The sequence below is a fragment of the Chloroflexus sp. MS-CIW-1 genome, from assembly GCF_030444705.1.
Taxonomy (GTDB): Bacteria; Chloroflexota; Chloroflexia; order Chloroflexales; family Chloroflexaceae; genus Chloroflexus.
Genome location: NZ_JAUBWR010000002.1, coordinates 403,701 through 461,371 on the forward strand (window position 1 = coordinate 403,701; position 57,671 = coordinate 461,371).

36 protein-coding genes (2 of these 36 cut by a window edge) are annotated in these 57,671 nt (G+C 54.1%); 21 read left to right on the forward strand and 15 right to left on the reverse strand.

Translation table 11 applies throughout. The features are described from left to right. On the reverse strand, window positions 1–4,549 hold the 5' portion of the coding sequence (pcs, locus tag QTO31_RS14635; protein WP_301429807.1) for a propionyl-CoA synthase subunit Pcs. The gene continues 920 nt to the left of window position 1, outside the view; 4,549 of the gene's 5,469 nt are visible here — the first part of the coding sequence; the start codon lies at window positions 4,547–4,549; its stop codon lies off the left edge, out of view. Window positions 4,550–4,936: 387 nt separating this feature from the next. On the opposite strand from pcs, the gene QTO31_RS14640 reads away from it, so the two are divergent. Continuing rightward, window positions 4,937–7,138 carry a serine/threonine protein phosphatase gene (locus QTO31_RS14640; RefSeq protein ID WP_301429808.1) on the forward strand — a complete coding sequence of 734 codons (2,202 nt, stop codon included), beginning with the start codon at window positions 4,937–4,939 and terminating at the stop codon, window positions 7,136–7,138. Window positions 7,139–7,154: 16 nt separating this feature from the next. Here the strand turns inward: QTO31_RS14640 and QTO31_RS14645 are convergent, their stop codons facing one another. Beyond that, entirely contained in the window at window positions 7,155–7,592 is a 438-nt protein-coding gene (locus QTO31_RS14645; RefSeq protein WP_031458367.1) for a hypothetical protein, read from the reverse strand. Between the two features lie 389 nt (window positions 7,593–7,981). Here QTO31_RS14645 and guaB point away from each other — a divergent pair, with 389 nt between their 5' ends. Both guaB and QTO31_RS14655 read left to right on the forward strand, forming a co-directional pair. Beyond that, window positions 7,982–9,463, forward strand: coding sequence for an IMP dehydrogenase (gene guaB, locus QTO31_RS14650; protein ID WP_301429810.1), 1,482 nt, complete (start codon window positions 7,982–7,984; stop codon window positions 9,461–9,463). 186 nt (window positions 9,464–9,649) lie between these two features. Beyond that, on the forward strand, window positions 9,650–10,813 hold the full coding sequence (locus tag QTO31_RS14655) for a diphosphomevalonate/mevalonate 3,5-bisphosphate decarboxylase family protein (RefSeq protein ID WP_031458365.1): 1,164 nt from the start codon (window positions 9,650–9,652) through the stop codon (window positions 10,811–10,813). A 175-nt stretch (window positions 10,814–10,988) separates the two neighbouring features. On the opposite strand, the gene QTO31_RS14660 is transcribed toward QTO31_RS14655, so the two are convergent. Both QTO31_RS14660 and ychF read right to left on the reverse strand, forming a co-directional pair. Then, the gene (locus tag QTO31_RS14660) at window positions 10,989–12,353 is read right to left on the reverse strand and encodes a glycerate kinase (RefSeq protein ID WP_367620650.1); all 1,365 of its coding nucleotides are present in this window, start codon (window positions 12,351–12,353) and stop codon (window positions 10,989–10,991) included. Then, window positions 12,346–13,428 carry a redox-regulated ATPase YchF gene (gene ychF, locus QTO31_RS14665; RefSeq protein WP_301429813.1) on the reverse strand — a complete coding sequence of 361 codons (1,083 nt, stop codon included), beginning with the start codon at window positions 13,426–13,428 and terminating at the stop codon, window positions 12,346–12,348. Before ychF ends, QTO31_RS14660 begins: the two co-directional genes overlap by 8 nt. Window positions 13,429–14,086: 658 nt before the next feature. Between ychF and QTO31_RS14670 the strand changes: the two genes are divergently transcribed. The 7 genes from QTO31_RS14670 to QTO31_RS14700 all read left to right on the forward strand — a co-directional run bounded on the left by QTO31_RS14670 (window position 14,087) and on the right by QTO31_RS14700 (window position 22,158). Continuing rightward, window positions 14,087–14,746: a cytochrome c3 family protein gene (locus QTO31_RS14670; protein WP_301429815.1), complete on the forward strand. Its 660-nt coding sequence runs from the start codon at window positions 14,087–14,089 to the stop codon at window positions 14,744–14,746. A 67-nt stretch (window positions 14,747–14,813) separates the two neighbouring features. Further along, a complete protein-coding gene (locus tag QTO31_RS14675; protein ID WP_301429818.1) occupies window positions 14,814–17,903 on the forward strand; it encodes a TAT-variant-translocated molybdopterin oxidoreductase in 3,090 nt (1,029 codons plus the stop codon). Between the two features lie 2 nt (window positions 17,904–17,905). Further along, a complete protein-coding gene (gene nrfD / locus QTO31_RS14680; protein ID WP_301429820.1) occupies window positions 17,906–19,366 on the forward strand; it encodes an NrfD/PsrC family molybdoenzyme membrane anchor subunit in 1,461 nt (486 codons plus the stop codon). A 12-nt stretch (window positions 19,367–19,378) separates the two neighbouring features. Continuing rightward, window positions 19,379–19,918 (forward strand): DUF3341 domain-containing protein, encoded by a 540-nt coding sequence (locus tag QTO31_RS14685; RefSeq protein WP_301429822.1) that lies wholly within the window; start codon window positions 19,379–19,381, stop codon window positions 19,916–19,918. A 9-nt stretch (window positions 19,919–19,927) separates the two neighbouring features. After that, window positions 19,928–20,545: a c-type cytochrome gene (locus QTO31_RS14690; protein WP_301429823.1), complete on the forward strand. Its 618-nt coding sequence runs from the start codon at window positions 19,928–19,930 to the stop codon at window positions 20,543–20,545. A gap of 18 nt (window positions 20,546–20,563) precedes the next feature. Continuing rightward, a complete protein-coding gene (locus QTO31_RS14695; RefSeq protein ID WP_301429824.1) occupies window positions 20,564–21,799 on the forward strand; it encodes a hypothetical protein in 1,236 nt (411 codons plus the stop codon). A 20-nt stretch (window positions 21,800–21,819) separates the two neighbouring features. Further along, complete coding sequence (locus QTO31_RS14700; RefSeq protein ID WP_301429825.1) at window positions 21,820–22,158, forward strand: hypothetical protein; 339 nt, start codon at window positions 21,820–21,822, stop codon at window positions 22,156–22,158. 98 nt (window positions 22,159–22,256) lie between these two features. Here the strand turns inward: QTO31_RS14700 and QTO31_RS14705 are convergent, their stop codons facing one another. Next, window positions 22,257–22,733 (reverse strand): GIY-YIG nuclease family protein, encoded by a 477-nt coding sequence (locus QTO31_RS14705; RefSeq protein WP_301429827.1) that lies wholly within the window; start codon window positions 22,731–22,733, stop codon window positions 22,257–22,259. A gap of 464 nt (window positions 22,734–23,197) precedes the next feature. Here QTO31_RS14705 and purD point away from each other — a divergent pair, with 464 nt between their 5' ends. Both purD and purN read left to right on the forward strand, forming a co-directional pair. Then, complete coding sequence (purD, locus tag QTO31_RS14710) at window positions 23,198–24,442, forward strand: phosphoribosylamine--glycine ligase (protein ID WP_301429828.1); 1,245 nt, start codon at window positions 23,198–23,200, stop codon at window positions 24,440–24,442. Window positions 24,443–24,445: 3 nt separating this feature from the next. Continuing rightward, window positions 24,446–25,072, forward strand: a complete 627-nt coding sequence (gene purN, locus QTO31_RS14715; protein ID WP_301429830.1) for a phosphoribosylglycinamide formyltransferase — start codon at window positions 24,446–24,448, stop codon at window positions 25,070–25,072. A gap of 246 nt (window positions 25,073–25,318) precedes the next feature. Here purN and QTO31_RS14720 read toward each other — a convergent pair whose 3' ends face one another. After that, entirely contained in the window at window positions 25,319–26,992 is a 1,674-nt protein-coding gene (locus QTO31_RS14720; protein WP_301429831.1) for an ABC1 kinase family protein, read from the reverse strand. A gap of 96 nt (window positions 26,993–27,088) precedes the next feature. Beyond that, window positions 27,089–27,484: a diacylglycerol kinase family protein gene (locus tag QTO31_RS14725; RefSeq protein WP_301429832.1), complete on the reverse strand. Its 396-nt coding sequence runs from the start codon at window positions 27,482–27,484 to the stop codon at window positions 27,089–27,091. A 99-nt stretch (window positions 27,485–27,583) separates the two neighbouring features. On the opposite strand from QTO31_RS14725, the gene QTO31_RS14730 reads away from it, so the two are divergent. Further along, the gene (locus QTO31_RS14730; RefSeq protein WP_301429833.1) at window positions 27,584–28,225 is read left to right on the forward strand and encodes a histidine phosphatase family protein; all 642 of its coding nucleotides are present in this window, start codon (window positions 27,584–27,586) and stop codon (window positions 28,223–28,225) included. A gap of 44 nt (window positions 28,226–28,269) precedes the next feature. Here the strand turns inward: QTO31_RS14730 and QTO31_RS14735 are convergent, their stop codons facing one another. Next, window positions 28,270–29,724, reverse strand: coding sequence for a glycosyltransferase family 39 protein (locus tag QTO31_RS14735; protein ID WP_301429835.1), 1,455 nt, complete (start codon window positions 29,722–29,724; stop codon window positions 28,270–28,272). Window positions 29,725–30,040: 316 nt separating this feature from the next. Between QTO31_RS14735 and QTO31_RS14740 the strand changes: the two genes are divergently transcribed. The 3 genes from QTO31_RS14740 to QTO31_RS14750 are packed head-to-tail and all read left to right on the forward strand — an operon-like array spanning window position 30,041 to window position 34,480. Beyond that, complete coding sequence (locus tag QTO31_RS14740) at window positions 30,041–31,129, forward strand: EfeM/EfeO family lipoprotein (RefSeq protein ID WP_301429836.1); 1,089 nt, start codon at window positions 30,041–30,043, stop codon at window positions 31,127–31,129. 55 nt (window positions 31,130–31,184) lie between these two features. Next, a complete protein-coding gene (locus tag QTO31_RS14745; protein ID WP_301429837.1) occupies window positions 31,185–33,527 on the forward strand; it encodes an FTR1 family protein in 2,343 nt (780 codons plus the stop codon). 44 nt (window positions 33,528–33,571) lie between these two features. Then, window positions 33,572–34,480 carry a nitroreductase family protein gene (locus QTO31_RS14750; RefSeq protein ID WP_301429838.1) on the forward strand — a complete coding sequence of 303 codons (909 nt, stop codon included), beginning with the start codon at window positions 33,572–33,574 and terminating at the stop codon, window positions 34,478–34,480. Between the two features lie 523 nt (window positions 34,481–35,003). Here QTO31_RS14750 and QTO31_RS14755 read toward each other — a convergent pair. The 6 genes from QTO31_RS14755 to QTO31_RS14780 form a co-directional block, all read right to left on the reverse strand. After that, complete coding sequence (locus QTO31_RS14755) at window positions 35,004–37,346, reverse strand: sialidase family protein (RefSeq protein ID WP_301429840.1); 2,343 nt, start codon at window positions 37,344–37,346, stop codon at window positions 35,004–35,006. 79 nt (window positions 37,347–37,425) lie between these two features. Further along, on the reverse strand, window positions 37,426–38,196 hold the full coding sequence (locus QTO31_RS14760) for a hypothetical protein (RefSeq protein WP_301429842.1): 771 nt from the start codon (window positions 38,194–38,196) through the stop codon (window positions 37,426–37,428). Between the two features lie 869 nt (window positions 38,197–39,065). Continuing rightward, entirely contained in the window at window positions 39,066–41,405 is a 2,340-nt protein-coding gene (locus QTO31_RS14765; protein ID WP_301429843.1) for a sialidase family protein, read from the reverse strand. 22 nt (window positions 41,406–41,427) lie between these two features. Then, window positions 41,428–42,198, reverse strand: coding sequence for a hypothetical protein (locus QTO31_RS14770; RefSeq protein ID WP_301429845.1), 771 nt, complete (start codon window positions 42,196–42,198; stop codon window positions 41,428–41,430). Between the two features lie 38 nt (window positions 42,199–42,236). Next, window positions 42,237–43,502: a glycosyltransferase family 4 protein gene (locus QTO31_RS14775; RefSeq protein WP_301429846.1), complete on the reverse strand. Its 1,266-nt coding sequence runs from the start codon at window positions 43,500–43,502 to the stop codon at window positions 42,237–42,239. A gap of 74 nt (window positions 43,503–43,576) precedes the next feature. Continuing rightward, window positions 43,577–44,425, reverse strand: a complete 849-nt coding sequence (locus tag QTO31_RS14780) for a class I SAM-dependent methyltransferase (protein ID WP_301429847.1) — start codon at window positions 44,423–44,425, stop codon at window positions 43,577–43,579. 357 nt (window positions 44,426–44,782) lie between these two features. Here QTO31_RS14780 and hemN point away from each other — a divergent pair, with 357 nt between their 5' ends. Both hemN and hemG read left to right on the forward strand, forming a co-directional pair. Then, on the forward strand, window positions 44,783–46,156 hold the full coding sequence (gene hemN / locus QTO31_RS14785; protein ID WP_301429848.1) for an oxygen-independent coproporphyrinogen III oxidase: 1,374 nt from the start codon (window positions 44,783–44,785) through the stop codon (window positions 46,154–46,156). A 12-nt stretch (window positions 46,157–46,168) separates the two neighbouring features. Further along, complete coding sequence (gene hemG, locus QTO31_RS14790; RefSeq protein ID WP_301429850.1) at window positions 46,169–47,605, forward strand: protoporphyrinogen oxidase; 1,437 nt, start codon at window positions 46,169–46,171, stop codon at window positions 47,603–47,605. Window positions 47,606–47,741: 136 nt separating this feature from the next. On the opposite strand, the gene QTO31_RS14795 is transcribed toward hemG, so the two are convergent. After that, a complete protein-coding gene (locus tag QTO31_RS14795; RefSeq protein ID WP_301429851.1) occupies window positions 47,742–52,478 on the reverse strand; it encodes a clostripain-related cysteine peptidase in 4,737 nt (1,578 codons plus the stop codon). A gap of 1,065 nt (window positions 52,479–53,543) precedes the next feature. On the opposite strand from QTO31_RS14795, the gene QTO31_RS14800 reads away from it, so the two are divergent. The 3 genes from QTO31_RS14800 to QTO31_RS14810 form a co-directional block, all read left to right on the forward strand. After that, the gene (locus QTO31_RS14800) at window positions 53,544–54,221 is read left to right on the forward strand and encodes a hypothetical protein (protein ID WP_301429852.1); all 678 of its coding nucleotides are present in this window, start codon (window positions 53,544–53,546) and stop codon (window positions 54,219–54,221) included. A 269-nt stretch (window positions 54,222–54,490) separates the two neighbouring features. Continuing rightward, window positions 54,491–54,784, forward strand: a complete 294-nt coding sequence (locus QTO31_RS14805; RefSeq protein ID WP_301429853.1) for a hypothetical protein — start codon at window positions 54,491–54,493, stop codon at window positions 54,782–54,784. Window positions 54,785–54,909: 125 nt separating this feature from the next. Beyond that, window positions 54,910–57,671: the 5' portion of a clostripain-related cysteine peptidase gene (locus QTO31_RS14810; RefSeq protein ID WP_301429855.1), read on the forward strand. It continues 841 nt past the right edge of the window; 2,762 of the gene's 3,603 nt are visible here — the first part of the coding sequence; it begins with the start codon at window positions 54,910–54,912; its stop codon lies off the right edge, out of view.

Here is a 57,671-nt window from a genome sequence, read left to right on the forward strand (position 1 = left end):
CGAGCAGTTGGAAACTCCGCGGGAATGCCGTCTCACCAGCATGAGAAACTACGTAATCGGCCAGGCGACCGTTGTTCTGCGCACGGAACATCTCGAGCAATGGCTGGCCAGCGGCCTCCCACTCTGCCCAGGCTGCCGGGTCTTCCGGTACACGGGTAAAGCAATTCGCTACCGACGGATCCTTACGATTGATCGCGCCATGGGCGCCCGCTGCAAGGAGAGTCGCTGCGCGTTCCGCCGAACTGACCATACCGATCACGCGCAGGCCGTTGCGTGCTGCCGACCGGGCGGCATCCAGACCGGTACCGGTAGCGGCACCTTCGATGAAGATCGTCCGACCGGCCTGAATCCGTAGCGTAGTGAAAAGCGCACGATAGATTGTACCCAGGTTAAGGATATAGCTTCCCGCCGCTTCAATACTCATATCGGTGGGAATAGCGAGACATTGCGGTGCCTGCGCCAGCATAAATTGCTGGTGTGAACCATCTGGCGTATCATTCCCCTGGATCACGAAGTCGGCTGCCATCGGATCAAGTCCCATCATCGGTGACAACAAATCCGACTGACCAGAGTAGATGGCAACCAGATCGCCCACCTTCAGCCGCCCCTCGCGTCGCGCCTCCTCACCAAGGGCAACGATCAGACCGATGCCACCCGAACCGGTAACGTGCCAGTCGCGGTCGTGTTCATCAAACCGCGAGACCGGAATACCGGTAATTGCCCAGATGTCGTTGAAGTTTACCTCTGAGGCCAGGACGTAGATGAGGGCCTGATTCGCCCGTGGTCGTTCCACCGGCACGATAATCTGTTTTTCGGCCACTATCGGATCGCCGTGTGCAGCAGCACCGGTTTCAGGATCACGAATGACCGCCTGCGCATATTGCCACTTCGGAATCCGATCAACACCGGGGAAGAAAGGCGAACCGATCGGTAAAAGTTCTTTTTGTTCGAGCAAGATTCGCTCCTGTTCAGGTGTGATCAACGGTCGGCGTGTCGGCAGCGGTGCACTCTGGCGATCAAGGAACTCGCGGATACCACGCTTACCGCCGTTCGGGTCAACTACCGCTTCGGCAAAGAGCTTCGCTTCGTGTTCAAGACCTGCCTCGAAGCCGTGGATAAAGCCATAGCGGATCGCTTCCAAAGCGCGATGGACTGCCGTATCGCGACCAACACTATGCGCCTGCTTAATCACCCGCTCGATACGCGGATGGGCGATAATCGAGCGCAGTTCATCGTCAGCGAAGCGGGGATCGGGCTTGCGCCACTCTTCGAGTTGTTCATGACGATGGCGGAACGCCTGTGTAACGGCAGCCGTATCGATCAACTGCCCATCAGTGCCAATCGCAGCGCGGGCCAGCTCGCATGCCAGTGAAAGTGCATCTTGATCGCCAGTAGCAATTGCGTCGATCAAGCCCAATTCTAACGCCTCGTCAGCCGGTATACTCCGCCCACCCAGGATCATCTCCAGCGCACGTAAGAGACCGGTACCGTTGTTCCGCTTGTACAGCAACCGTGGCAGACGCTGAGTACCGCCATAGCCCGGCAGTAAGCGCAGATTAATCTCTGGTTGACCAAACTCGGCGTAAACATCGGCCACGCGATAGTGACAGGCCATGGCGAATTCAAGTCCACCACCCAGTGCGACACCGTTGATGGCTGCAATGCACGGCTTGTTCATCCGTTCGATCTTACGGAAGGCGAGGTGCGCATTGTTGGGTAGGGCCATCGCCTCTTCGACCGTGTGAATCTCTTCGAGTAACTGGCGAATATCAGCCCCGGCGACGAAACTCTTGGCGCCCTGGCCGGTAAAGACGATTGCTGCTACGTCGTTCCGTCGGGCAAGGTGATCAACAATCGTATTCAACTCATCAAGTGCACGCTCATTCAGTGCATTAACCGGCGGATTGGTTACCGTCACGACGGCCAGCTTACCGGCGCTGGCTGTCGGTGGATGGTACTCGATGCGGAAATAGCGGTAGCGTTCGATGATCTGCTGCTCTTCCGCCATGCGCTGCTTACGCTTCCACTCAGCAATCTTTGCGGCAATCTCTTCCAGCACCTCTGGGTTACGCAGCGTTGTCGTATCACCGAGTGGTTCGTCGAGCATCATATTGCGCAGGAAGCGACGCATATATTTGCCACTGCGCGTTTCGGGGAAAGCGCTCACTTCAATGTAATCTTCGGGAACGCTCACCGCACCCTTCTCGGTGCGCACCAACTCATCGAGCCGCCGACGGTCAGCACCGGTAAGATGCCGACCGGGCGCAGGCTGAATAAAGGCCACCGGTGTCAAGCCCTTCTCGCGGTGTGGTGCACCAACCACAATACAATTACCTACCGGCGAATCGGGCGTAATCTGGCGATCACGCAAGATTGCCCCTTCGATCTCTTCCGTACCCATTCGGTGACCAGAAACGTTGATGACGTCGTCTGAACGACCGTGGAGGGTGAAGCTGCCGTCGGGATACTTCATGGCGAAATCGCCCTGAATATAGCCCCATTCACCATTCGGTCCGCGGCGCCAGTAGGTCTTGATAAAGCGTTCGGCATCTCCCTTCCACGCCGTTAGTGGGATTTCTCCCCGCAAGTATGCTTCAAAGCCGGGTACATCGCCCCAGATCGTGCGGGTTAGGTAAGGATACGGCGCAGTGATGACAATTTCGCCCTTTTCTTCAAAATCGGCTACTCGATACCGAACGTTCCCACTCTCGTCGGTTTCAGCCACCCACACATCACCGGCAATCCACGGTAACGGATACGTATGAGCATCGGGGCGCAGCGGAAAGTCTTGATTACCGTAGAAGTGTGTCCAGACGATACCACCGTGCTCGGTGGCCCAGTACGAATTAATGTACTGCGGGGTCATAATCTGCATTCCAAATTGCTGCACCGCCGGGCTAACCGGTTCAGCACAGAAGGTGGCAACCCGCAGTGAGTGCATATCGTACATGCGCACGTCTTCGATATTTTGCGGGTTAGACATCACCGTCTTGAGGAACGTGACACCCGCCTTAAAAATCTGGACACCGTAGCGTTCAATGATACTAGCGTAGCGTCCGGCAGAGGGGAAGAGCGGCGATCCCTCGGCGATCACACCCGTCAAGCGACCGGCCATAGTTGCCGTCAGCATATAGCTCTGACCGGTGATCCAACCCGGATCGGCGATCACGTAGATAGTATCGCCCGGCTCGGCATCAAAACTGACCCGCAAGGTGTGGACCACGCCTGCCACATACCCACCATGCACGTGGATCACGCCTTTGGGTTTACCGGTGCTACCGGAGGTGTAAATGATAAACATCGGATACTCGGCATCAACCGGCTCGCAGGGAATACTGGCATAGAGGGCAGGTACAAGCTTGTCATCGGGCAGATTGAGTAAATCAGCCTCAGAGTGGACATCAAAACCGGCAGCACGGGCATTAGCCAGAATCTTCTCTAGCGCGGCATCGAGCAGTTCATGGCTCCACCGGTCACGGCTTGCATTCCACAGAATTTCCTGGCCGGTATGGCGCACTACCACAACCGCATCGACCCGTGGCGGAGACTCAACTAACGCCTGTGCCAGCGTGGTGCGTATCTTCGCCTGCACGGCAGCATCGAGATCACGCAATTTCGCCAGCGCTGCGCCAACTCCGCGCATCACATCCGAACGCTCAACCGTAATCTCGCCGGCCAGTGCCGCATCGACTTCGCTGACAATTGTCTGACGCTGATCATCGTTCAGCGATAGCGTTGCCAGCGTGTCGATCACAATCTGCCGTGCTGTTTCAACCGGAATGTACTTGTCGAGCGCCTGATCGGTGTACGCTTCTTTGTATGGAACAACCTGCGCATTACGATAGGCACCGTCAGAGGTGATGACAACCCGTGCACCCGCATTATGAATACGATCTGACAGAGTTTTATCTGAGAAACCACCAAATACCGGTGTATATAAGATACCCAGTCGTTTCGCCGCTTCGGTATAATAAATCTGCGGCATAATATTTGGCATATTGAGCGCGATCCGATCGCCCTTCTTCAAACCTAAATCGCGCAACACCTGGGCTGCTTTCACGACTTCGACTAGCAAGCGCCGTCGCGTAATCGTTTCTTGCACCACCGGGCCGCCACGACCATTGTTGAGCGAGTTATCCCAACGATCGCCCTCAAAGTAGTATGCAACCTCGTCGCCGTAACCGAGCATGACATGCCGGTCAACCTCATTGAAACAGGCATTGGTCAGTCCGCCGATGAACCAGCGGTAGAACGGTGCTTCACTGTCATCAAACGCCTTTTGCCAGGGCTGATAATCGACCGGGTAATCGACCGCAACCGGCGCACCGGTGGCAGCGTCAAGCCCTTCCCAGCGTTGGCTTTCTTCGTTAAACCGAATCCAACAGTTGTGTTGCGGATCGTACCAGTGAATGACCGTGCGAGCAATCGCGCCGTGGAAGGCGCCGGGATCGGCCAGCGCAGCAGCGCGCTGAGCTTCCCAATCTTGACGATTCCGAATTGGATTAGAACGTGGCGCCCGTGATGGGGCGGGGGGCGCAGTGTCGATCATCGACAGTCCTCCTTGACGCAAACGCTACCATACCAGATCAGTTGTGACATAGATAACAAGGGGTACATCATATAGCCTACAGTGCATAACGCAATTCGTCAAGACCTCAACAATTGAGAATTGTTCACTATTTGCCCAGATAATGTCTTGCAATTGCCGATCCGCCAGTTGTCGGTTCAGATCAAATATTGCTTGAACATATGCAATCCATACATAGGACACATCACTGTCTGCCACAGTGACCATTGCCCGTCCAAACCTGATCTAGCTAACATCTCGAGGTGGTATACTGCTCATATCATCCAGGTCAGAATCACGAACGGGTCAGAGTTACGAACCTCGCTATGCCAGGTTTAGCCGTTCACTGCTTAGATAGAGACTAAATCCATGCCCTTTCAGGTAAATATTGACGAGCAATTGATCATCGAGGGAACCAGTTATTACGTCTGTGCCCATCCGGCCATCCCTGGTTACCCCTTCATCCAGGAGGGGCAATCCAGCCGCGTTGTGCAATTGCGCAGTACTAATGGTTTTGTTGCCTTGAAGGTGCAATCACAGCTTCGTGATCAGGCCCTTTGCACCCATGCGTTGCAGCTTCAACCACTTAGTGCGATTCCCGGTTTACAAGCAGCACGCCGCCTTGTTCTTACCGCTGCCGATCAACCCGCCCTGATCAGAACCTATCCCGAACTCGAATACGCTATTCTGATGCCGTGGGTTCATGGGCCGCCTTGGCAAGAACTGATACGCTATCGTCGTCCACTCACGCCATCACAATGCCTGAACCTTGCCCATGCTCTGGCCGATGTTCTGGTTAACCTCGAGCAGCGAGGACTGGTACACGGTGATCTGCAATCGGCCAATGTTATGCTGCCTGGCCTGATCGATCTGGGGGCTGCGGCATCTGTTGCACTGGTTGATCTTGAAACGGTGCACGGCGCAGGCGTGTTACGGTTACCACTGCCGCCACCAGTTAGCCCCTATCTGCATCCTGCACCTGCACAAGGGTTAATGGCCGACCGCTTCAGTGGTGCACTCTTGATCTTGGAATTACTCGGTTGGTGTGATGAAAACGTGCGCAACGCTGCGGCTGATAACAGCTTTTTTTCTGCCGCTGACCTGCTGCAACCGACCGAACGCTACCACATTCTCCGCGAGGCATTAGCCAGACGGTGGGGGCTAGGCCCGGCGCAAATGCTTGATCGTCTCTGGCAGAGCACCAGCCCGTCGATGTGCCCTCCATTGAAAGATTGGCAGGCCATTTTGCCCTCACCAACAATGGCTCCGGTTGAGGAGCCATCGCCGTCGTTGCCAACACCATCTTTACCTGACCCGGTTGCGCAGCTCATGACCAGGGCCTCTACGTTATACGATCAGGGTCAACCGTATCAAGCGTTGAATGAGTATCGCAGTGCACTTGAACGATTGCCAGCCCATGATCCGCGGGTCGGCGAGGTCATGCAAACCATCGATACTCTTGAACGACAGCTCTCACAATCGACGATCACGAAACAGCGTTCTGATCTGAACATGGCAGTTCCGGTCGGTATTGGCGTCGTCATCATTGTCTTGCTTGCTTTGGCATCTGCAATTGGGTTGAATCGTGTCCCCCCATCAGACCTTGTTGTCACATCTCCTACAGCGGTTGTTGAACCGGCAACACCGCTGGTAACACCATCGCCAACGCCGACAATGACCCCCAGCCCCTTGCCATCACCATCTCCGGTACTCGCATTTCGCGTTGATCGGATCATGCCAACCGAACTCTTCACCGGAGCAATACCACTTGAATTTACCGTGCAGGGTGCAGGATTATCAACGGTACGCACGGCAACCCTTCGTGCGGCTGGCTACGAGCCGATTGCATTGACGATCATTGCTGGTAGTAGCGATAGTGAATTACGCCTGCGTCTTGCAAACCTGAAAACTTCCCTTGCTGGGGCAATTCCGTTCACCCTCGAACTGAACGGTACACCGGTGCCTGGTGCGGCGGTGACTCTGCGTGACTTCATCAGTATCCGAACTGTTGCTGGTGTGCGCGCAGAATATCGCTATACCGGTCGGATTGAAGAAGATGGTCAGGGTCTGTTCTCCCGTCTGTATGCTGAACCGGTAGCTACCAGTAGCCTAACCGATCCAATTCGGAATGGCGATGAAGTGGAAATCTTGAGTGATCAACCCGCAGGCTGGTATCGGATACGGCTTCGAACCAGCAGCGATCAGAATCTGGCGGGACGCAGTGGCTATATTGAACGATGGTTGATCGACAACATCGATGTTCCACCGCCACCGACGCCAACTGTTCCACCTGAACCTCCCCGGTTACGATTCAGGAAGCTAAGTGAGACTGAAGATTCACGCTGTGTGCTCATTCAGATTAGAGGTGTTGATACAAGTGGCTGGAGCGTTTCAGTAGATGGTCTGCGACTCGGCGCAGTTTTCGATGCGAGTGGTGATGCCCGTATTTGCGGCTTACGCCCACGCCAAGAAGTGACATTTACTGTGCGCGACGAGCAGGGTGCACCGGTTCGTGGTGGTGTCGGTGTCCCTACTCGTGGCAATGATGTGATGTTCGCCGAATGGCGCTGAGTAGTTACACTCCTCTTCACACGAGATGGCTGTAATCTGCGTGTGGTTCATCCGCAGGTGGATTAAGCTTTGCGGTAAGTATTTCTTCCAGCACTGAAGCGGCAATCGGTAATAGTGGTACCAGACTGAGATTGTAACGTTCGCCAGCATCACCTTGTAGGCGGAGCACTCGTCGTCCTAAAAAGATCAAGGCTGGCAGTAATGCCGGAAGCACCGCCAGTACAATCCCACGTGGCAACCAGCGTTCACGTGGTAACTGACCGATCAGGGCCTGCCCAATGGTAACAACCATCATCGTGTTGAACAGTAATCGTGTGTGCTCTGCGGTACTCTCATTCCGTAAACTCAGATAAGGAATCTTTGGCCAAAATTGTCGTGAATTACCATGTAAAATGATCATCACGACAACATTGGCGATAACAAAACCAAGACTGCGCACGATCCGTTTGCCCATACGATCACTCCTCTAGTGATAACGCACCACGTTCCTCGATTAATCATAGCATCTTACAATGACAACGAGAATAGTTACACGCCCAGGGCAAGATGTCTGTTATCGAATTTATACCGTGAATTGTCTCTCGTTCTCCGCCATGTTTGACGAGGCAGGCAGCTCGGAGTATAGTACACGCAGAACGATACGCACAAGGTGCGACCATCGTTCTCTAGCAATGCACATAACATTAGTACACTGAGCTGGTTATGTCATTTGCCTCTGCGGGCAAGACGCTCGTGACCTCAATTGTACATGGATTATTCTGTACGTCGCTCTAAGGCAGCAGTCATTCATCCCCCTGCGCTGACCGCGGGGGTTTTTTGTAATCAGTACCGGAGGAGGTTTGCATGGGTATCGCTTGGGAAGAAAAATTTGCGCGTGAAGGGCTGACCTTTGATGACGTTCTCCTTATTCCAGCCGAATCCGATGTTTTGCCGGCCACTGTCGATGTCTCAACCTGGCTTACCCGTAACATTCGCCTCAACATACCGATCGTGAGCGCTGCAATGGATACAGTCACCGAACATCGGTTGGCCATTGCTCTTGCCCGTGAAGGCGGCATTGGCATTATCCACAAAAATATGCCGATTGCCAACCAGGCCGAGATGGTGCGCAAAGTAAAACGTTCGGAGAGTGGTATGATCACCGATCCGATTACCCTACCACCCGACCGTACTGTTGGCGATGCCCTCGATCTAATGGCAGAATACAAAATTTCCGGCGTTCCTGTCACGACCCCTGATGGCGATCTCGTCGGTATCATCACCAACCGCGATTTACGTTTTGAAACCGACCGTAGCCGTCCGATTCGCGATCTGATGACATCACGGAACCTGGTAACGGTTCCTGAAGGGACGACTCTTGAAGAGGCGAAGGAGGTATTACACCGTCACCGAATCGAGAAGGTATTGGTCGTCGATCAACGAGGCAAACTGAGCGGGATGATTACCGTCAAAGACATTATGAAGCGAATCGAGTATCCAAACGCCTGCAAAGATGATATGGGACGGCTGCGCGTTGGCGCAGCCGTTGGCGTCAGTGGCGATTATATCGAACGCGCAACTGAGCTGGTACGCGCCGGGGTTGATGTCTTAGTGATCGATACCGCTCACGGCCACTCGCGTGGTGTGCTCGATGCCGTAGTCAAATTACGGGAATTGTTCCCTCAGATTCAGCTTATTGGCGGGAATGTTTCAACTGCCGCTGCTACCATCGCCCTGATCGAGCGTGGGGTGGATGGAGTGAAAGTTGGGCAGGGTCCTGGTTCGATCTGTACCACGCGCGTTGTCACCGGCGCCGGTATGCCTCAGATTACGGCTATTTTTGACTGTGCCCGCGCCGCTGAACCATACGGTATTCCGATTATTGCCGATGGCGGTATTAAGTATTCAGGTGATATTCCTAAAGCAATTGCCGCCGGTGCTCATAGCGTTATGATCGGATCGATTTTCGCCGGTACCGAAGAGAGTCCCGGTGAACTGATCCTCTACGAAGGTCGGAGCTATAAGAGTTATCGCGGCATGGGGAGCATCGGGGCGATGCAACGCGGCGGTGGTGATCGCTATTTCCAGACCAATGTTACCGAGGCCCGCAAGCTGGTAGCTGAGGGGATTGAGGGTATGGTACCGTTCAAAGGGCCACTGAGCGATACCGTTTATCAGTTAGTCGGCGGCTTGCGTGCAGGAATGGGGTATGTTGGCGCAGCTAATATTGAAGCGCTGCGGCGCAATGCACGCTTTATCCGTATTACCACTGCCGGTCAGATTGAGAGCCATCCGCACGATGTCATTATTACGAAACAGGCACCAAATTATGGTGGTCGGCAGTAGGGAGATCGACCGAATCTCCTCACAACCTGCTCTCCCCCTTCCTCTTTGCACGAGAGGAAGGGGGCAATGCCGAACGATGAGCAACTGGCAGAAAAGCAGCACTCGGCAGGACACTGCTCTCTCAGAGCGAATCTTTGACTTGCCTTTAGCATTCGTGTAACGTCAGTACAGGAAACATTCGTGTCTATGCACACCTCTACCATTCCACCAGAATTTGCCGATCTTGTGGCCCCAATGCGGTCGGCCCACGAACGCATCCTGGCCGATTTGCAACACTATCAGCTCATCCCCCCACCACTACCATCTCTCCCTCCGGCCCGTCCACGCGGTGTTGCTGCTGCCCGTGCGTACCCAATGCAGGGTGTGCTCAAATATCACGGGCTGAGTGATTGGGCACAGCGTATTGCCTTTTTGCCATCGATCTCACTTAACAATGCTGCTGCCCACACAACGACTCTGGTCGAGTTCGATCCTGCCTTACCGGTTGATAGTGCTGTTATCGGCGGTATTCCGGCCCAGGGACGTGAACTTGAGCGGGTAGTAACAGTGCTCGATGCCGTACGATCACTGGCCGGTATCACCAGCCATGCCCGTGTTGTTTCGCGGAATGTGCTACGCACGCGGGTGGCCGGTAAGGGTCTGGGAACCAGTGCGTCGGCAGCGGCAGCGCTAGCTTGTGCCGCCGTGGGTGCGATCTTCGGCCCAGAACTGGCTGGTCATACCCGTTTTCTATCCACCCTGGCTCGCCTGCTGGCCGGTTCCGGTTGTCGCAGCGCTGCTGGCGGATTGGCACTCTGGCTTAGCTATCCTGGCATTCCTCCTGCCGAAAGCTACGCCGTGCGCCTCGATCAGCACCACGAACTTGATAATATCGCGTTGATCACCGTACCTATCGATTCGCGGATCGGCTTGAAAACCGAACAGGCGCATCATGATGCGCCGCATAGTATCTTCTTCCGCGCCTGGATGTTGGCGCGTGGCGATGAAGTCCGTGAGTGTATTGGTGCGGTACGACGGGGCGATTGGAAAACCATCGGTCAACTCGCCGAACTCGATAGCATGCGTCTCCATGGCGTGACGATGTCCGGTTCGCGCGAGCAGCGCATTATTGGCTGGGAACCGGAAAACATTACTCTATTCCGGCTGTGCAACGATCTGCGTGCACGCGGGATACCGGTTTATGCCAGTACCGATACTGGCCCGACGGTGGTCTTCATAACCGAACGTGAGTACGTGCCCGCTGTGATCACTGCCGTCACTGATCTCGGTCTGGGATTAGAAACGGTCACAGCTCCAATTGGTGGTCCGGCTTATCTCATTTCGGTCGAAGAGGCACTTGCTGAGTTGTGAGTGCATAAATATAGTCGAGCACTTATCGTTGCATCGTAGGGGCGGGTGCCCGACCCGCCCGGCACGACGTGCGTATAAGGCTCGACAACGGGGATTGGGCAACTTCTCGCTGCGGAACAAAAGCTCTGTCAGATTACACCAAGTTGTAACCGACGATGGTTCTCGTTTTCAATGGTCAACAACCGACAACAATAAACACGAGATCGTTTACGTTCGTACCAGTTGGGCCAGGACGGAGCAAGTCATCTAATGCCGCAAAAAAGGGATAGGCATCGTTTCGCCGCAAATGATCAACCGGGTCATACCCTAACGCTCTGGCGCGTCTCACCGTTGCCCCGGTTGCCACTGCCCCAGCAGCATCGGTTGGCCCATCACCACCATCGGTTGCCAGTGCAATCACTGCCGCATGCTCAAGCCCATCCAGCGCAATCGCTGCACTTAACGCTAACTCTTGGTTACGCCCACCTCGCCCTGTTCCGCGCAGCGTTACTGTCGTTTCGCCACCGGCAATAAGACATGCTGGCAGCGGTAATGGTTGATGAGATGTCGCAATCTCGCGTGCAATTGCCGCCAGCACCTGACCAACCTCACGGGCTTCTCCCTCTAAAAAGGTTGTCAAGATCATCGTATGAAATCCAGCCGTCTGTGCTGCTGCTAGCGCTGCCTGTGCGGCCTGAGCATTACTTCCGATCAAGACGTTTTGTACCTTGCTTGCGCGGGGATCATCCGGTTTGAGCGTTTCAGGGTGATCACCGCGTGCACCCGCTGCAAGATAAGCCAAAATAGCCGGTGGGCAGCGGTTACGCAATTCGTACCGTTCGATCACGGCCAGTGCTTCGGCAAACGTCGTCGGATCGGCGACCGTCGGCCCGGAGGCAATGACTTCCAACGGACTACCAACCACATCGGAGAGGATCAGAGTGACGAGAGTCGCCGGCGCTGCCATTCGCACCAATCCGCCACCCTTGATCTGATCGAGATGTTTCCGGATCGTGTTGATCGCGCCGATTGGCGCTCCACAGGCGAGCAATTCGGTGGTAAGCTGCTGAATATCGGCCAGGGTTACCCCTGTCACCGGCAGGTTGAGCAATGCCGATCCACCCCCTGAAATCAGCGCCACCACCAGATCGCGTTCGGATGCCTGAGCCAGCAGCGTTGCAATGCGTTGACCGGCAAGCACGCTCCGTTCATCGGGTGTTGGATGTGCAGCGCGCATCAGGGTAACACCGGGAATCTCCGGTAGCGGGGCACCATCGTCCTTCACCACTACAATCCCGCCGCTCAGTCGATCCCCCAACACCTGTGCTGTCGCCTGCGCCATTGCCGAACCTGCCTTACCTGCGCCAACCAGCCAGATTCGGTCGAATGCTTGCAGGTCGTAACGCCGCTCACCAACCAGCAACCACTCACCCTCGCGACGGAGCGTGGCAATGGTTGCCTGGGCCGGATCAACCGCTGCCAATGCTGCTGCCATCATGTGGGTAACTGCCGCACCCCATGGCGCAGAACGCAGCGACGCCGTCCACAATCGTTCAGACATTGAAGAGGAAATGGCAGATGTCTCCATCTTGAATAATGTACTGCTTGCCTTCCATCCGAACCAGACCGGCTTTTTTTGCCTCGTTCATGCCGCCAGCAGCAATCAGATCGCTGTACGCCACAATTTCGGCCCGAATAAATCCGCGTTGAATATCAGAATGGATCACGCCTGCTGCCTCTACGGCTGGCGTTCCTCGTGGAACAGGCCAGGCGCGTACTTCATCAGGCCCGGCAGTGAGAAAACTGACCAGTCCAAGCAACGCATAACTTGCAGCAATCACCCGGTCACGGGCCGGCGCCGTGATCCCCAGATCATCCATGAACACCCGTGCTTCGGTATCATCAAGCTGGGCTAACTCAGCCTCGATTTTACCGCACAACGGCTCGACAGCACTACGCGGGTGAGGATAGGCAATCTGCGGTGGATGGGCAATGTCGGCTTCCCCGATATTGGGCGCAATCAGCATCGGCTTGGCCGTGAGAAACTGATACCCACGGATCATCCGCGCTTCGTCTTCGGTTAATTCAAGCGCCCGAATTGGCGTTTCTGCTTCGAGCGCTTCACGTAACCGCTGCAACAGGTCTCGTTCGGCAGTACGCAACTCCTTCTCTTTTGCCGGTAATTTGGGAATCTCAGCATTCAGTCGGTTCAGGCGTCGTTCGATAATGCCCAAATCGGAAAAAGCCAATTCAAGATCGACAGCCGCAATATCACGCTGTGGATCAATTGAACCATTTGGATGCGGCACTGTCGGATCATCAAAAGCGCGCACAACATGTAGGAGAGCGTCAGCCGAAGCAATATAATTAAGCAATACCGGCGGTAACCCACCACCAGCCCGCCCGCTTCCACTCAAACCGCCAATATCGACATATTGGACATCAGCATACGTGATTTTCCGTGGCTTAAACATCTGTGCCAATACCTCTAGCCGTGGATCAGGTACCTTAACGGTTGCCAGGTTTGGCTCGAGCTGACCCGAAGAATAGGCCGCAGTCTCGGCGTGACCACGAGTTAAAGCATTGAAAACCGTAGTTTTCCCACTATTTGGCAGCCCAATAATTGCTATTTTCATCGCACGTCCTCTGTGCTACGTATCTCATTGTTGCACACTATACCATAATTTATCGGCCGGCCGCAGCAAGATACGAAGAGCCGTAAGTCAGGGAATGGCTCTTCAACCTGTCGCTTGCTCTCCCTTCCTCTAGCCTTGTGGGAGGGCTCGCCTCGCTTTCTCGTCCGTTGGAGGCAATGATTGCGCATGCTCCCTCTTCCTTCCGCTGTGAGAGAAGAGCAGGAGGGGTGAAAGTGCGAGGAGTCAGTCACTCGTCGAGTACAAGCTCTAAAAAAACCTCTACACCCGCGTAAGGAGGTCCGCTTCTACCGAGATGGAGTTGTCACGCAAAGACCAGAAAGAACATTTCCTTGCACTATTTGTCACAAGATTGCACGCTCATTGCACAAAAAATTGTGATATGATTAGAAAAGAAGGTGATCGCCACAGGTAAACCTGTGACCCAGGCGGCAATATGACAACGTGACTAGAATGAGGGGTTATGCAAAATATGCAAAAACCTGTCACTTAAACCACGCTATCTATTTCGCGTTTTTGGCATCCTGTACGGCAAAAGTAGAGGAACTTGCGTCCTGGTATTTGACGCAAAAGCAAAACGGTTCTATAATACCGATTAGGTGACATCGTGCAGTTCGCTTCCTGGATAGGGTAATGCAACATGGCACAGATTTTTCCCCGTAATGCCAACCTGCTAGCTCGTTTGAGCATCTTTGCGCTCGTCTTGCTCGTCATTGAAGGGATTCTCATTCTCGGTGTCTACTTCCGGTCGAACTACTTCCGACAGGTTAATGTCGCGATTGAGCAGCCAGTGGCTTTTAGCCACCAATTACACGTAAATGTGGTTGGCACGGACTGTCGTTACTGCCATACGTCAGTCGATCAGTCGTACTTTGCCAACATTCCGGCAACTGAAACCTGCATGACCTGCCATTCCCAAATCAAGACCTATAGCCCACTGCTTGAAAAGGTGCGCGAGAGTTACGCCACCGGTAAACCGATTGAGTGGGTAAAGGTGTATGACCTGCCTAATTTTGTGTATTTCAACCACTCAATCCACGTCAACAAAGGGATTGGCTGTTCAACGTGCCACGGTCAGGTCAACAACATGCCGGTGGTCTGGCAGCAACAGGCTCTCTATATGGGCTGGTGTCTAAACTGCCACCGAAATCCTGAGCTGTATGTTCGCCCACGTGAAGAAGTCTACAACATGGACTATGTACCACCGGCGAACCAATTGGAGATCGGTCGACAATTGGTGCGTGAATACGGCATTATGCGGCCAGAACAGCTAACGAACTGTTATGTGTGCCATCGCTAATTCGCCTAAATCAGTTTGGTGAAACCTGCGTGCCTCTTGGGAAGCGTTATCAACAGTGGTAGAAACCATGACACAGCAACAATTCGATCTCGAAGCGATTCGCGCCCAGTTGCGCGACGCCCGTGGACCTCAATTCTGGCGTTCGCTTGATCAATTAGCCGACTCACCAGCTTTCCGCGAGCTGGTGGAGCGTGAGTTTCCGAGTGGTGCGAGTGAGTTGGGCGATGGGATCAGTCGGCGCACCTTTTTGAAGCTAATGGGAGCCTCACTGGCTCTGGCTGGCGTCACTGCATGCACCTATCAGCCACGCGAGTACATTGCCCCATTTGATCGCCAGCCGGAAGGTCGGATCCCTGGTGTGCCACAGTATTTTGCCTCAACCCTGACCCTCGGTGGGTACGGTACTGGCGTGCTGGTGCGGTCGAACGAAGGCCGTCCAACGAAAGTCGAAGGTAACCCTCGTCATCCGGCCAGCCTAGGAAGCACCGATCTTTTTGCTCAGGCTGAGATTTTGACGATGTACGACCCTGATCGCTCGACAACAGTGTTGCGACAGGGTGTGCCGAGTACATGGGCTGAGTTTACCACTACCCTGGAAAATGCGCTGACCGCTGCTCGCGCAACGCAAGGCGCCGGTGTGCGCTTATTGACGACAACTGTAACATCGCCGTCGCTGGCAGCGCAGATTGCGCAGTTTTTACAAGCGTACCCACAAGCGCGCTGGTATCAGTACGAGCCGATCAATCGCGATAATGTTGTGGCCGGAGCACGGTTGGCTTTCGGTCGCGATATTACGACCCGCTACGATCTTTCCGCAGCACAGATCATTGTCAGTCTTGATGCCGATTTTCTGGCGCCCGGACCGGGGTTCATTCCGTATGCACGCGCTTTCGCCGAAGGCCGGAAGGTGCGGAAGGGTAGTGAGACAATGAACCGGTTGTACGTGGTTGAAGCCAGCCCATCCACAACCGGTACGGCTGCCGATCATCGCTTACCCTTGCGTGCTGATGCTGTTGCGGCCTTTACGGGTGCTCTAGCCCACGAACTAGGAGTAGGTGGCGCACCAACGAATCTCAGTCCGAAGGCAGAAGAGTTCTTGAAAGCCATCGTCCGCGATCTGGAAGAGCATCGCGGGAAGTCGGTTGTGCTCGTTGGCGAACAGCAGCCTGCCGTCGTTCACGCCCTTGCTCATCTGATTAACGCTGAACTAGGCAATGTCGGTAAGACGGTGTTCTATCACGAACCGGTAGAAGCGCGTCCGACCAATCAGACAGAAGAGCTGGTCGCGTTGGTTAGTGAGATGGCCGCTAGTCGCGTTGAGACGTTAATTATCATCGGTGGAAACCCTGTCTACAATGCGCCTGGCGATCTGCGCTTTGCCAACCGTATGGCGGGTGTGCCATTGACGATCCACCTGAGTCAGTTTGTCGATGAGACCTCAGCTCTTGCCACCTGGCACATTCCACAGGCTCACCCGCTTGAGAGCTGGGGTGATGCCCGCGCCTTTGACGGTACGGCCAGTATTATCCAGCCGCTGATTGAACCACTCTACGGCGGGAAGACGGCAAACGAACTGCTGGCAGCAATGCTCGGTCAACCGGATGCCGACAGCTATGATCTGGTGCGAACGTTCTGGGTTGAGCGCATTGGCGAAACGAACTGGAAGATTGCACTCGCTCAGGGTGTGATTGCTGATACTGCTGCACCGGTCATTACCCCTGAACTCAATGAAGCGGCTATTCGCGCCGCTCCTATTCCGCAGCCTGATACAGAGGTTGAAATTGTCTTCCGTCCTGACCCCTCACTTTTCGATGGCTTCTATGCAAATAACGGTTGGCTGCAAGAGCTGCCTCGTCCCCTGACGAAGCTGGTTTGGGACAATGCAGCACTGATGAGTCCGCGGACAGCGATCAAGCTCTTGGGGTTGCCTTTCGATGCAAAACGCCTGGTTGGCGGTAAAGAAGACGATCGTGAGCGGCAGCGGTATCTCGAACAGCTCTCGAAGGTCAACGGTACAATTGCCCGTATTGAATACCGTGGTGGGGTCATTGAGATTCCTATCTGGTTGTTGCCCGGTCATGCTGAAGATTCCATTACACTGAATCTCGGTTATGGGCGTACTCATGCTGGACGGGTAGGCAACCGTGTCGGCGTTAACGTTTACCCGATTCGTACCAGTGATAGTCCATGGTTTGGTTCCGGTGCACGAGTAACTAACACCGGTCGGATGTATCTGCTGGTAAGTACTCAGGATCACTGGACATTAGAAGGCCGCGACATCTATCGCGTTGGCGAGTTCAAGAAGTTTAAGGAAGACCCCAAATATATTGCCAAAGAGGTCTATAAAGAGGAATATGGACGTGAGTCGCCAAATTATATCTCTTTGCAACCTGGTGATGACTACACTGATCGGAATGCCTGGGGTATGACCATCAACCTCAATGCCTGCATCGGTTGCAACGCTTGCGTCGTTGCCTGCCAGGCCGAAAATAATATCGCCGTTGTAGGCAAAGATCAGGTCTCACGCGGGCGCGAAATGCACTGGATCCGCATTGATCGATACTTTGCTGGTGAGGATCTTGATAACCCTTCGATCTACATGATGCCTGTCAATTGTATGCAGTGCGAAAAAGCGCCATGTGAGGTCGTTTGCCCGGTTGCGGCCACCGTTCACGACTACGAAGGTCTGAACAATATGGTGTATAATCGTTGTGTCGGTACGAAGTATTGCTCGAACAACTGCCCGTACAAAGTACGGCGGTTCAACTTCCTGCAATACAGCGATACGACAACCGAGACCTTCAAGCTCGCGTTCAACCCAGATGTGACGGTGCGCGTCCGAGGTGTGATGGAGAAGTGTACCTACTGCGTACAGCGCATTAGCGGCGCACGGATTGCTGCCAAGCGACGGGCAGTACAGGCTGGTCAATCATCATACGTGATTAACGATGGTGAGATTCAGACCGCCTGCGAGCAGGCATGTCCGACTGGAGCGATTGTCTTTGGTGACATTAACGACAAAAACAGCCGCGTCGCGAAGTGGAAAGCAGAAGGGCACAACTACAGCTTGCTGGCATTCCTGAACACCATTCCGCGCACAACATATCTGGCCCGTGTCCGCAATCCGTCAGAGGAACTAGAAAAGGTGGAAGGCTAGCAATGGCACAGGCACAACCACTCCGCACCCGGCCAGTAGACGATGGGGAGGCCTATCTGTTGCCGGGAGAAACCTACTCGTCGATCTCTGCTAAGATCGGCGATGTTCCCCTCACGCCGCCGCTGAAGACGCCTAAAGGCTGGTTGGCGGGCTTCAGTGTGGCATTCTTTATGTTGATGATCTTCTTCGTGTCGGTAACGTGGCTGTTCATCCGCGGCGTTGGTATCTGGGGTATTAATATCCCGGTCGGCTGGGGCATGGACATCATTAACTTTGTGTGGTGGATCGGTATTGGTCACGCCGGTACTCTTATCTCAGCGATTTTGTTGCTCCTTAATCAGGGCTGGCGCAATTCGATCAACCGCTTCGCCGAAGCAATGACACTGTTTGCGGTGGCTTGCGCCGGTCTTTACCCGATCCTGCACCTTGGTCGGCCATGGCTCTTCTATTGGTTGATCCCGTATCCGAACACCCACGGGATGTGGCCACAGTTCCGCAGCGCTCTCGCGTGGGACGTGTTTGCAATTACAACCTATGCTACAGTATCGCTGATATTCTGGTTGGTGGGATTGATTCCCGATTTCGCCACCCTGCGTGATCGGGCCAAGAATATCTGGGTGAGGCGGCTATACGGTATTGCAGCGCTGGGCTGGCGTGGCTCTGCTCGCCACTGGCACCGCTACGAGATGGCCTCAATCTTGCTGGCCGGTCTCTCAACGCCGCTGGTAGTGTCAGTACACTCTATCATCTCGCTCGACTTCGCCATTTCGCAAGTGCCGGGCTGGCAAGTTACGATCTTTCCACCTTACTTCGTGGCTGGTGCCGTGTTTGCCGGGTTCGCGATGGTGTTGCTCTTGATGATTCCGGTACGTACCTTCTACGGCTTCGAGAATTACATCACGATGCATCACCTTGACGTTATGGCGAAGGTGATGCTGACCACGGGGATGATTGTGGTCTACGGCTACTTTATGGAGGTCTTTGCCTCACTCTACAGCGGTAATGAGTATGAGGAATACCTGCTTTATAACCGCTTGTTCGGGCCGAGCTCGTGGGCATACTGGGGCCTGCTCTTCTGCAACGCAGTTGCAATCCAGCCGCTCTGGTTTAAGAAGGTGCGTCAGAATATCCCAGCATTGCTTATCATCTCCCTAATTGTCAGTGTTGGTATGTGGCTCGAGCGGTACGTGATCATCGTTATCTCGCTCGAACGCGACTTCTTGCCGTCATCGTGGGGTCTATATATCCCAACGATCTGGGACTGGTCACTGTATATCGGTACCTTTGGTCTCTTCTTTACGCTGCTCTTCCTCTTCATCCGGGTCTTGCCGATGATCAACATCTTTGAGATGCGGATGTTCCTGTATCAAGAGACTGAGAAAGCAAGGCGACGGGCAGAGCACGGTGCCCACGATCACGGGCACGATCACAGCCCTGCTCATGGTGCAGCCACAGCAGACTAGAGGAGGAAGGCAATGCGTAACGACGTATACGGCATCATGGCCGAGTTTCCAACACCTGAAGCGCTCATTGAAGCGACACGCAAGGCGAAAGCCGCCGGCTATACAAAGATGGATGCCTTCTCACCCTTCCCGATTGAAGAGGTGATTGAGGAAATTGCCCACGGCGATACCGGAGTACCGCGACTCGTCCTTCTCTTTGGACTGATCGGGGCGGCGGCAGGGTTTATCTTACAATACATTGGTAATATCGTCGATTATCCGCTAAATGTCGGTGGTCGTCCACTCGATATTACCAACTGGCCAGCGATGATCCCGATCACGTTCGAGAGCGGTATCTTGCTGGCATCATTTGCCGCAGCAATTGGAATGGTCGTGTTGAACGGATTACCGGCGCCGTACCATCCGGTGTTCAACGTTCCCCGTTTTCAGTATGCGTCACAAGATGCGTTCTTCTTGTGCATTGAAGCAACAGATCCATTATTTGATCGTTCGCGTACTTCGCAGTTCCTGCGCTCATTGAATCCGATGCAGGTTTCTGAAGTTTCATACTGAGGGAATCCCATGCAAACGCCTCGCCTGACATCACGTATCATTCGCTTCGGTTGGATCGGCTTCCTGGTGCTGTTGCTGACCGCATGCCATCAAGACATGTACGATCAGCAGAAGTACACTACCTATGAGCCGAGCAGCTTCTTCGCTGACGGACGTTCATCGCGTCCCAATGTAGCGGGGACGATTCCATATGAAGTTATTAAGACCGATGAGTTTCTGTATACTGGTCTTATCGATGGTCAGGAAGTGGATGCAATGCCCTTCCCGGTAACCAAAGACTTGCTCTTACGCGGCCAACTGAAGTACAACATTTATTGCGCTGTCTGTCATGGCGAGGCTGGCTATGGGGCAAGTATGGTTGCCGAACGGGGTGGTATTGTACCGGCGAATTTCCATCAACAACGTCTGCGAGAAGCGCCGCTGAGCCACTTCTTCGTTGTCATTACGAATGGCGTTTACCGCGGTGATCCTCAGAATGGTGGCTATCAGTCGATGTATGGCTATGCGTCACGCATTACGCCGGAGGATCGCTGGGCTATTGCTGCTTACATTCGGGCACTACAGTTGAGCCAAAATGCTACTATTGATGATGTGCCTCCTGAGGAACGAGCACGGCTTGGTAACTAGGCGGGAAGGTTTGAATCCATGGCGACAACAACGATCTCACAGACCCGAATCCCACAACTTGGACAGGTACAAATGCTGGGTTTGACCGCTGCTGTACTGGGTATCGGCGTACTGGTTGCTGGTTATTTTCTTAATCCAACATCGTTCTTCGAGTCGTATATTTATGGCTACTACGTAGCAATGACCATTCCCCTCGGTTGTCTCGGTTTCCTGATGGTACAGCATCTAACCGGAGGCGCCTGGGGGGTGACGGTGCGCCGCATGCTCGAAGCTGGCGCGGCTACGTTGCCGATCATGGGATTGCTGTTCATTCCTATTGCCCTGGGTTACTTTGACACTTATAAGGCACTGGGGCTAGAACATCCATTGTATGAGTGGGCAAATCCAGAAGTAGTGACACCTGGTGGCGCTGAGTTTGATCCGATTATTGCCCACAAGGTGCCGTGGCTAAGCCCATTGTGGGTGACAGCCCGGATTGCAATTTTCTTCGTGATCTGGACAATCCTGGCGTACACGCTGCGCGCATGGTCTCGCCAGCAGGATGTTGGCGGTGACGCGAAAAAGTTGGCAACCCGGATGCGCCGTCTAAGCGGTATTGGGGCAGCCCTCTTTGTTATCACCGTTACGTTCTTCTCGTTTGATGTAGCGATGTCGCTCGACCCACACTGGTTCTCAACAATTTATGGTGCGCATTACATGGCAAATGCCGGTCTTATGACCCTAGCTTTCCTGGCATTGATGATGAGCCGTGTACGCGATGCGACTCTTTTCCGAGAGTATGTCTCGGTGAAGCCGATCCACGATATTGGTAAGTTGATATTTGCCTTTACCGTGTTGTGGACGTACATGTCGTATGGTCAGTTGATCATTATCTGGTCAGGTGATGTCGCGGAGTTTACACCCTGGTATGTACATCGCACTCAGCACGGTTGGGAATTTGTGGCATTGGCTTTGATGCTCTTCGCTTTTGCATTGCCCTTCTTTGTATTACTCTTCCGTGGTACGAAGCGCAATCTGATAACCCTTGCCACAATTGCTGGCTGGATTGTGCTCATGCGCTTTGTCGATATGGCCTGGATCATTTTGCCCGAATTTCGCGAGCATCTGTGGGATATTACCATTACTGATATTGCTGCACCGATTGGCCTGATCGGTCTGGTAGTGGCTCTGTTTGCTGCCAATGTCCAGCAAGCGCCGCTTCTGCCACTCCGTGATCCGAATATGGAGCAGTTGCAGAATAGTGGTCATCACTAACACGTAGAGGAGAGAGACCAATGAGCTATCGTCCGAACTATTCTGCGCCACGCTATACTGTTGCTCGACCTTCACAACCGGCGCGGGCCAGCCGTACAGCAGTTGAACCTTCCCTGAGTCGGCTGATGATCGCTGGCTTGATGGTATTTATCGTTCTGAGTCTGGTCGTGTTGTTGGCCGGACGGTTGCCCTTTACTCCGCAACCAGCACCGGTAACCGGTAACACGTATCAGTCCTACGTTAACGAGGCACGCACATTACTCAACAGCTATGGCTACACGATGGAGGGTAAGGTACACATTCCGATTGATCGGGCAATGGATCTGATCGTTGAGCGTGGATTGCCGGTACGGAAATAGGTTACACGAGTTGCATTGCCCCGGCTATGGAATATGAACAGGCGCGGTACAGATGATATACTGCGCCTGTTTGTTATTCCTTCAATTCAAGATGAACATTATGTTATGTTCGTTGTCAGTAACACATGACGCATACGGGCTTCAGGGACTGCATCTACTGCGTAGAACAGGTGACCACCACAACCTGTATCAGAAGCCCCAAAATGCGCAATTGGGCGTGATAGTTCTGGTAATGTTGCCAGTGATTTACACCAGACGCATTCCAGACGTTTATCCATCGGTGATACCCATATCGTCTGTAATGCAAGGTACGGGCGTAGATAGTCGATATGCCAGTGGTGACGTTTGTGGATGGTCATATGCCGCCGAAGTCGGGCTGCCAGGCCACCTGCGCCAAAGGCACTCCCAACATAGTAGTAATGGCCGGGTATCAACGCGAAGGTTCCTAAACGACCGATGGCGATCGTTTCGAGAGGATGTTCTAGCCAGAAATGCAACAAGTAGGTTCCCTTGGCCCGAAGATCGGGAAGTTGGTCAACTTCTGCTGGGGTGAGGGTGAGGATGGTGATTTGCATACGTTTATACAATCTTGACTTCACTGCAAAAAGGTGATCTTCTCACCACAGAGACCACGGAGATCACAGAGACTAAAGACAATTTTATCTTTCATTGAACAGAGGGTTGTGGAAATTTTTTCTTACATGCGCCCAATGGTCAACAATTATCCTTATCATTCATAAATCTTAGACGCTCTGCGTGCTCTGTGTGCTCCGTGGTGAGTTTTTGCAGTGGACTCAATCTTCAATTGGTTCGCCGGGCTAGGTATAGACCAGCAAGCAATAAACCCGATAATCCGGTGTTGGCACGAGCACCTGGCTTGTTTGATAGCGTGTAACGTATCAACTCTTGTAATCGGTACCGATTACGATGAGGCGTCGCCACATCATAATCTGACTTTCGCCCGTCATCCAATAGCGATGATCATGCTATACTTGTCATCACTGGTACACAAGAAAGCATGGATCGTAATGACAAATCTATGAACGTATTACTGATTGGATCTGGTGGGCGTGAGCACGCACTGGCCTGGAAAATTGCCAGCTCACCTGGCTTTACGAAACTCCTGACTATTCCAGGTAATCCTGGTACCGGACGTTACGGCCGTAATGTTCCCTTCCCGCTGAACGATTACCCGGCCCTCATCGATCTTGCGCAGCAAGAAAAGATTGATCTACTGGTGGTTGGGCCTGACAACCCCCTCGCCGACGGTATCGTTGATGCCTTTCAGGCTGCCGGTATTCCGGCTTTTGGGCCAACGGCAGCAGCCGCACGCATCGAGAGCAGTAAGTCGTTTGCCAAGGAGATTATGGCAGCGGTTGGCGTTCCAACAGCGCAGAGCCACGTCTTTGCTTCGGCAACCGAAGCGGCTGAATTTGCCCGCGCCAGTGGCAAAGCCTGGGTGGTGAAAGCAGATGGTCTGGCGTTAGGGAAAGGAGTCATTGTCGCCGAGACCCTTGATGAGACGCTTGACGCGATTGCAAAATTGAGCAGTATTCCCGCCGGTCATCACCTTTTGCTCGAAGAGCGGTTATACGGGCGCGAGGTTTCAGTACAGGCGCTCTGCGATGGTGAACGGCTCTGGCCGTTGCCAACGGCGCGTGACCACAAACGCCTCGAGGAGGGTGATCGTGGCCCTAACACTGGCGGTATGGGCGTGATCGCACCGGTTGATGAAGTGACGCCTGCACTCCTCGATGAGATTGTTACGCGCTGCATGCAACCGGTCATACACGAGTTAGCCGCACGCGGAACACCGTTTCGTGGCTTGCTCTACGCCGGAATAATCCTGACCGCCGAAGGCCCCAAAGTACTTGAGTTCAATGCTCGCTTCGGTGACCCAGAGGCCCAGGCCGTCTTACCACTGCTTGATGGCGATTTTCTCGGAGCGCTGTATTCCTGTGCTACCGGCCAATTACAGCCCAACCTGCTGCGCCGACGTAAAGGATACGCCGTGTGTGTCATTCTGTGCGCTGCTGGATACCCTGGTCGCCCACGCAAGGGTGATGTGATCCGTGGTGTTGAGGCGCTCGATGACGACCAGGTTATGGTGTTTCATGCCGGTACTGCGATTGGCCCCAACGGCCTTTGTACGGCAGGTGGACGGGTTTTAGGAGTGACCGGCCTCGGTTCAACGCTGAAGCAGGCTAGGGAACGCGCCTACGCCGCTGCCGATCAAATCCGCTTCGAGGGCAAACATTTCCGGCGCGATATTGGTCAGGAGTAAGCCGTGCCCAATATCGTCGTTTTGTTGAGTGGGAGCGGTAGCAATTTGCAAGCGCTGCTCGATGCGCAGGCACATGGCGAACTGGTCGGAGAGGTGGTCCTGGTTGTGAGCGATCGTGCTCAGGCGTATGGACTACAGCGTGCGCTTCAGGCCGGCATTGCTGCGGCTCATATTCCACTACTAGCGCCACGGGGACCATTACGTCAGCAATGGGAACAGCGTCTGGCCGGAGTGGTGGCATGCTTTGAGCCGCATCTGATTGTACTTGCCGGCTTTATGCGCGTTCTCTCGGCCTCATTTCTAGAACGCTTCCCTGAGCGGGTGATCAATCAACATCCGGCCCTCTTACCGGATGATGGTGGTGATACCGTAACAACCAGCAGTGGGTTGGTCATTCCAGCGTTGCGCGGCGCCCATGTCGTCGCCGATGCGCTCCGCCTCAGATTGCCTGTCACCGGTTGCACTATTCATCGGGTGACACCACGGGTTGATGATGGTCCCATTCTCGCCAGGGCTGAAGTACCGATCTTACCTGATGATACGGTTGAATCTCTCCATGAACGAATAAAAGCTGTTGAGCGGCGATTAATTGTTGCCACAGTTAATCGTTTGCTCAGCCATACCGACTAAGGGCAACCGTCGGGGCGCAGCGACGCTGCGCCCGTACATCGGGAGGCATTGATCGGGGCAGCACACGGCCCGTTTATACTGAGGATCGCCAACGAAGGAAGCCTCCTACCGGTTGAGGGAAGGTCAGGAGGAGGTACGCAGGCATTCCCTCAACGCATCTATCAGCTTCCGCTAACATTGTAGGTCAGCAACCACGATCACACCAGAGGTATCGCCGGATGTCAACGAACAATCAGGGGCATCTTTTTACTCACGGCGCAACAAAGCCAGTGTCAGCATGATCCCGCCTGTAACCACCCCGCCAACGCCGATGAAGAGCAACGTCCACGGCAAGAGACCGTACCAGTTAAATGCACGCATCGCAATCACCAGCGCCGCAACGCCAACAATAAATGCCGACACAACTAATGCCAGTGCCAGGCGGTTGGCCGCACCGATAAGCGCCGAAGCAACGCGCCGCAATTCAAGTTCACGGGTTTGAAGACGTAACTCACCATCGTTGAGATGTTGCAGACTCTGGCTCAGTTGCATAGGAATTTCAAAGGCCAGTTCGCTCAATTCACGACCACTGGCCAGCGCCTGTGCACCAAGCGCAGTTGGATTGACCTGCTCGCGCAATGCCCGTTGTATGTACGGACGGGCTGCGGCAAAGACATTCAATCCTGGATCGAGCTGCATTCCCAAACCTTCCATCATCACAATAGTTTTCAGCAAGGTTGCCAGTGGCCCAGGAATGACCAATCGATGGCGACGTAGGAGCGCGGTTAGACCCTCGAACGTCTCACGGGCCGAAATCAGCCCCAGCGGTCGATCAACAAAACCCTCAACAAAACGTTCCAGATCGCGCCGTAATGCCATTGTTGCCGAACGCCGTGCAATAACTTCCAGCCGCTCAAGGGCACGTAGCAAGCCCTGACTATCGTGGTTGACCAGTGCTCCCATCATCCAGAGCAACCCCTGCATCGTGGCGTGGTCGAGCGTTCCGACCTGACCAAAATCGACCACTCCCAGTACATCACCGTTGATCACAAAGAAGTTCCCTGGGTGAGGATCACTGTGAAAGAAGCCGTGGGCAAAAATCTCTTCCAGGGTAATATCGAGGCAAGCCCGTGCCAATCGTGGCAGATCAACACTGGCGGCCCGCAATCCGGCAGTATCGTTCAATTTGATACCAACAATACGCTCAGTCGTAAGGATGCGGGTATCGGTATATTCCCAATACACTCGTGGAATGTAAATGTGCGGGTTTCCGCAAAACATTTGCCGAAAGCGCTCGGCGTTGCGTGCCTCTCGTACATAATCAAGCTCGGCGCGCAGCATTGCACTGAATTCCCAAACAATCTCGCACACATTGTATTGGGCGGCCAAAGGCAGACGCTCTTGAGCTATCGCGGCCAGGTCGGCCAGAATCGCCAGATCGGTTTGAATGCGATTGGCAATATCGGGACGCTGCACCTTCACAACCACCTGAGTACCATCGGGTAAGATGGCAGCGTGCACCTGACCGAGTGAAGCAGCCGCGAAAGGCTGTCGCTCAAAGTGGGTGAATATTTGTTCAATTGGGGTTTGAAACGTCGCTTCAATCAGGGCCACTGCCTGTTCACCAGGGAAGGGAGGTACCGTATCTTGTAGCTTACTCAGCTCGCTAATCACATCGGTCGGCAATAAATCAGGACGAGTGCTTAACGCCTGACCCAACTTCACAAACGTCGGCCCAAGCTCAATCAGCGCCTCACGAAGTCGTGCGGCATTGCCAAGAGGCGGCGGCGCCGGTGCTCGTAAAATAACCCGTCGCGGCAATGACAAAAGTGCACTCAGCCCAAGCTGATCCACCAGATAGCCAAAACCGTGGTGGACCAGCACCTGAGCAATTTCACGATAGCGACCGAGATAGCGCGCCTGCCGGACGAGTGGCCACATAATGGGTACCAGATGTACGTGTCGTCAACAACGGGCAACAGACGTAACAGCAGAGGTAGTATAACTCAGTTTCTGAGTTTCCACGTGAAAAACGAACTATGTCATTAGCAGCGTTAGAAGCTTCCACAAACGTGGCCCAAAGAGCAGCACGCCAACGACCACTGCCGTGATTGCACAGAGCAAAACTGTACCGGCTGCCACATCTTTTGCGATACGGGCGAGAGGATGATGCTCGCGGGTCACGAGATCAACGACGGCTTCGACAGCCGTGTTGAAGCCCTCTGCCGCCAATACCAACCCAATCGTCAACGTCAGAACGAGCCACTCCCAACGATCTATGCGTAACACGACGCCCAGACTGACCGCAATCGCACCGATCAAGAGATGAATCTGAAAGTTGCGCTGTGTGTGAACCAGATGACCGATCCCGCGAAAGGCATAACGAAACGCCGCAATCAAGCGACGAGTACTTCGATCAATTGGCGCAGCCATTATACTCTTCCTTGCTAAATCTCTTCATCACAAATGATACCATCTCGGCTATAATGGCGCTGATGACCAGCTTCATTCCGTGTTGAGGGAACGACATCTATGCGACTAATCATTGTCCGCCATGGAGAGAGTGAATGGAACCGAATCAACCGCTACCAGGGCCAGCAAGATGCTCCGCTTTCTGAATTGGGCCGTAAACAGGCAGCAGCCCTAGGTGAGCGGTTGAAACACGAAAAAATTGACGTGGTATACAGCAGCCGACTCCAACGCGCTGCCCATACTGCGCAAGCCATCGTTGCCCATCATCCCGGCCTCGAAATCATTTACGATGACGCCTTACTCGAAATTAATCACGGCGAATGGGAAGGAAAATACCTGCACGAAATCATGGAACGCTATGCCGACGGGCTGCGCGAATGGCGCCAGCATCCAACGCGGTCGCAAATGCCAGGTGGGGAAAGTTTTTCTAACGTGCTCAAGCGGGTACTCGATTTTCGTGAACGGATTTGTCAAGTGCACACCAATCAGACCGTTTTGATAAGCACTCATGATGTGATTGTCAAGATTCTGGTTGCCGATGCGCTTGGCATGAATATGGATCGCATTAATCGCATCTGGGTAACGAATGCCAGTATCAGCGTCATCGAGTACGGCGATGATTTACCCTATCTGGTTAGCCTGAGTGAGGCCTGCCATCTGGGTCACCTGGCAACTACCCGTGAACAGCAGCATGCCTTGTAGATCGCCCTGACCAGGTGAGGTGACCCAGTAGTCACCCCACCTGGTTAGCAATTCGTGGTTAATCGGCAACGGTCGAACAGGATGTCGTACAAGCGATTCAGCACCTGAAGCGGTACCTGAAGTTGATAATAGAGCATCCCATCCCAAATCAACCCCTTTCGCAAATCTGGTCTGATAAACGTCCATTGGGCGATCAGTCCCACATTCCAGAAGACAAACAAAACCGCACCGGCCAATAACGGCTTCCAGCCGACCCGCATCTGCAACCAAGACAGCACGCTGGCCAACCCCAGCACGAAGATCGGTGTACACTCGATCAGACGCCGAAAGCCAAACGATCCGCTTAGATGCCAGGTAGTTCCGAAGGCACCATTGATATAGACCTGCCCCAAAAAACCAACGAACAGGAGCAGTGCCAACGGCCCATCACGCCGAAAGAGCCAGATCAAACCGATCAGGGCTAAAATCAGAATCGGACTCCAGAGCAATGCGCCGTGAGCCGGATGAATCAGCGTATCCCAAAAGTGTGGACTGACCAGAACCGGCAACCATCCGATTGACACAAACGCTAGCTTACTCCCAACCGTTGTCGATGGACCAGGCCGCCCGTTGAGCACCCAGTACGTTGCCAGTTGTGGGGTCAGCGACAAGACAAACACTACGAGAAAGATCAAGTGACCGGTAAACAGCCCGCGTAGTACCGACCACTGCCTGCGCCGCAGAGCCCCGATATAGGCCGCCAGTGCCTCTAAGGCAGGAATGATCAGCAACAAGCCTAACTGCTCACGGGTCATCACCATCAACCCGGCGACCAAACCCAACGTGAACCAGATACTCCAGTGTCGGCGGCCATCACCACGTCCGACCGCACCCTCACGCCCGTACATCCAAATCGTAAGAAAGAGAGCGAAGAGGAAGAAGCCACCAGCGTGCGACCAGGCCATTGCCAGGTAGGTATAGAAGACCAGTGGTGTGGCAAGGAAGATCGTTAGGGTTGCTATCAGCGCCGGTACCTGATCGGTGTAGAAACGGGTCAGGCGGTAGGTCAGCAACAAGCCGAGCAGGCTATACAACGCCGACATCATACACACTGCAACGATATAGGGTCGGCTATAACCATCGCGTGGAATGTTAGCACCGGTAGCATTTACTACCTGCACCCAGAGATCGGCTAATACGAAACCAGGAGTCCACAGCAGTGCCGAGCCAATTGGAGCGACATTGCGCAGCTTGCCGGTCTTCGGATTGGGGTTAGCATCGTCTTGACGTAAAAGGGCATTAAATACCGCCTGATCATCATTCTGCAAACCGATGTCGGCGAAGTGTTGATACTCATTCCTGAAATCGAGATCACGGTCGAAATAGAACGAGCGCAGATAGGCGTAATACTGTACTTCATCGCTCAGCGCGATCCGCGGCAGACTCAGCGGTAAGAGGGCAAGAAAGACCAGGACGATGACGAATGGTCCCAGGTCGCGGTTAGCAAAAAAAGCGCGCATACGTCACGCTACTCCTGGTTGTACAAAGCATGTACGTACTGGTTCGACCATGCAGGATGCCTTCACGCTGGCGGGTATCGCTGGTAGGTAAGCATCCCTCCACACCAATATTTCGTGCAGTGCTGCTCCTTCCCCTTGCTCTGCACGGTGGTATTGTACGACGAATCGGTAAAGCTATCGCGAGTGGCAGGCTTAGCGCGTGGCGGCGAGATAAAACAGTTTTTATTGTTTTAAGTTGACAAACATTAAATATTAGTCTATACTAATAAAGAACTTTATAGAGTACTCACAACAACCTCAAGCCCAGGAAGGAACAATGACGGCACAGCGGTATCTCAACATGCTCTTAATCTGGATGCTCTTACTTCTCTACGGATGTAGCGCAACAAGTGTTGTAGTCACCCCTACCCCGTCTCCTGTAGCAACGAATCTGAATCTTCAGGGCATCAAAGAGTATCTCCTCACCCAAACTGATGCACTTGTTACAGCCGCAACCCAATTACAGACTGCCAGTGATCGCTACTATGAGCTTGCCCAATCGGTTAATTTTGACTATGCCAGGCTCTGGCAGGATCGGCGAAACGATACTATTGCTGCAATTAATGCAGCTCGGGAAGCCTGGATGATTGCCAGCCCGATCTATGAGAAGATGGAAGGAATTGTAGCTGGAACCCCCTCACTTGCCCAGTTTGATGTCGATCTCGATGCAGGAGCTGCGGGTGATGAAGATCCAGAAAATGCAGTCTCATTTGATTTAGTTCTGCCAGACGGTCGCATACTCCCCAAACCAGGCAATTTGTTTGGCGTCACTGAAAGCACACTCTGGGGAACTGAAACAGCCTTTGCTAGTCAGGTAAAGGCTGATTGGAATGAGGACGGCACCATCGAATTCGGGGAAACACTACCAGATGCCAATGTCTTGAAGGCTGGAGCTGATCTATTAGTCAAGATGGCCAGAGAGCTTGATACCAGTGCGCGGGCCTGGACGCCAACCGAGTCTGACGCCTTTACTGCTCTGGTCGTGATGGTACCAACGATGAGCGAATATTTCGCCTCGTGGCGCGATTCGCGGTTCGTATTAGGTGAAGCATCTACCCAACGCGATTTCAATGTCATTTCGCGATTGGCCGATATTCAAGATATTCTGAGCGGTCTTGAGGTGGTTTATGCCCAGATTCGATCGCGGATAGAAACGGTTGATCCCGATCAGGCCGCACAGATTGCCAATGGCCTGCGCAATTTGAAAGCGTTTGTTGCTGATATATACGCCCAAGAGCGTAGTGGTCGCCGCTTTACTCCTGAAGAAGCTGATACATTGGGTGCTGAAGCGCAAAACCTTGCAACAGCGATAACCGGTCAGATTAGTCAGATGGCCGGAGTACTCGGGATAAACCTCGCTGAATAATGAGCGCTTAGTGAAGCTGACACCGGTTGTCCTGTGTTACCATGAAGGTTGTTGTATGGAATATCGGCCAATTTACCGTATAGCACGCACGAACTTCATCTGGCTTTTCTTGATCGGCGTTATCGTATCTTTGATAACGCCAGGTACATTCGCTCAGACTCCATCACCCGGCCAGATTGCCGAACATATTCGAGCTTCACTGATCCAGATTCAATTAAATGAAGCAAACAATCCAACCACAGCTCAGGCTCACTTGAATGAGCTGTATCGTCAATACACTGCTATCAGGTCGGATATAGTTCACTATTCTGTCACTGCCGACAATATCATTCAACACGGTTTTCGCTCAGCCGCGACTGCACTGGAAACGTCTGATATGTCCGGCTTCGCGGCTGCACGAGCGCAAATCTGGACGGGTTTGCTCTATGGCGGGTATAGTGTGGTCACAGGGGCATTGCAACATGGTGATACGTCGACAGCTCGCCGGTGGCTGAGCGTGCGTGAGTTTCGCCATGCTAATCGCTTTGTTCGACCCAATGCCGACGCTACCAAAGCGGTATATGCGGCAGTAGACGGCATTCTGTCGCCGGCAGAGGCCCTGGCAGCAGTACAGACCGATCTGCTAGATACGTATCAGGCACGTTTGCAAGAATCTCTGCAAAGCCTGGCAATTGCTGATCAGCAAGGCTTTGCCAACCGACGTGCTGAAGCGGCGGCTCTCGCTGCTGGCTATTTTACAATTCTGGCGCCTGCCTATGCCGAACAGCGGGGCGAAACAGCACTTATCCTAGCTCAAACGCTCTTTTCGGAGTTGCAGCAGGAAGCTTCTACCGGTCGACCTGTTGCCTTACGTTTAGAAAGTGTGCAGGAATTGTTGCGTGGTTTTCGAGCCGCACCACTCAGTCCTGCCGAGCAAGTACGGCGGAGTGGTCAGCTTTTACGTTTCTTGCAGCTCGTTCCAATTGAATATGAGCGCGGTGTCCGAAATGGTCAGGTAATCATTGATCTTGAGATTCGTGAGGCAATCACCTTCTTTACTGGTGCACAGGCAGCGTTCACCGACCTGCGTGATCTCCTGGAAACGAGAAATCCAGCCTTAGCAGCCACTGTGGCTAATCGTTTGGCGGAACTCGGTACTGCGTTGGCCAACGCTGGTAATCGTAGTCAGGTTACTGATCCGGTAACGATCAAATCGACTACTGAAGCGCTTCTTGCCGATCTACGTGAGCTATTGCCGCCAGAGTGGCAACGACAAAACAGTAACGCGGACTTTGATGTTATTCGTACCGCTCTCGACCAGATGGAACAAGCCGTGCGTGCGGGCGAATATGCGTTGGCTGAATCGGCTCGTTTAGAGGCATACGCAATTATGGAAATCGGACCGGAAGCGAAGCTTATTGCCTTTGCGCCACAGTACAAGCCAATTATTGAAGGCTATTTCTGGTATGGGCAGAACGAACACAAAGGCCTGGCATACCTGATAGAACAACGGGCCGCACCATCGGAGATCGCCGCTACACGCATTGCCCTCGATAAGGCACTAGCCGAGGCTGAACAGGCTTTAGCTGGTAGCAATGCACCTCTGGCCGTTACAATAAACTCTGCTGTGATCGTATTTCGTGAAGGTCTCGAAGCAGTTCTTATTTTAGCGTCACTGATGGGTAGTCTCAGAACGCCAGTTCAACGACGATTCCGTCGTCCCATCTGGATCGGTGCTTGCCTGGCAATACTGGCAACCGCGTTAACGTGGCTTTTAGCGCAGGGTACATTAATGGCGATGGCTCGCTTCGGTGAAACTCTGGAAGCTATTGTTTCACTGATTGCTGTTGCTGTATTACTGTTGATTACCAATTGGTTCTTTCACGATGTCTATTGGAAAGATTGGATGGCTTCTTTCCATCAACAAAAGAAACAGATTATCGGTGGGCAAACTGGTCAATGGATCGGTCTTATCACTCTTGGTTTCGCCAGTATCTATCGTGAAGGGTTTGAAACGGTGCTCTTTCTTCAGGCGTTGATTTTAAGCGATTCGATCACCACGGTTCTGGCAGGTGTTGCTATCGGACTGGCGCTTACCACTCTCGTTGGACTGGCGGTGTTTATCATGCAGATGAAGCTGCCGCACAAGAAAATGTTGATTGTTACCGGCATTTTGATTGGTGCTGTCCTTCTCCAGATGGTCGGACATACGGTCAACGTATTGCAAGTTATCGGCTGGCTACCGATACACCCAATACGTTGGCTAAACTTACCTTACTGGACTGGTTTCTGGTTTGGCATATATCCGACCTGGGAAGGAATCGGTCTACAATCCGCTGCAGCTATCTTCGTTATTGGAAGCTATTATCTGGCCGAATATTTGCATCGACGTGAGCAACGCTACGGAATGGCACATTAACGAGTTGACGTTACCGGACAGTGAAAAACTGAGCTGAAGAATCTATGACAGAATCTCACGATCCAATTGCACAAATTGCGGAAGCAGCCATCAAACATATGAACAGTGATCACGCTGATGCGGTTCTGGACTATGTCCGTGGTCTGGCTGGCATAACTTGGGCTAAACGGGCATTAATAACACGCCTTGATGCCAGTGGAATTGAGATTCAGGCCATCGGTGACGGTCGTGAAACGACTATTTTTCTACCATTTGAGCCGCCACTAACCGATACCGAACAGCTGCGACCCGTACTTGTTGCTATGGCGCAAAAGGCTCGCCAGCTTGTATCTTCTGAGATTTGGATAGAGTCGCCATTGCCGATACGCTCGCCAGAACTTCCTCAGCAATTGCTCAACGCTATTGCATCACGCCGCAGTTTTGCCCTTAAGGAGCTTTCCCCCGATCCGATTGATCTGGAAGCAGTAAAATTGATGCTTGAAGCCGCCAACTGGGCCCCAAGTCATGGTCAAACTGAACCATGGCGTTTTGCTGTTTTCAGTGGAGATGCCCGCCATATGCTTAGTGAAGCTTTTGGTACGGCATTTCGTCTTCTAAATCCAGATCAGCCACCTGGAAGCTCTGGTGAAAAATCACAGCGCCAACGGGCATGGCAGGCACCAGTCTGGATCGCTATCGGTATGCAGCCAAATCCAAAACGACCAGAGTGGGAAGAACTGATTGCTGTAGGTTGTGCTGTTCAGAACCTGCATCTGATAGCCAGTGCATTAGGGCTTGCCGGAAAATGGATGAGTGGCGGCTGTGCGGTTCATCCACATGTTGCCGGTGCTATAGGATTTGCTCCGGAAACACGCTTACTGGGTTTCTTCTACGTTGGCCGTCCTGTGAACCATGAATGGCCTCGTGGTCGCCGCCGTCCACTGACAGAAAAGGTCGTCTGGTATAGTGACTAATCAGAGTAAGGATCGTTCTATCACTGCCAGAAGAGATAACCAGGGTTCTTCGTATTGCGTATTGCGAAGGGTGATCACTTATTCCCCTTAATCCGCTTCCTATCATACACAGGACGAGGAAGGCGTAAGTGGAACAGCATCTGGGCAGGAAGGCAAAGCGGGAGTTAGCTTCAACGACCACTCATCGGGTGCGGCTGGAAACTTGCTCACTACATCAGTAACCAACGTTCTCTACCGTGTGATGCCGGGCATGCCTGTCGCGACGACAATGCCTCTCCGAACACTCGTCGTCACAGCACAACGAATGAAACCAGGCCGATAGATGTACGGGAGCAGCGGCGCTGCACCCCGACGACGGTGCCCCACCTTATCTGAGGGGCAGTTCGCAAACTGCCCCTTCCTTCGGTATACTTCAGATAGGCGCTCAGTTGCGGCAAAACCCTTGAGCGTGCCGCAGCTATGCTGCAAGCACGCTCAAGCTGGTGGAAGTATCGACTCTCAGAACCCCCAACTGAACGCCAGTCTATCGTTGGAGCAGTGGCACATACACTTTCGGGAAAGTCACCTGATCGAGGGTGATGGTGGCTGCCGGTAAGAGAGCGGCACTGAGACTGCTGTTAGGACCAGCACTACCGCTCACACTCGGATTTCCGGCGCCATCGAGTATACGAGCATACACGTAGTATGGTCCTGGTGTGAGCTGATCTTCCGTTAAACCGCTGGCCAGACTCCACGTAATAGTGAAGCTGTTGCTATCGCCGGGAGCTTCAACCGGGAACCAAACGAGATTCGGATCATTTGCCGGATCGGCAACCGGAGTACGGCTGTTGGCTAGCCAAACCCCCCAGAAACCGCGCCCGGGGTAGAGGTTATCGGTTACCGCGATATTTGTAAATTCAAGATTAACGATAATCGTTGCACTACCGGGAATTGGCAGTACCTGCAAACTACCGCCGTTGAGTACAGGTGGTGTATTGTCGTAAATAAGGGTACGGTTAATCACTATCGAGTTATTGAGGGCATCGCGGATCCGAATTACTACCGGTAACGAGCCTTCGGTCACTATGTCGGGGTAAGGTAGGATATTCGCAAACCGACCGTCGCTAATCGTCATATTACTTACACTATTAAGAACTGTCGTGTTAGGAGCCAGGGCAAAGTTTTGCAAACCGCTACAATCGCCGAGGTTGCGAATTTCGACGTAGACGGATTGGATGCGAGTATAATCGGGGTGTCCATCATTCGCCCCACCCTCGCTGATCAGGTCGGCCGGTGCAAGCGCAGTAAACGGCGAGGTTCGCAGGCGTGAGAAGGGATTACCAACCGTCACTCCGGCTAACACACCGGTATCGATCACAACTGCATCTGAACGCACTTGATCGATGAGATTGTTCGCTGTACGACGCAATTGTGTATACAACACTCGTTCCACACAACCAGCATCAGTTCGCAGTGAGTCAGGAATAGGCACTGTCAGGATACTGGTCGGGCCAGTTGGATTAAACGGCTGCCAGCCACCCGAGTCATTTTCAGTATCGGTCGGCGGTGCTCCCCAACGCCAGCGCACTTGATCAGGGAGATTCGTTGTACCGAGATCGGGGAAGGTAACATTCACCGAAACTTTACCATCACCCCCGATAACTGGAGCATCATTTTCAATTTGTGGACGCGAACCAAAGATGGCGCCGGGCGCCCGGAATAAGACGTAACGGGGAAGTGGTACGGTGCCCTGGAATAATTCATGAACGACGTGCATGTAGCTCCGCACTCCGATTCGAGCATCACCCCACGCATTGAATACCGGTGCAACGGTTGGAGCACTGACAACGGGGAGGAAACCTTGATTTACTGGCCTGACAGCATAGAACAGTTGGTTGACATTACGATTGGTACCCTGCCGAATCCAGGCGAGATGTAGATTCCCCTGTTGGTCGTAGTCAACGTTCACCCGGCCATCACCTTTACCACTAATTAATTGAGTTGCCGTCCATGGGCCACTAAAATTGCTGACCAGCTTTTCGGCAAAGAAGATTCCATCATCTGCCCCACGAAAGGCAACCACGATGCGTGTATTTGGCGCCGGATCAGAACTGAACGAAACACTGGCATCGGCAAAGACTGCTGATGTGCTACCGTTTACATCAACCGGCGGATTAAAACCGGTGCCATTCCAGAGCGCAACCATAACGTGCAATGGACGTGGCGTATCACGGGTGAAGGTAATTGCCAGCTCGCCATTTGGCCCGGCAGCCATTGCAGTTTGTGACTTGTAGGCCAGTGCTCCCGGTACCGACCCTACGGCTGACCATGTCGTTCCTCGGTCGTTGGAATAAGAAAAGTTGATATTTTTGTCGTCACGCCACGCAGCGACGATCTGACCGTTTGTACGCACCGCTAGAGCCGGTTCGACCGCGAACATATGACCACGCATCACTTCAAACGTTGCTGGATTCCATGCGCCGCCCGGTTCACGACGACGGAACTGGATCGTTTTCGCGACTTGATCGATCCACAGCACATAGACTTCGCCGGTAGGTGCAGTTGTAACAGCCGTCTGGTACCAATCTTGCGCCTTTCCAGTAAGAACTGAACCAAGTGCTATTGGCGCCGGAAAAACATTATCTTCTTCGCCTTTAATCCAAAGTTTGACCGTGCCATTATTCTCTGATGAAATGCCGTCGGTAGCACTTACATACACACCATTCGCATCAACAGCCAGTTGCGGGTACTTGGTATTGCTGGCCGGAAGATTGGTTTCAAGGACGAAGCTGGCACCTTCTTGTGCTTGTGAAGGAAGCGGTGATACGCCAACCAGTACAACAACGATGCAACACATTATGATGATGAGCGAAGGTAGACGCATCATAGGAGTGATCTCCTGTAGAGAATGCAATGACTTTCTCATATGTGGGTATGTCATCAAGATCAACGTATGAGAGTGTCGGCTATGGTGTGACGATCACATCATCGAACAGGATGCCACCAATGGCACGGGTGTAGACCCCAACTTGCCCTGCCGGTAACGGTTGGGCATCGTTGGCTTGCATCAGCAGCTTGCCATCGAGACGGGCGGTCAGGGTGTTCCCGCGCACCTCCAGCTCGATCACGTGCCACTGGCGCGGGGCAAAGCCCGGCCCCTCCACCGTTGCCAGCGGCGTCACTACCCCATCCACCACCTTTTCTAGCGCGTATTTCGGCGTTGCCTCGTACTCGCGCTTCAGCAGGCGTAGGACATAATAGCGCGCCTCGTAGCCAACCTCACCCTGATAGCGAGCGACCACCCCGGCAATCCCGTTAAACTCATCGTAGAAACTCACCCGCACGACACCATCGGTGAACGTGGTGGGCGCCAGCAGCGTGACCTGGGCGAGCGAGCTGTTGCGCAATTCACCGGCAAAATCCTGGCGCAAGCGGCCATTGTCGATGACCCAGTTGGCACGGTCTTCAGGTAAGACGAAATCAAGCTCGACGGACTGCCAGACAGTCAGGCTGTCGGCAGTAGCGAAATCGGCCACGAACTGCGGACCGGTGGCCAGGCTGGCGGGGACGGTCGGGTTGGGGCCGATGGTGGGAGCTGGTGGTTCGGGCGGATACTGCAAGATTGGCCCTCCCTCTTCGGCTTGACCGGGACGGAGCGCCAGCCACAAGCCTCCGATGATGACCACTACCACCAACAACAGTGATGAAATGAGCAGGATAGGTCGGCGGTTCCACATCGTAATCCTCCTTGCAGATGAAGTATACCGACATTGTACAACGTAGCCGACGATATTGATAGAGACAGCATATAACGAAAAAGTACTGAAAACGGTAAAAGTTTAGCGCTAAATTTATTTGAGGAGCGAGCAGCGAGACGTGAGGAGAGTCGATGTTCCTGATGCTGTACTGTAATGTTAGGACATAGGAGCAATACCAGATGAGGAGCAACAAGCTGCTGATAGTTATATAACGCAGGAGTGCGTCAAAAGATACGCCTGCTATCAAAAGTATCTCTTTCAAGTCTTCATACCAAACTAAACCTGATACATCATATCGGATGCACGTACTGCTGGCCCACATTTAGTCTGTCGGGTGAATCAATGATAGTCACAATGGCTCAAACGTAATCGTTTGGTTTTTGCAATAAGTTCTTATCAAACCTGTATGCTACAGCTTATGGCCGTACAAGGATTAAGCGGGGAACTGCATAGTCACGTCAAATACGAACGAGATATTTCGCTTGCTTCGGTGGCTTGCCGGTCAGGTGGATGGCAGTCATCATTATTTGTCGTAATCTATTGCGGGCGACAACGACATACAATGAGGGCGGGTTGGGAACCCGCCCCTACCGGTATGCATGAGAAGGTTACGATTACAGAGCAACGCTATCGCGGGGCCGTCGTGATGATGCAGGTGCTACATAGGAGCGTAGTGTTGCCGCACCCATGTGTTGCCGGGAAGAATACCACCGCATGAGTATGAGATCAGTTTGGGAACCACCTACTGTTCCAATGTCAGACCTGGCACCTACCCAACACTCCACCTTCCTGCCTTTGTGCTCTGCTTGAAAGGGGCACAGACAGCCCTGTGCCCCACATGTACTTCATCAGCGTGATGTTAATGGGATATAGGTACGCACCGGTGTAAGCGTACTGGTAGCCGTCGTCTCCAGAACTGTATCACCAATATTACCGGCACGATCGATGAGGCGCACGTAAATATGGAAAGTTTGCTCGGGCGCACTGGTCATAGCCATCGTGACCCCAGGTGCATTCGCCATACTCCAGGACGGCACGGTAAATTGACCACCGTTGAAATCAACCTTCGTTGCAATCCAGCGCAGCGTAGATGCAGTGGCCGGATTAGAGACTGCGTTCGGACTTACGGCAATCAAGACACCTAAGATACCGTTGGTCTCAGTCACTGTTGCCGTAGAGAGATCAAAGGTGAAATCCTGAAGAATATCGCCTAACGGTGAATCGGTTGCCGTAATAATCTCACTTCCGCTGAGCGTCATCTGCGGTGGAATACGGTCAAGGCGGATTGTCCTGGTAACGGTTTGCGAATTCCCCAGCCGGTCGTACACTCGTACCACCACCGGGTAATCACCATCCGGCGATGGTGGTGAGAAGGTAGTACCAGGTAAAGGAACGATAGCATTCAGCGTACCTTCGACATCAAGATCGCTTGTGACAGCCAACTCAGCCGTGCTGGCAGCCACTCTGACCCGTGAAACCTGTGAACAATCACCACCATCGCTAACCGATAGCCAGACCTGCGTTGTCGGTGTACTACCGGGGTCGAGATCACGCACCGAGTAGTTGGAAGCATACCAGCTCGCCGTATCGTACAACAGCGGATTGGCAACCTGAACAGTCGCTACAAGATTGGTGTCAATGATTACGCTTGCCTTGCGCTCCATTGTCTCCACGACAGGCGCAGTCCCATTTCGCCGCAACTGCGTGTACAACGTGCGTGGCGTACAATCGTTGACATTCAGGAAAGCTGGAGGAATAGGGACAGTCAATTCGGTGGTAGCAGTGGCATTAGATGCCAATGGTACCCAACCACCAGAGTCGTTTTCGGTATCGGTAGGTGGCGCACCCCACCGCCAGCGTACACTCACATCTTGCGGCGTAGACCCAAGGCCGGGGAAAGTCACCTTAATCGAGGTACGACCATCACCGCCAACCCGAGCTGCGCCGCCTTCGATCAAGGGATCAGAGCCGAATGGGGAACCAGGAGCTTTGAAGAGGGCATAACGGAGAAACGGTGTCTCACCGTTAAACAATTCATGGGCTACATGCATGTAGAAGCCACTGCCTGAACTGTTAACGCCCCAGGCATTGAACAGGGGGCCAGACGTCGCCGACTCTATGGGGCCGAGGAACGTACCATTTGCATACCGGAACGCATAGTTAAGCCGATTCTGGCTCCGGCTCCCTGGAGTACGAATCCACGAGATGTGTAAGTTGCCATACGGATCGATACTTACCGAAACCTGACCATCTCCCTTATCACCGGTCAGGCGTGATCGGGGCCACACCTGATTGTCAAAAAAGTTGCTGATGTCTTTTTCAGCGTAGAATACACCGCTATCTGCGTGGCGATAACCGACATAGATTTTGCCATTATAGATGGCAACGCTACTATCAGCGTAGTGGTTATTATCACCGAGATTGACATCCACCGGTACGCTGAAGCCATTGCCCTGCCACAATGAAACCATCACGTGCAGCGGACGTGGTGCGTCGCGCGTAAAGGTCAGCGCGACTTCGCCGTTGGTGCCTGAAGCTAACTGCACGACGGCGCGATACGCCTTCATCCCAAAAGCACGCGCCACGGGCGCCCATGAGGAACCACCGTTGTCAGAATACGAGTAGTAGATAGAGGCATCATCACCGGTAAAGTCATCGCGCCAGACAGCGATAATGCGCCCATTCTGGGGACCGCCATTCACCACGGTAAGCGCAGGTCGCACCGGAAAAGCAAGGTTGCGAGTTATCTCGAAGATTGCGCCCCAATTTCCGGCGGTATCGCGCTTGCGAAACCGCATAATCTTTGCTGCCTGATCGATCCAGAGCGTTAGGACCTCGCCGGAGGGTGAGGTTGCGATGGCACTGTTGATGTATTCGGGATTGAGAGATGTGCGGGATGTGGTACCTAACGTAAAGGGACTTGGAAATGCCGTGCCGGTCTCCGTCTTTGTCCAGACCCGAGCTTTGCCATCGGAAGCTCCGCTCGATTCCGCAATCCCTATCAAATGCACTTGATCATTGAAAGTTGCCGCTTGGGGCAGCTTGAGGTTTGCACTGTTAGGCAAAACGGTCTCAACCAGTAATTGTAGCGGAGCTTGAGCTGCCGTCGGGATGGCAGATGGCAGCGTACTAATGAGCAAGGTCAGAAGTGCGGATAGCACAAACACGGTGCGGAAGAGTATCTTCATGGATCTGCTCCTCGGAGTTCATTCACGGGCTGACGATGAAATCATCGAACAGGATGCCACCAATGGCACGGGTGTAGACCCCAACTTGCCCTGCCGGTAACGGTTGGGCATCGTTGGCTTGCATCAGCAGCTTGCCATCGAGACGGGCGGTCAGGGTGTTCCCGCGCACCTCCAGCTCGATCACGTGCCACTGGCGCGGGGCAAAGCCCGGCCCCTCCACCGTTGCCAGCGGCGTCACTACCCCATCCACCACCTTTTCTAGCGCGTATTTCGGCGTTGCCTCGTACTCGCGCTTCAGCAGGCGTAGGACATAATAGCGCGCCTCGTAGCCAACCTCACCCTGATAGCGAGCGACCACCCCGGCAATCCCGTTAAACTCATCGTAGAAACTCACCCGCACGACACCATCGGTGAACGTGGTGGGCGCCAGCAGCGTGACCTGGGCGAGCGAGCTGTTGCGCAATTCACCGGCAAAATCCTGGCGCAAGCGGCCATTGTCGATGACCCAGTTGGCACGGTCTTCAGGTAAGACGAAATCAAGCTCGACGGACTGCCAGACAGTCAGGCTGTCGGCAGTAGCGAAATCGGCCACGAACTGCGGACCGGTGGCCAGGCTGGCGGGGACGGTCGGGTTGGGGCCGATGGTGGGGGCTGGTGGTTCGGGCGGATACTGCAAGATTGGCCCTCCCTCTTCGGCCTGACCGGGACGAAAGGCCAGGAAGAGGGCTACACCTATTGCCAGTAGCGTAGCCGCCAGCGCAATGATGGGTACAACACTGGTTCTTCGCGGCATGAAATTCCTCCTTAACAGATGTATAACAACATCGACAGTTATTGACCGAGCATCGGTGCTGGCATTGGCTGACCGTGCAAGGCAGTCTGGTACAGACTAGCCAGATCGTCTGCGATGCACGCTGATGAGAACTGCGGCGCCAATGCTGCTGCCCGTTCGCTATAGGTTTGCCATACACCCGGATCTCGCAGGAGAGACACAATTGCCTCACCAATGGCCGGTCCTGAACGTGGTTCAACAACGAGACCAGCCTGAGCTACTGCCACATAGGCACTCGCACCGGTCGTGCGCGTAACGACCGGCGGCGTACCAACTGCACAGGCTTCAATTACCACCCGACTAAACGACTCGGCGACCGACGGGACAACCACGACATCTGCACCGGCCAGATAAGTACGGGCTTCGTGGTGCGGGATAGCACCGGTAAAAATCACATCAGTTGCAACCCCTAATTCCAGTGCCCGGCGACGGAGAAATGCACCGTAATCGCCGAAACGTGGTGTTGAGCGATTCGGTCCGACAATGACTACTTGTGGTGAAAGACCGGCAGTGCGGATGGTGGGGATGGCTTCAACCAGGTAGGCAATTCCTTTGAAGGGATGGAGCCGGTTGAGACTGACAATGATGGGGCGGGATGGATCGAGACGATGGCGAGCAACAATAATTTCCCGACTGTGGGCACGAAACGCACTCAGCGGCGTATCGTGCGGCGGAAAGCTATCGGCGGTAATGTTATATGGGATGGCCGTTACCTTAGCCGGTGGTGCACCACGAGCGATGGCCAGCTCCCGAATCTGTGGTGAATCGGCCCGGATCACTCGTGCGCGCCGAAACACCAGTGGCAACACAGCACGTACTGCCGGAAAGCGCGCATAGCCATAGTCATATTCAGGTTCGGCCATCACATCGGCGCCGGGTAAGGTTACGGCCAGCGGTGGTACCCGTCTACCGGCAAGCAGTGCGGCGAAGCCGAGTGGAAATGCCGTTTCCACGTGACAAAGATCATAAGTTGGATTGGTTGCAAAGAAACGGCGCATCCCAACAATCGCACTTGTCAGATAGGGGTAGAAAAAGAGTGCAGCCAACGCACGATTGGCAAGCTGCGTTGTGAAACGACCACGCGAAGGCAAGCGATGAACAACGATCCCATCTTCTACCGTGCAAGTAGGTTGGGACTGCGCAGGGGCCAGACTGAGGACTTCGGCGGTGATCCCCAACTCGCGCCAGGCATGAATGACCTCAGTATGAATCCGATTGCCCATCGCTGCACTATCGTAGCGCGGTAATATGTAGATGACTCGCATGGTCGATTCCATCCCAGACCTATCCTACCATGACTCAGACGTATGCTTGAGGAAATTTGTTCCGAACCAGCAGATCACGATCGCGACCTTACATCAGGTTTGCGCAGCGTAAACATCACATAGAGGGGATCGCTGCGATCAAACCGCTCTTCGAGCGGATGAACGATCCAGGCCAGCAGCAAATCTTTGAGAATAAAGGTGCGCCAGAAGCGGGTCAGCCTGGTTTCGTGGTAGCGCCAGTTGAGGATCGAGCGACCGAATCCACGCAGCGGACTGATCTGTAAACCTGCCGGCTGAACGTACACACGCTGAATGTCGTCGTCAGTGTAGAAACGGAAGAAGGAACCGGCTTTCCCCTCTTGGACAAAGGCATTACGAGCTACCCGCTTAAAACGGCGAATACCCTCGAAAAAGCCGGTTCGCTCGCTACTCGTGTAGGGAATCGTGATGACCGCAATACCACCAGGCGCCAATACTCTGCCAATTTCACGGCCAACCGCTTCATCATCGGGAATATGCTCGAGCGTCGAGACAGCCGCAATGCGGGATACTGTATCAGATCGGAAAGGCATCGCTGTGGCGCTGGCGACCAGTGGGAAGAAGCGACCATCACCTGGGCGTGCTGTGGCCACTCGTTTGGCCTGTTGCCAGCGTACCCGATCCGGATCGAGTTCGAGGACAACAACATCAACTCCCTCTTTCGCCAGCATATGTGGAAAGGAGGAAGTTCCCGATCCAATATCGACAACCAGATCACCACGACGAACATCGAGTGCTCTGGTGGCCCAAGGATATTCAATTAATCGCCAGAGACTAAAATCGTTAACCGTGCGACGCAGGATACGCCAGCCGTTGAGCGCCACTTCATAGATAATACAGCGGAGCGCACTCAAACGAATCGGTCGTTGTTGTGAACGTCTCATGAACATCACCATTATGCTATTGTTCCGCCTGAATGCGGCATCACAGTATAGCACGAGAACAGCCGACTCTCGATGATGAGCGGTTGACAATTACCTCATTAAAAGAAAAAATATTTATCATCGTTGTCCTTCGATAACGAAAGCTGGTGTCACACACTGGCCCTCTAGCGCACTACTATCGGTCAAAAGCCGATCATGCCACGCTGAGAGATATCTTTTTCAGATGTTCAAATGATTGACTATCATGCTACAATCAGACTAATCATGTGCTTTTGAGAAAAACCTGGTGATCATATTTTTTCTGGGCCTGTAGTTTGAAAACTGAACTACATCATTTCTGCGACAAGAGGGGCTGTTATGACTGTCGAGATTACTCGCGAAACGATTGATCGCTACAATCGACCCGGCCCGCGCTACACCAGCTATCCGACCGTTCCCCATTGGAGCAACACGTTTACCGCTGAAGATTATCTGGCTGCACTGCACGATGTTGCGGTCACCAACGACCCGATCAGCGTCTACGTGCATTTACCCTTTTGTGCTGAACGTTGTGCCTACTGTGGGTGCAATGCCACATCGACACGGCGGCCCGCGGTCGTTGATCAGTATCTTGATCGGATCGAACATGAGCTAGCGATGATTACGGCACACCTGAATACAGGTCGACGAGTCGTACAGTTGCACTGGGGCGGCGGCACACCCAACTTTTTGAATGAAGCACAAACTCGACGCTTGATGGGATTGTTGAGAGCCGCCTTTACCATTGCTCCCGACGCCGAGGTCGCACTCGAAGTTGATCCGAGGATCGGTAGTCGTGAACAGGTTTTTCTCTTCCGCGAGCTAGGATTCAACCGCATTAGCTTCGGGGTACAGGATATTGCTCAGGAAGTACAGATTGCAATTGGGCGCATTCAGCCTCTCTGGCAGACCGAGAACATGGTGCGAGCGGCGCGTGACGCCGGATTTAGCAGCATTAACATCGATCTTGTCTACGGCTTACCCTATCAAACCCCGGCCAGCTTTGCTATGACCCTCCAGGCGATGATCGATCTTCACCCTGATCGGATTGCCTGTTTTAGCTATGCCCATCTACCACAGGCCCGCCCCAATCAGAAACGGGTGGATGCCCGTCAATTGCCAACCGGTTACGATAAGTTTCAACTGTTCCGACAAGCGATTGAAACCTTAACCGCCGTCGGGTATGAATGGATCGGGATGGATCATTTCGCCCTGGCGAACGATGAGTTGGCGATAGCAGCACGCGAGCGGCGGTTACAGCGCAATTTTATGGGTTATACCGTCTTACCGGCACCCCACCAGATCGGCTTCGGGATGAGTGCAATTGGCGATCTTGCCGGACGGTATGTACAAAACGACTCCGGTCTAGGACGTTACCAGCGTGCCATCGACGAAGGGCGTCTCCCAATTACACGCGGAATGCGGCTCAGCGACGACGATCTTATGCGGCGTCATGCTATCATGCATTTGATGTGCAATCTCGAAGTTCCATTTGATCTGCGCCTCCCACCCCACGGCTGGCGCTTGGGTGATGTTTTTACGGCTGAAATTGAACGAATAGCGGCGTATGCCGATGATCATCTGGTGGTGGTTGAGCCGAACCGCTTACGAGTAACCGACCGCGGTCGCTTCTTCGTTAGAAACCTGGCGATGGAACTTGACCGGTATCTCCAGCAAGCAACAGAACGACCGATCTTCTCGAGCACAGTATAAGGAGGATTACGCATGATAGCGGCCTATGACAGTGTGGTAATCGGAGGCGGAATCGGTGGTTTAGCAGCAGCCTATACCCTTTATAAGCGCGGGTACCGTGTCCTGGTTATCGAGGCCGCCAATCGGGTCGGTGGGGTGATCCATAGCATCACGACGCCGGAAGGTTTTACACTCGATTGCGGGCCAAATACGCTAGGGACGAAAGATGTACGGTTATGGCAAGAACTGGTTGATTTAGGGCTTCGTGAACGGATTACTCTGGCGGAGCGTTGTAGTAAACGTCGTTTCATTTTGATTAAGGGCCGGCCAATCGAGATACCAACCTCACCGATTGGCCTGATCGGCACGTCATTACTCTCGTGGCAGGGCAAAGCGCGTGTCCTGGCGGAGCCATTTGTTAACCTCAAACCAGGCAGTGGTGATGAGAGTGTTGCTGCCTTTTTTGCGCGCCGCATTGGTCCTGAAGCTACGAACCATCTGATCGACCCCTTCGTTGCTGGGGTATACGCCGGTAATCCACAGCACCTCTCGGTTGCAGCCGTCTTTCCATCGTTATGGGAAGCAGCGCAGCGGGGTGGCAGCATCGTGCGGGGCATGCTGAGGAAACCGAAGGATAAAGCTCGCCTGAGCGAACCGAAGATGCGTAGCCGTACCTTTAGTTTTCGTGGCGGGTTGGCGGAATGGCCGCTCGCTCTGGCGCGGGCGTTAGGCGCAGGGAATGTCTGGACTGAGCGGCAAGCAGTTCGCCTACAGCAACGTGGCTCGCTGTGGGAAGTGACCGTTGATGGCGCAAACGGTCTGGAGACGATCAGCAGTCGGAGTGTGATCATTGCTACCCCCGCATACGCTGCGGCCAACCTGATCGAGTCAGTTGATGCACAAGCCGCCGCTGCCCTGCGCGGGATCCCGTATGCGCCAGTTGCAGTCGTCCATCTCGGTTTTCGGCGGTCTCAGCTCAGTCGTGAGTTGTGCGGTTTTGGTGTGTTAGCTCCATCGAGCGAACAGCGACAATTTCTTGGTATCCTCTGGACATCGAGCATCTTCCCGCACGTAGCGCCACCTGATCGAGTGCTCACAACAACTCTGAGTGGTGGTGCAATCCGGCCAGAGCTAGTCGATCAGAGCGAAGAAGCGCTGATTGAGGCGGCCATTCGCGATCATCAGCAACTTCTGGGGATCAACGGTCAACCCATCCTCACGCACGTCACACGCTGGCGTCATGCCATCGCCCAATATACGTTTGGTCACCGTGAACGAATCACAACGTTGGAACGGCTTGAACAGCGTCTCCCGACCTTGCAATTGACCGGCAGCTACCGTGACGGTGTTGGCGTACCGAAGACGTGGGCCAACGGCGTGCAAGCGGCTGAGCGCGTTGCTGTGGCTCTGGCCGAGCAAGGGGATGTAATGGTGAGGAGTGAGGGGAGAGGAGTGAGGAGTGAAGAGTGAGAGATAGGGACATTTGGTGCCTTCACCTTCCCCCAGCCCCCTTCTTCTCCCACATGGAGAGAGGAAGGGGGAGTGCGTCCACGCACCTTCCCCCTAGATCCCGTCCGCTCTCACCAGAGAGGATCGCGCCCTGCGGCTAGAGCCCACGCACGACCAGGGGCACGTACACGACGTCGTTTGGCTGAAGCATAAGCAATAAGGTCGGTGGCTCCATCTCAGTACCGAATAATCCTGTCACGCCAAAGTAGTCAACGAGAAAATCGTCCCATTGACTATTACTCGTGAACTGGAACATCCGGTCGGCCATATACGTTCGGTACCCGCTCCCACCTGACCAGAATGGGTAGTAGAGACTCACCCCGTAGGCCTGGTCGAGATTGATCGCACTACCAGCATACTGACCACTCGCTCGCCTTGAAAGGACCACCAACTGCGTGCGCACCTTATCCATCAACTCCTGAGCGGCAGTACTGATAGACACGTTGGGGAGCGACCGTACCAGACTCGCCCAGTGGTAGAGGTCGATATACTCATCCTGTGGGTCGTTTACATAGGCGGGTGAGCGCGAATCGAACGTTTGCACCTGCTGACGGATGTTTTTCAGCGGCGTTTGCACGCTGGCTATTTCATTTTTGAGCAGGATGACAAGCTGATCGAGGGCCTGACGCACCGATTCGACCTGTCCCAGATCGAGCACCGCGATCGTGCGTGGCTTATCGGTGAGTTGAGGATGGTTGAAATAGCGTTCGGCGATCTGCGTCGCCAGGGTGCGCGGGGTACTCTCGGCACTCACACTGGCAATCACCTCGTCTAGGCCGGACAGCATCGTGGCGTCCTGGATGCTCACCTGCGCTGCGTAATCGCGGTAGGCAAAGACCGACCAGGCCAAGTACTGTGAAGCAATCAGATAATGGGCGTAGTCGCGTATCTCATACGCATGCTCGAACAGGGCCATCGAGCAGGAATCGTAATGAACAATATCAATCTTGCGCTGCCCATTGTTCGTTGCTTCGCGTAAAGCTAACCGGATTTCCTCGGCGTCAAGAACATCATCCCTATCGTTCCAATCCGGCCCGATGCCGACCAGGCCATTGCCGTGTCCGGCCAGGGCCAGGTAGGAATATTGGGCCGGGTAGCGCTCCCGCGCCCACTGAACAAACGCCTGAAGGGTTTGCGGGTTGCCCATATTAAGCTCACCCAGCGGCTCGCGCTGTACCCCTGTTGCCCCAAATACCAGGCGCTGCGTGTCACCGTTTCGGGGACCATCGACCACGGCCACGATAAGAACATTGGGGTTCGCTGCTGCTCGTTCGAGGGCCTGAAGCGCACGTTCTACGTAGCGATAAAGGTCATTATCACCGTTGAGGTAGAGCATAAAGAGGAAGTGCGAACAATCGGCAGTGGTGGCGGTTAGCTCTTCGCTCATTGCCGACTCGCCAACGGTGTTGTAGGCGCTAACCCGATAGCGATAGCTCTGACCGCAGGTCAGACCGGTATCGGTGTAGGTGGTGATATTCGCGACCAGAGTGGCAATGCGAGTGCCGTTGCGATAGAGGTGGAAGCCGGTTTCGTTCACCGCATTGTCCTGCCAGGTGAGGGTGATGCTGGTGGTGGTGCGCCCGGTTTGGCGCAGGTTGGTGGGGGTTTGGGGTAGCGCGGGTGTGGCCGTCGGCGTAGGCGTGGCTGTCGGGGATGGAGTTGCTGTTGGGATGGCCGTGGCCGTCGGCGTAGGCGTGGCTGTCGGGGATGGGGTCGCCGTTAGGGTGGGCGTCCCATCGTTCACCCTCGTCCACTCCAGCGCAAGGCTCGCCACGCCCTGCTGATCCCAGTGCTCAAGCAGCAGCTTGTGATAGCCCGCCGACAGCTCAACGGTCACCTCGCGGGTGGGCGACTGCGGCTGCCAGGACTCGACCACCAGCCGGTCATCGACCCAGAAACGCACGCCATCGTCGGCGCGGATGGTGAAGCGGTAGCGTCCGGCAGTCGGGAAGTTCACATAGCGCATCCAGCGGCTGGTGAAATGGTCGGCGGGGATGGTCGCCGCCGGTTGCCCGGTCCACGACCGGTTCAGGAACAGGTCGGGCACATTTTCAACATGCAGCACCGGCCCGGCAAGCCAGTCGTTGGCGAAGAACTCGCCGCGCCAGGCATTTGGGTAGTCTGTCCCGAACACCTGGATGCGGTAATTGCCCGTATCCGCGACATAGACCGTACCGTCAGGTGCAACCGCCACGTCGGCAGGTCTGCTGAACTGCCCGTCGCCGCTGCCCTCTGACCCCCACGCACCGAGAAGGGTTCCGCTGGCGTTGAAGCGCTGGATGCGGTGGTTGCCCGTATCTGCGACATAGACCGTGCCATCGGGCGCGACGGCCACGCCGGACGGATTGCTGAACTGCCCGTTGCCACTGCCCCATGAACCCCAACCCCACGCGCCAAGGAAGGTTCCGGTTGCGCTGAAGCGCTGGATGCGGTAATTGCCCGTATCCGCGACATAGACCGTACCGTCAGGTGCAACCGCCACGTCGGCAGGTCTGCTGAACTGCCCGTCGCCGCTGCCCTCTGACCCCCACGCACCGAGAAGGGTTCCGCTGGCGTTGAAGCGCTGGATGCGGTGGTTGCCCGTATCTGCGACATAGACCGTGCCATCGGGCGCGACGGCCACGCCGGAAGGATAGTTGAACTGCCCGTTGCCGCTGCCACCTGATCCCCACACACCGAGGAAGGCACCATCGGCGCTGAAGCGCTGGATGCGGTGGTTGCCCCTATCCGCCACGTAAACCGTGCCGTCGGGCGCGACGGCCACGTCGGAAGTCCCGGCGAACTGCCCGTCGCCGCTGCCCTCTGACCCCCACGCGCCGAGGAAGACTCCGCTGGCGCTGAAACGCTGGATGCGGTGATTGTAGTGATTGTATAGATCGTATTGAGCCGCCACGTAGACCGTGCCGTCGGGCGCAGTGGCTACGCTGGAAGTACTTCCCCATCCCCATATGGTGTCTCCTCTGTACCGCGACCCCCACGCGCCGAGGAAGGTTCCGCTGGCGTTGAAGCGCTGGATGCGGTGGTTGCCGCTATCCGCCACGTAAACCGTGCCGTCGGGCGCGACGGCCACGTCGGAAGGATTGCTGAACCGCCCATCGGCGCTGCCAGACGATCCCCACGTGCCAAGGAACGCGCCGGTGGCGCTGAAGCGCTGGATGCGGTAGTTGCCGCTATCCGCGACGTAGACCGTGCCGTCAGGTGCTACCGCCACGCCGGAAGGGCTTTTGAATTGCCCGTTGTTGGTGCCCCATGACCCCCACGTGCCAAGGAACGCGCCGGTGGCGCTGAAGCGCTGGATGCGGTAGTTGCCGCTATCCGCGACGTAGACCGTGCCGTCAGGTGCTACCGCTACGCCGGAAGGTCTGTTGAATTGCCCGTTGTTGGTGCCCCATGACCCCCACGAGCCAAGGAACGTGCCGGTGGCGCTAAAGCGCTGGATGCGGTAATTGCCCGTATCCGCGACATAGACCGTACCGTCAGGTGCAACCGCCACGTCGGCAGGTCTGCTGAACTGCCCGTCGCTGCTACCCTGCGCCCCCCACGCGCCGAGGAAGGTTCCGCTGGCGCTGAAACGCTGGATGCGGTGGTTGCCGGTGTCTGCCACATAGACGGTGCCATCGGGCGCCGCTGCTACGCCGGAAGGATTGCTGAACTGCCCGTTGCCACTGCCCCATGAACCCCACGCGCCGAGGAAGGTTCCGCTGGCGCTGAAGCGCTGGATGCGGTGGTTGTCTCTATCCGCCACATAGACCGTGCCGTCGGGCGCGACGGCCACGCCGGAAGGCTCGGCGAACTGCCCGTTGCCGCTGCCACCTGATCCCCACACACCGAGGAAGGCACCATCGGCGCTGAAGCGCTGGATGCGGTAGTTGCCGCTATCCGCCACGTAAACCGTGCCATCGGGCGCGACGGCCACGCCGGAAGGATATTTGAACTGCCCATAGCCGCCGCCCCATGACCCCCACGCGCCGAGGAAGACTCCGCTGGCGCTGAAGCGCTGGATGCGGTGGTTGCCGTAGTAATTAACACTATCCGCCACGTAAACCGTGCCGTCGGGCGCGACGGCCACGTCGGAAGTCAGGGCGAACTGCCCGTCGCCGCTGCCCTCTGACCCCCACGCGCCGAGGAAGACTCCGCTGGCGCTGAAACGCTGGATGCGGTAGGCATCCGCCACATAGACCGTGCCATCGGGCGCGACGGCCACGCCGGAAGGATTGCTGATGAACTGCCCGTCGCCGATGCCGGGTGATCCCCACGCGCCGAGGAAGGTTCCGCTGGCGCTGAAACGCTGGATGCGGTAGTTGCCGGTATCCGCCACATAGACCGTGCCATCGGGCGCGACGGCCACGCCGGAAGGATAGTTGAACTGCCCGTTGCCGCTGCCACCTGATCCCCACACACCGAGGAAGGCACCATCGGCGCTGAAGCGCTGGATGCGGTGGTTGCCCCTATCCGCCACGTAAACCGTGCCGTCGGGCGCCACTGCCACATCAGAGGGACTGTTGAACTGCCCGTCACCGCTGCCGCGTAATCCCCACCCGCCGAGGAACTCGCCGGTGGCGCTGAAGCGATGGATGCGGCCATACCAGGATTCCACCACGTAGACAGTGCCGTCGGGCGCCACGGCCACGTCGGAAGGAATGTTGAACTGCCCCACGGTCGCATGGGCGCCGACGGCAAACTGAAAGACGCGGTACGGCTGTGTCTGCTGTGTCGTGACACCGCCAGCAGGTGCGGCGGCAGCGATACTCTCACTAACGATCGATCTTTCGGTGGTGACCGAGTTCCCCAATCCTACGCCGATGACCGCTATGATGATGGTGAGGGTGATCACGAAACGATACCTCGACTGCACTGCGATCCTCCGTTGAATTCTGAACTGATGCGAGTCGAACGGGAAATGTAATCCACACGTTTCAATTTGCTATTACCAACTATCTTGAGCCGATTCTTTATCGGTTCTCTATATAGAGACGTGCCAGCAGAGTAAATTTGGCAGTGGGTAAAACATGTCTAACAACCGCAATCGACGTGGGCTTGAACATACTCAGCATTCATAGCTCCCCTTCAACGCTCGTTGTGGGGAGAAGCGGTGAAACTCTAAGTGAGAATGTGTTCAATTGATTGTTTAAATGCCCTATCTAGTATATCCGGTATGTTACCAGGACCGAATTACCTGGATGTATCGGTTTGGAGATTATAGCCGTTTCTGTATTTATCAAGGCGAGGGATCACCCCTCGTTAGCACACTGGCGTGGTGTGTAGCACCCTGCGCCCGTGGGGTTTTGAGCGTTTTCAGCGCTCGTGCGGGAAATGGTGCTCCCCGTACCCTCCCTCGGCCCCAGTCCGCTCCCACACAGGGAGCGGATGGAGGAGTGTGAGGTCTCGCCTGTTGGTATAGGTGATGATGTTCACCCGCCGAGGTATGGGCGCGAGGCGCAGCAGCGCTTCGCCTCGTCAGCGCGAGCGATCATTTCCAACTGTTCACGTCAGGATGCGGGGCAGCGTTTTTCGGCTTGACAGAGATGGATGGCTGGAATACGTGAACCAACTATGCTGGTAACGAAAAATCCGTTACTGGCAAGATTTTTGCGTGCTATACCGGTGATTCGGCTATGCTTTCAAATTCGATCTCTACTTTGCTATTCTCATTGATTGCTGTTTAAAATATTTTATGGTGTATCTTTCGAGTTGCTTCTGATCCGAATTCATGATTAAATAAAAATACATTACATTTAGACAATACTGACTGAGCACCTATTCATAACATGTTTATCATGAAACATTACACTTCCACCAGATGCAGAAACGATCATCGATAGTACGTGTAACTGGCGGGCTGTGACAGCATTCCTGCCGGGGGTTATTGTGTAGTGCGGGTCGAGGTAAATCAATGAATATGTCTGAGCTGCCTCTGGAAGAGCTTATCCGCTTGTGTGAGAGCGAGAGAGCAGATTTCCGCCAGTCATACGAACAACAATCACCGGCATGTATGACCCTGTTCCGGCGGGCTTTTGCTGGTGATCAAGTAGCCTGGTCGTACATCTTTACACTGTTCGGGCGGATGCAGTACCTCTGGATTCGACGATCTTTTGATGCAGCGTCTTCTAAGGGTGTCCATGTTGATATTGAAGAAGACGACATCCAGGGGATCCTCCACGATGCACTCATCGCTCTTCATAGAGCCAGTCAGCGTAACCCGGGCCTTACCGCAACTAATGATCTGGCTAAGCTCTTTCAATACTGGAAAAAGTGCATTCAGACGGCAGTCTTAACGGTGCTCCGAACGAAGAGACGGCAGAGATTGACCGATAGATTAACACAATCCGTACCTAACAATAATAATTATGATCTTGAATTCAAGGTAGCGCTCTGGCAGCGCATCCTGACTCTCTTATCGGAAGAGGAGCTTGTCATTCTGAGACTTGATCTACAGGGGTATAAACCACAAGATATTGTTCATAAATTTCCACAGCGATTTCCGAACGTACAGCGCATTTATCAGATCAAGCAAAATTATCTTCGCCGCTTGCAACAAGATTACATCATTCGTGATATTTTGGGTTACAACCGCTGACAAAAGAGCGAGTTTCTAAGAATGCACCTCTTGTCTGGATGTGCGAGTTTCCAGGGTCGCGTTCTAAGGATTGAGGAGGCGTGCTGCTTCCCGTTCTGATGGTGGGCTGCGCTACGCTTTCGTTGGCTCGCTGGCGTTCCTTTCGCCACATCAGTAGGAGTGGTTTCCACTCGCTCAAGAGGGGTGCTGATAGACGTGCGCAGGTTTCACCGATGCCACCACAGGATGCGGGCCAGCGGATCAAAGGAACCTGTACAGGTCGAGGCGTGATGGAAAAGAAGCTGGAAACCCCTAGAGAAGTAAGGATGCTCGACGTTTTCAGTGCTTGTATTGCAGAACGAGCCTCGCTTTCTGCCTCTACCCGTGTGGAAGAGCAGGGGCAAATGGCGATATTGCGCAGCCTGCTCGCTGCTCGTCGCCCCCACCTCGCCCAAAAGGAAGTGTCATGGGAAAATGGTGGCGAGTTGAAAGCCTCATCTCACTCCTCCCACATCACTGCTCTGGATAAGACAGTGGAGTTTGGAGCATCAGACAAAGATGTGGGAAGTACTCTGTATGGGTAGTTTTTTTCTTCTGTGACTGCCAAAAACCAGTGTGTTCCACCATCTCTTATGGTAGAACAGCGTACCAGGTGTAGACTTCTGCATCGGGTCGGGATTCTTGCTCCTAGAATGAGAGGGAGAACCTCATGAAAACCTACCGTTATCCCACCAGCCGCGTTGCCCTCATCGTGATGGTACTTGCTATTCTAATGTCTTTTCATTCGCCCGTACATAGTACATCACTAACAACACCACCAATGCCGGTATCCGATCTATCCGACGAGCCACCTGTGCCTCTACCTCGTGGTTGTGGTGGTGTCACACCGCCAGGGGGATCAATGGTGACGTGCTGTCTCAATGGCCGAGTCTATGTTGACGGTGAAGCGGTTGCCGGTGCAGACGTTATTATCACCAGTCCACGAGGAGATCGCTTTTCTACAGTGACTCGTATTATAAGTGTGGCGAGTGGTTCGCCCTATTACGAACTTAATTTGAACAGTGCACCCTTGAACATTCAGCCTGGTGAAACCATCACGATCACCGTGCGTTTTGGGCAGCGTGAACGCACACTGACATACATCACGCAACCGGGGAGTCAACAGGTTGACATCGTGCTACCGCGTCGTCATGGCAGCGATTATGTCAGCATTCAATCATTTCCTCTGAGGGACGAGCCAGGTCGGTTTGATGGCGCCAGTGGGATCGCAGTTAGTGCGAATGGTACGATTTTTGTCGTTGAGCAAGAGGGTCATCAGGTTCAAGTCTTCGACCGTACGGAAACTCCTGTTCGCCAATGGGGCAGGTATGGTCGTACTGAGGGACAATTTAACCGACCGGCCCGTGTTGTCATCGATCCGACCCAGAATGTTTACATCCTCGATGTCGGGAATCGACGCATTCAGAAGTTTGATCAGCAGGGAAATCGGGTTTCTCTCTGGTCATTATGCCCGAACGTTGAGCAATGCCCGCTTGCCAACGATATGGCGATGACTCCCGACGGTGATATTGCTGTCGTTTATGATCGAGGTGTCTCTTTCTTTTCGACTGCCGGAACATTACGACGACAGTGGCAGTGGCCGACCAGTCTCAATCTCAATGGCAGCGGGATTGCAGTTGATCGCAACAACAACGTCTATATCACCGGAGGCTTTGATAAGATTTACAAATTTGCCCTCAACGGTTCCTTGATCGGAGTAATTTCAACGTCACTGAGCCACATCCAGAATATTGCTGTTGATGGCGACAACAAACTCTGGGTGACCGATCCAACCATCGGTGTCGCACGTCTGTCGGCAAGCGGTACCCTTGAACGTCAGTGGTCTGTTGCAGGGGCAGTCTTTACCGATCTGACAGTGGCTGCGGATGGCAGGCTTTACCTCACAAGTTTCGATAACAAGGTGACGATAGTAGACCCAACCACGAACCAGATTCGCTCGTGGGGAGCAGCGAGTCGCTATCGCGACATCGTGGGGATGGTCGTCGTTTCCGCGACAGGCGTCCTGATAGCGAACCGCGATCCGGCTCTGGTTGCCCGGCTAGATAACCAGCAGATTACCCATTTGCAGCTTGACCCACCACCGCAAAAGATTATCGACATGACGCGAGGTCTGGATGGATGGATTTACATCCTCGATCAGTTGAGTCTCACGTCAGGGAGGGTGTATCAATTAGACGCCAATGGTGCGCAACGTTCTTCATTTGCTTTCACTAACGTTACTGCCGGTGCTATTGCAGTCGCGGCAAACGGCACAATCTTCCTGACCGATAAGCAAGATGGGAAGGTGGTCTCATTCTTGTCAAACGGTCAACGTCAGAGTGAATGGAGGGATGATCGGATCTTTCTGCCGGTGGATCTGGCGATTGATGCCAATGGCTATGTCTACGTTGCCGATGCCGGTCTCAATAACTTTAGCCGGATTCACAAATTCACGGCTAATGGGAATCATGCCGGTACGTTGGCAATCACGATCGATCCGCTAGCCGATGATGTGTTACATGTCTTCGGGAGCAATGTGTATGTGTACAATGCGAGTACGCTGCACGTCCGTCCAGACACCTTAGCGAATAGTCCGGCAGCCACGATTGATCTTGAAGGGCCGGTTAGAGGATGGGACATCGCTACGAATGGCAACATCTACGCTTTCAACCCGAATACGAAACAGGTGCTCATCTTCCAACCGATGCGCTACACCCAACCGATAGCAACCATTACGCATGTGAATTTGTCTAGTCTGGAGGGTAGCGACACACTGATAGTTCGGGGTATGGCGCAAGACAGTGATGAGAGTGACAGCATTGTCGAGTGGCGCTGGACTTCCAACCTGAATGGTACTATCGGTAACCAACCGGTACTGGAGATCCCGGCGAACAGTCTACAGTCGGGGATGCACAGGATCAGCCTGTCAGTGCGCGATAATGAAAATGAACAGGCAACGTCTGAAAGCATCTCGGTGTTTGTAGTTCCCCAGCCGCAATCGCTACCAGCATGGACGATACTGCTGTACCTCAATGCAGATGACCGTGAAGGTGGTCAAAACATCTTGGCCTCCTACAATCGGGCATTGGAAGAGTTGCGATCGCTCGCATCTCGTAATCCGACGATTCGTGTTGCTGCACTTGTCGATGGGCCAGGCGCGAATGACACGTATCGCGTGCTCATACCGGGTCAAACAGAGCATTTTGCCGAGCGGCAGATGGATGATCCGGCCACACTCAGAAGTTTCCTGCGTTGGGGGCAAAGTCAATTTCCAGCCCGACACTATTATCTGGCGATTGCCGATCATGGACAAGGTGTGAAGGGTATTTCCTGGGATTCGACCAGTGATTACCTTGATGATGGAGTGAGTAATGAAAGTGCTTTTTTGACTGTCAAAGAGCTTGGCGAGGTACTTAACACGGAAGATATTTT

Excerpts from the sequence above, each read along its gene's own strand:
- QTO31_RS14660 (WP_367620650.1), bottom strand. The coding sequence starts at position 12,353 with ATGTCTGAACGATTGTGGACGGCGTCGCTGCGTTCTGCGCCATGGGGT.
- QTO31_RS14730 (WP_301429833.1), top strand. The coding sequence starts at position 27,584 with ATGCGACTAATCATTGTCCGCCATGGAGAGAGTGAATGGAACCGAATC.
- QTO31_RS14695 (WP_301429824.1), top strand. The coding sequence starts at position 20,564 with ATGGCGACAACAACGATCTCACAGACCCGAATCCCACAACTTGGACAG.
- QTO31_RS14690 (WP_301429823.1), top strand. The coding sequence starts at position 19,928 with ATGCAAACGCCTCGCCTGACATCACGTATCATTCGCTTCGGTTGGATC.
- QTO31_RS14640 (WP_301429808.1), top strand. The coding sequence starts at position 4,937 with ATGCCCTTTCAGGTAAATATTGACGAGCAATTGATCATCGAGGGAACC.
- QTO31_RS14805 (WP_301429853.1), top strand. The coding sequence starts at position 54,491 with ATGGAAAAGAAGCTGGAAACCCCTAGAGAAGTAAGGATGCTCGACGTT.
- QTO31_RS14725 (WP_301429832.1), bottom strand. The coding sequence starts at position 27,484 with ATGGCTGCGCCAATTGATCGAAGTACTCGTCGCTTGATTGCGGCGTTT.
- QTO31_RS14750 (WP_301429838.1), top strand. The coding sequence starts at position 33,572 with ATGACAGAATCTCACGATCCAATTGCACAAATTGCGGAAGCAGCCATC.
- hemG (WP_301429850.1), top strand. The coding sequence starts at position 46,169 with ATGATAGCGGCCTATGACAGTGTGGTAATCGGAGGCGGAATCGGTGGT.
- QTO31_RS14700 (WP_301429825.1), top strand. The coding sequence starts at position 21,820 with ATGAGCTATCGTCCGAACTATTCTGCGCCACGCTATACTGTTGCTCGA.
- QTO31_RS14740 (WP_301429836.1), top strand. The coding sequence starts at position 30,041 with ATGACGGCACAGCGGTATCTCAACATGCTCTTAATCTGGATGCTCTTA.
- QTO31_RS14675 (WP_301429818.1), top strand. The coding sequence starts at position 14,814 with ATGACACAGCAACAATTCGATCTCGAAGCGATTCGCGCCCAGTTGCGC.
- QTO31_RS14775 (WP_301429846.1), bottom strand. The coding sequence starts at position 43,502 with ATGCGAGTCATCTACATATTACCGCGCTACGATAGTGCAGCGATGGGC.
- QTO31_RS14765 (WP_301429843.1), bottom strand. The coding sequence starts at position 41,405 with ATGAAGATACTCTTCCGCACCGTGTTTGTGCTATCCGCACTTCTGACC.
- QTO31_RS14705 (WP_301429827.1), bottom strand. The coding sequence starts at position 22,733 with ATGCAAATCACCATCCTCACCCTCACCCCAGCAGAAGTTGACCAACTT.
- guaB (WP_301429810.1), top strand. The coding sequence starts at position 7,982 with ATGGGTATCGCTTGGGAAGAAAAATTTGCGCGTGAAGGGCTGACCTTT.
- QTO31_RS14780 (WP_301429847.1), bottom strand. The coding sequence starts at position 44,425 with ATGAGACGTTCACAACAACGACCGATTCGTTTGAGTGCGCTCCGCTGT.
- QTO31_RS14800 (WP_301429852.1), top strand. The coding sequence starts at position 53,544 with ATGTCTGAGCTGCCTCTGGAAGAGCTTATCCGCTTGTGTGAGAGCGAG.
- QTO31_RS14655 (WP_031458365.1), top strand. The coding sequence starts at position 9,650 with ATGCACACCTCTACCATTCCACCAGAATTTGCCGATCTTGTGGCCCCA.
- QTO31_RS14645 (WP_031458367.1), bottom strand. The coding sequence starts at position 7,592 with ATGGGCAAACGGATCGTGCGCAGTCTTGGTTTTGTTATCGCCAATGTT.
- QTO31_RS14755 (WP_301429840.1), bottom strand. The coding sequence starts at position 37,346 with ATGATGCGTCTACCTTCGCTCATCATCATAATGTGTTGCATCGTTGTT.
- QTO31_RS14735 (WP_301429835.1), bottom strand. The coding sequence starts at position 29,724 with ATGCGCGCTTTTTTTGCTAACCGCGACCTGGGACCATTCGTCATCGTC.
- QTO31_RS14745 (WP_301429837.1), top strand. The coding sequence starts at position 31,185 with ATGGAATATCGGCCAATTTACCGTATAGCACGCACGAACTTCATCTGG.
- ychF (WP_301429813.1), bottom strand. The coding sequence starts at position 13,428 with ATGAAAATAGCAATTATTGGGCTGCCAAATAGTGGGAAAACTACGGTT.
- QTO31_RS14670 (WP_301429815.1), top strand. The coding sequence starts at position 14,087 with ATGGCACAGATTTTTCCCCGTAATGCCAACCTGCTAGCTCGTTTGAGC.
- QTO31_RS14720 (WP_301429831.1), bottom strand. The coding sequence starts at position 26,992 with ATGTGGCCACTCGTCCGGCAGGCGCGCTATCTCGGTCGCTATCGTGAA.
- purD (WP_301429828.1), top strand. The coding sequence starts at position 23,198 with ATGAACGTATTACTGATTGGATCTGGTGGGCGTGAGCACGCACTGGCC.
- hemN (WP_301429848.1), top strand. The coding sequence starts at position 44,783 with ATGACTGTCGAGATTACTCGCGAAACGATTGATCGCTACAATCGACCC.
- nrfD (WP_301429820.1), top strand. The coding sequence starts at position 17,906 with ATGGCACAGGCACAACCACTCCGCACCCGGCCAGTAGACGATGGGGAG.
- QTO31_RS14760 (WP_301429842.1), bottom strand. The coding sequence starts at position 38,196 with ATGTGGAACCGCCGACCTATCCTGCTCATTTCATCACTGTTGTTGGTG.
- QTO31_RS14685 (WP_301429822.1), top strand. The coding sequence starts at position 19,379 with ATGCGTAACGACGTATACGGCATCATGGCCGAGTTTCCAACACCTGAA.
- QTO31_RS14770 (WP_301429845.1), bottom strand. The coding sequence starts at position 42,198 with ATGCCGCGAAGAACCAGTGTTGTACCCATCATTGCGCTGGCGGCTACG.